The 49,506-nt window shown below is 69.7% G+C and carries 36 protein-coding genes and 1 pseudogene; 16 read left to right on the top strand and 21 right to left on the bottom strand.

Annotated elements, in window-relative coordinates:
• Positions 1-334: 334 nt before the first annotated feature.
• The 3 genes from FPZ41_RS14405 to FPZ41_RS14395 all read right to left on the bottom strand — a co-directional run bounded on the left by FPZ41_RS14405 (position 335) and on the right by FPZ41_RS14395 (position 4,350).
• On the bottom strand, positions 335-1,087 hold the full coding sequence (locus FPZ41_RS14405) for a GntR family transcriptional regulator (protein ID WP_322620221.1): 753 nt from the start codon (positions 1,085-1,087) through the stop codon (positions 335-337).
• Positions 1,088-1,234: 147 nt separating this feature from the next.
• Positions 1,235-2,536, bottom strand: coding sequence for a DUF4190 domain-containing protein (locus FPZ41_RS14400; protein ID WP_407698782.1), 1,302 nt, complete (start codon positions 2,534-2,536; stop codon positions 1,235-1,237).
• 245 nt (positions 2,537-2,781) lie between these two features.
• Positions 2,782-4,350, bottom strand: coding sequence for a S8 family peptidase (locus tag FPZ41_RS14395; RefSeq protein WP_152862634.1), 1,569 nt, complete (start codon positions 4,348-4,350; stop codon positions 2,782-2,784).
• 312 nt (positions 4,351-4,662) lie between these two features.
• Between FPZ41_RS14395 and FPZ41_RS14390 the strand changes: the two genes are divergently transcribed.
• A complete protein-coding gene (locus tag FPZ41_RS14390; protein WP_152862632.1) occupies positions 4,663-5,769 on the top strand; it encodes a threonine synthase in 1,107 nt (368 codons plus the stop codon).
• An 83-nt stretch (positions 5,770-5,852) separates the two neighbouring features.
• On the opposite strand, the gene FPZ41_RS14385 is transcribed toward FPZ41_RS14390, so the two are convergent.
• From FPZ41_RS14385 to ychF, 4 genes and pseudogenes are all read right to left on the bottom strand, one after another.
• Positions 5,853-6,683 carry an SDR family NAD(P)-dependent oxidoreductase gene (locus FPZ41_RS14385; RefSeq protein WP_152862630.1) on the bottom strand — a complete coding sequence of 277 codons (831 nt, stop codon included), beginning with the start codon at positions 6,681-6,683 and terminating at the stop codon, positions 5,853-5,855.
• Between the two features lie 1,077 nt (positions 6,684-7,760).
• Positions 7,761-9,332 (bottom strand): protein kinase domain-containing protein, encoded by a 1,572-nt coding sequence (locus FPZ41_RS14380; protein ID WP_152862629.1) that lies wholly within the window; start codon positions 9,330-9,332, stop codon positions 7,761-7,763.
• A 415-nt stretch (positions 9,333-9,747) separates the two neighbouring features.
• Positions 9,748-10,256 (bottom strand): annotated as a pseudogene (locus tag FPZ41_RS14375) (STM4015 family protein); the annotation flags it as partial.
• A gap of 149 nt (positions 10,257-10,405) precedes the next feature.
• Complete coding sequence (ychF, locus tag FPZ41_RS14370) at positions 10,406-11,494, bottom strand: redox-regulated ATPase YchF (RefSeq protein WP_322620220.1); 1,089 nt, start codon at positions 11,492-11,494, stop codon at positions 10,406-10,408.
• Positions 11,495-12,071: 577 nt separating this feature from the next.
• Between ychF and FPZ41_RS14365 the strand changes: the two genes are divergently transcribed.
• A complete protein-coding gene (locus FPZ41_RS14365; RefSeq protein WP_228022726.1) occupies positions 12,072-12,578 on the top strand; it encodes a DUF6542 domain-containing protein in 507 nt (168 codons plus the stop codon).
• A 129-nt stretch (positions 12,579-12,707) separates the two neighbouring features.
• Here the strand turns inward: FPZ41_RS14365 and ppgK are convergent, their stop codons facing one another.
• Both ppgK and FPZ41_RS14355 read right to left on the bottom strand, forming a co-directional pair.
• A complete protein-coding gene (gene ppgK / locus FPZ41_RS14360; protein ID WP_152862627.1) occupies positions 12,708-13,451 on the bottom strand; it encodes a polyphosphate--glucose phosphotransferase in 744 nt (247 codons plus the stop codon).
• Between the two features lie 90 nt (positions 13,452-13,541).
• Positions 13,542-14,558: a 4-hydroxy-3-methylbut-2-enyl diphosphate reductase gene (locus FPZ41_RS14355; RefSeq protein ID WP_152862624.1), complete on the bottom strand. Its 1,017-nt coding sequence runs from the start codon at positions 14,556-14,558 to the stop codon at positions 13,542-13,544.
• Between the two features lie 123 nt (positions 14,559-14,681).
• On the opposite strand from FPZ41_RS14355, the gene xseA reads away from it, so the two are divergent.
• The gene (xseA, locus tag FPZ41_RS14350) at positions 14,682-15,890 is read left to right on the top strand and encodes an exodeoxyribonuclease VII large subunit (RefSeq protein ID WP_152862622.1); all 1,209 of its coding nucleotides are present in this window, start codon (positions 14,682-14,684) and stop codon (positions 15,888-15,890) included.
• 10 nt (positions 15,891-15,900) lie between these two features.
• A complete protein-coding gene (locus tag FPZ41_RS14345) occupies positions 15,901-16,155 on the top strand; it encodes an exodeoxyribonuclease VII small subunit (protein WP_152862620.1) in 255 nt (84 codons plus the stop codon).
• Positions 16,156-16,422: 267 nt separating this feature from the next.
• Here the strand turns inward: FPZ41_RS14345 and FPZ41_RS14340 are convergent, their stop codons facing one another.
• Positions 16,423-16,938 (bottom strand): DUF4245 domain-containing protein, encoded by a 516-nt coding sequence (locus FPZ41_RS14340; protein ID WP_322620219.1) that lies wholly within the window; start codon positions 16,936-16,938, stop codon positions 16,423-16,425.
• Positions 16,939-17,063: 125 nt separating this feature from the next.
• Between FPZ41_RS14340 and glpX the strand changes: the two genes are divergently transcribed.
• Positions 17,064-18,098 carry a class II fructose-bisphosphatase gene (gene glpX / locus FPZ41_RS14335; RefSeq protein ID WP_152862618.1) on the top strand — a complete coding sequence of 345 codons (1,035 nt, stop codon included), beginning with the start codon at positions 17,064-17,066 and terminating at the stop codon, positions 18,096-18,098.
• 160 nt (positions 18,099-18,258) lie between these two features.
• Here the strand turns inward: glpX and FPZ41_RS14330 are convergent, their stop codons facing one another.
• Both FPZ41_RS14330 and FPZ41_RS14325 read right to left on the bottom strand, forming a co-directional pair.
• Positions 18,259-18,633, bottom strand: coding sequence for a WhiB family transcriptional regulator (locus FPZ41_RS14330; protein ID WP_131561659.1), 375 nt, complete (start codon positions 18,631-18,633; stop codon positions 18,259-18,261).
• Positions 18,634-18,797: 164 nt separating this feature from the next.
• Complete coding sequence (locus FPZ41_RS14325; RefSeq protein WP_322620218.1) at positions 18,798-19,502, bottom strand: DUF1707 SHOCT-like domain-containing protein; 705 nt, start codon at positions 19,500-19,502, stop codon at positions 18,798-18,800.
• Positions 19,503-19,706: 204 nt separating this feature from the next.
• On the opposite strand from FPZ41_RS14325, the gene FPZ41_RS14320 reads away from it, so the two are divergent.
• The 6 genes from FPZ41_RS14320 (at position 19,707) to FPZ41_RS14295 (ending at position 30,949) form a co-directional block, all read left to right on the top strand.
• The gene (locus tag FPZ41_RS14320) at positions 19,707-21,398 is read left to right on the top strand and encodes a fumarate hydratase (RefSeq protein WP_152862616.1); all 1,692 of its coding nucleotides are present in this window, start codon (positions 19,707-19,709) and stop codon (positions 21,396-21,398) included.
• Positions 21,399-21,874: 476 nt separating this feature from the next.
• Positions 21,875-22,291 (top strand): hypothetical protein, encoded by a 417-nt coding sequence (locus tag FPZ41_RS14315; RefSeq protein ID WP_152862614.1) that lies wholly within the window; start codon positions 21,875-21,877, stop codon positions 22,289-22,291.
• Positions 22,288-26,154: an nSTAND1 domain-containing NTPase gene (locus FPZ41_RS14310; protein WP_152862612.1), complete on the top strand. Its 3,867-nt coding sequence runs from the start codon at positions 22,288-22,290 to the stop codon at positions 26,152-26,154. The genes FPZ41_RS14315 and FPZ41_RS14310 overlap by 4 nt, the downstream gene beginning before the upstream one ends.
• 118 nt (positions 26,155-26,272) lie before the next feature.
• Positions 26,273-27,676, top strand: coding sequence for a class II fumarate hydratase (locus tag FPZ41_RS14305; RefSeq protein ID WP_152862644.1), 1,404 nt, complete (start codon positions 26,273-26,275; stop codon positions 27,674-27,676).
• A 72-nt stretch (positions 27,677-27,748) separates the two neighbouring features.
• The gene (gene fomD, locus FPZ41_RS14300) at positions 27,749-28,444 is read left to right on the top strand and encodes a cytidylyl-2-hydroxypropylphosphonate hydrolase (protein WP_152862610.1); all 696 of its coding nucleotides are present in this window, start codon (positions 27,749-27,751) and stop codon (positions 28,442-28,444) included.
• A gap of 357 nt (positions 28,445-28,801) precedes the next feature.
• Positions 28,802-30,949, top strand: coding sequence for an ATP-binding SpoIIE family protein phosphatase (locus tag FPZ41_RS14295; RefSeq protein WP_152862607.1), 2,148 nt, complete (start codon positions 28,802-28,804; stop codon positions 30,947-30,949).
• A 78-nt stretch (positions 30,950-31,027) separates the two neighbouring features.
• On the opposite strand, the gene FPZ41_RS14290 is transcribed toward FPZ41_RS14295, so the two are convergent.
• From FPZ41_RS14290 to FPZ41_RS14270, 5 genes are all read right to left on the bottom strand, one after another.
• Positions 31,028-31,795, bottom strand: a complete 768-nt coding sequence (locus FPZ41_RS14290; protein ID WP_152862605.1) for a twin-arginine translocation signal domain-containing protein — start codon at positions 31,793-31,795, stop codon at positions 31,028-31,030.
• Positions 31,792-32,280 carry a hypothetical protein gene (locus FPZ41_RS14285; protein WP_152862603.1) on the bottom strand — a complete coding sequence of 163 codons (489 nt, stop codon included), beginning with the start codon at positions 32,278-32,280 and terminating at the stop codon, positions 31,792-31,794. Before FPZ41_RS14285 ends, FPZ41_RS14290 begins: the two co-directional genes overlap by 4 nt.
• Positions 32,281-32,293: 13 nt before the next feature.
• Positions 32,294-34,531, bottom strand: coding sequence for a glycoside hydrolase domain-containing protein (locus FPZ41_RS14280; protein WP_322620216.1), 2,238 nt, complete (start codon positions 34,529-34,531; stop codon positions 32,294-32,296).
• A 142-nt stretch (positions 34,532-34,673) separates the two neighbouring features.
• Positions 34,674-35,078 (bottom strand): DUF2690 domain-containing protein, encoded by a 405-nt coding sequence (locus FPZ41_RS14275; protein ID WP_194236086.1) that lies wholly within the window; start codon positions 35,076-35,078, stop codon positions 34,674-34,676.
• 275 nt (positions 35,079-35,353) lie between these two features.
• Positions 35,354-37,708, bottom strand: coding sequence for a transglycosylase domain-containing protein (locus tag FPZ41_RS14270; RefSeq protein WP_152862599.1), 2,355 nt, complete (start codon positions 37,706-37,708; stop codon positions 35,354-35,356).
• A 323-nt stretch (positions 37,709-38,031) separates the two neighbouring features.
• On the opposite strand from FPZ41_RS14270, the gene FPZ41_RS14265 reads away from it, so the two are divergent.
• The 5 genes from FPZ41_RS14265 (at position 38,032) to FPZ41_RS14245 (ending at position 44,260) form a co-directional block, all read left to right on the top strand.
• The gene (locus FPZ41_RS14265; protein ID WP_131561683.1) at positions 38,032-38,556 is read left to right on the top strand and encodes a PadR family transcriptional regulator; all 525 of its coding nucleotides are present in this window, start codon (positions 38,032-38,034) and stop codon (positions 38,554-38,556) included.
• Complete coding sequence (locus FPZ41_RS14260; protein ID WP_152862597.1) at positions 38,553-39,239, top strand: ABC transporter ATP-binding protein; 687 nt, start codon at positions 38,553-38,555, stop codon at positions 39,237-39,239. Before FPZ41_RS14265 ends, FPZ41_RS14260 begins: the two co-directional genes overlap by 4 nt.
• Entirely contained in the window at positions 39,236-41,584 is a 2,349-nt protein-coding gene (locus FPZ41_RS14255) for an FtsX-like permease family protein (RefSeq protein WP_152862595.1), read from the top strand. The genes FPZ41_RS14260 and FPZ41_RS14255 overlap by 4 nt, the downstream gene beginning before the upstream one ends.
• Positions 41,585-41,880: 296 nt before the next feature.
• On the top strand, positions 41,881-43,659 hold the full coding sequence (locus FPZ41_RS14250; RefSeq protein ID WP_322620222.1) for a transposase: 1,779 nt from the start codon (positions 41,881-41,883) through the stop codon (positions 43,657-43,659).
• A gap of 67 nt (positions 43,660-43,726) precedes the next feature.
• A complete protein-coding gene (locus tag FPZ41_RS14245; RefSeq protein ID WP_152862593.1) occupies positions 43,727-44,260 on the top strand; it encodes an alkyl hydroperoxide reductase in 534 nt (177 codons plus the stop codon).
• A 72-nt stretch (positions 44,261-44,332) separates the two neighbouring features.
• Here FPZ41_RS14245 and FPZ41_RS14240 read toward each other — a convergent pair whose 3' ends face one another.
• From FPZ41_RS14240 to FPZ41_RS14225, 4 genes are all read right to left on the bottom strand, one after another.
• Positions 44,333-45,718 (bottom strand): AI-2E family transporter, encoded by a 1,386-nt coding sequence (locus tag FPZ41_RS14240; RefSeq protein WP_152862591.1) that lies wholly within the window; start codon positions 45,716-45,718, stop codon positions 44,333-44,335.
• 156 nt (positions 45,719-45,874) lie between these two features.
• The gene (locus FPZ41_RS14235) at positions 45,875-46,576 is read right to left on the bottom strand and encodes an aggregation-promoting factor C-terminal-like domain-containing protein (protein WP_456154441.1); all 702 of its coding nucleotides are present in this window, start codon (positions 46,574-46,576) and stop codon (positions 45,875-45,877) included.
• Positions 46,577-46,996: 420 nt separating this feature from the next.
• On the bottom strand, positions 46,997-48,322 hold the full coding sequence (locus FPZ41_RS14230; RefSeq protein ID WP_322620215.1) for a PhoH family protein: 1,326 nt from the start codon (positions 48,320-48,322) through the stop codon (positions 46,997-46,999).
• A gap of 327 nt (positions 48,323-48,649) precedes the next feature.
• Entirely contained in the window at positions 48,650-49,423 is a 774-nt protein-coding gene (locus FPZ41_RS14225) for an isoprenyl transferase (RefSeq protein WP_322620214.1), read from the bottom strand.
• Positions 49,424-49,506: the final 83 nt, after the last annotated feature.

Genomic DNA, 49,506 nt, shown 5'->3' with positions numbered 1-49,506 from the left:
GACAGGGAGTGTGCGGGCGGGCTGGAATGCGCGGTCGGGCTGGAATGCGCAGGGCGGGGCTGGGTTTTTGCCGGCCGGGGCCGGGGGTTTGCCAGCCAGGGCCGGGGGTTTGCCAGCCAGGGCCGGGATCTTCCGGCCGGGCGCTGGGGCCCTCCGGCTGGGGATTTCCAGCCGAAGCCAGGCACCCCCAGCCCGTCCGGCGTTTGAGGACGAGGCCGTTCAGGCCGACAAGCAGGGGTCTGGGGGCGGCAGCCCCCAGGGAAGGCACGGGAATGGGTAGGGGCGGCGGGGGCGAGGAGAACCCTGGTCCAGCCACCCGCCCCACCCCGTGCGCCTACTTCACCGGCAAGTGATAAGCCACCCGGTAGCGATCCGCCGGCACCACCACATCCGCCGTCTCCACCGGTCGCCCGGACGCGAAGTACGTGCGCTGGATGACGAGGACGACATGCCCGGGGACACCACCGAGGGCGAGGAGCTCCTCGGCGAGGCCGGGCCGCGCACCGACCTCCTCCGTGACGTTGTCGACGATCACATCAATGGCCGCCATGCGCTCGACGACGCCCATCCCGCCGAGCGGCCCTTCCTCGGGCAGCATCACGGGTGTACGACCGGTCACGGCGAGCGGCTCCCACGACGTGGAGAGCATCATCGGCTCCCCCGCGTCCCGGAACACGTACTTCGTGCACATCACACGGTCCCCGGGCTGAATGCACAGCCGCTCGGCCACCGCACCACTCGCCTCGACCTGCTCGCTCTTCGACTCCCACGTCCCGCGCGCGGCGGCGTCGGCCTGCTCCTGCCGGAAAGGCGTGGCCCCGCTGGAGGGCCGGAACCCGGAACGGGCGACCCGCCGGGGCACAGGCCTCTCCCGCACATACGTCCCCGACCCGGAGCGGCCCTCGACGAGCCCCTCGGCCATCAGCACCTTGCGGGCCTCCAGCGCCACCGTGTCCGAAACGCCGTACTCCTCGCGGATACGGGCCTGCGAGGGGAGCCGGGTGTGGGGCGGAAGCGAACCGTCGGCGATCTTCCTGCGGAGATCACCCGCGACGCGCAAGTACGCCGGCTGCTCACCGAAAGTCACTGGCCGCTCCCATCAGGTTGTACAGACAGCTACAGCCTGGCAACCCTGGGTTCAGCCATGCAAGCAAAGGCCTGAGAATCACTCGATGTGATGACAAGGGTCACTGGAGGGCTTTACGCAGGCACTTTCTCCCCACCACACCCGCCTTCACACCTCCTTGGCGTTGTCGCTCCCTCCGCCGCCGTCCCCGCCGCTCTCCTCACCGTACGAAGGCGGGGTCGCGGCCAGGCCCAGAGCCTTGCGGGCCGTGACCGCCGTGGCGCCGTCGACAAGTTCGTAGGCCTTGTCATAGTGCTCGTAGAACACGTCGGCGTCGGCGGCCCTCGCCGCCTTCTCCCACTCCTCACGCGCCCGCTCCAGGGCGTCCGCGTGGTCGGTCACCGGCCGCTCGATGTCGCCGGACCACCCGTAGTTGCGCAGTATCGTCGCCTGCTCGTCCAGCCCCTCGGCGACCCGGGTGGCCCACTCCTTGTGGCCCGGCAGATCGTCCTCGACGTACTCGGCGGCGGGCGCGGTATCGAGGGCGTCGGTGTACAGCACCTCGGCCAGGAGATAGGTGAGCTGGTCGCCCGTCAGCACCGAGTCGTCCTTGCGCAGCGACCCCGTCAGCCCCGTGTTCTCGTCCGTGCTCCCGAACATGCACGTCACCACGCGGTCGCCCGCACTCCAGCTCTCCCGGGTCGGGGTGAAGTAGTAGACATCGACGTACTCCGGGAGGGCCCAGGAGTCCATCGCGTACGCGTCGGCGAAGTCGTAGCACTTCTCGTCGGCGGTCTCGGTCAGCTCGTCGTCGCCGGGGTAATCGCCCCCCGGTATCTCGAAGTTGGCGAACACCTCCGCGTCGTGCTCACCGTCGCACGGCACCGTGTCGACGTCGTACGCGTAGCCCTCCAGTGAGCCGTTCGGCGCGTCGAAGCACTCGCCCTTCTCCACCGAGAAGGTGCTGCCGTTCTCGCGGGCCGCCTCCTCGAAGCCCTCCCAGAAGTCGCGCGCACCGCCCGTGGCGAGGGCGACGGTCATCAACAAGGCACCGATCGTCGAGAGGACGATCCCCGAGACGGCCATACCCTTGCCGCGCTCCCCCCTCTTGTTGATCTGCACGAGCCCGACGATCCCGAGCATCAGTCCGACGAGCGGCAGGAAACAGAGGAGGCCGAGCACTAGCGCGGCGATCGCGAAGCCGTTCACGGGCGCGGGGTGGTTGTACGGGGAGTACCCCTGTCCCCAGGGCTGGTAGGGGTGGCCGTACGGCTGCCCGGAACCGGCCGCGTACGGCTGTCCCGGATCCGCGTACGGCTGCCCCATGCCCGCATACGGCTGCCCCGGACCCGGCGGCGGTGGGTACTGCCCCGGAGACCCCTGAGGCGGCGGGGTCTGCCCCTGGGGCGGCGGGTACGGGCCCTGGGGCTCCTGGGGCTGCTGCGGCCCAGGGGGCGGGGGTATCGCCACGGCTACCGTGCCTCTCGTCCGGGATTCGGGGAACTGACGTACGACTTGGCGCATGGTAAGCGGCGGTGGACGTGGCACGGGAGCTGCCCACCCCCTGGGGCACGGCTCGTCCTCGCGGCGGGCCGGGGCACGACCCGGAGCCCATCCACGAGGACGAGGGTTACATCTGAGGGTTCACACCCGAGGCGGTTGCACCTGGGGTGGTTGCACCCGAGGCGGTTATAGCGGTTATACCTGAGCGGACGTCAGAACTGCAGCGCCCAGGAGTCGATCCGCCCGACATCCCGCGCCGCGTGGTCACTCACCCGGAGCTTCCACACGCCGTCGGCCGTCTCGGAAGAGGCGTCCACCGTGTAGGTGGTGTGGATGTTGCGCGCACTGCCGCCGGAGCCGTACCTCTTCAGGGTGTACGCCGTGCCGTCGGGGGCGACCAGTTGCACCCGAAGGTCGCCGACATACGTGTGAACAATGCTCACAGGCACACGTAGCGACGACGGTGCCTTCCCGGATACACCGCTCACAGTGATCGGCGACTCGACCGACGCGTTGTCGGAGATCGCGAAGTCCACGGTGCTCTCGAAGCGCCGGGCGGACGGCGCTGTCGTCCCGCCCCGGCCCACGTTGAGGAGGCGGTTGGGCGAACCTGTGCCGGGGCTGGTGACGACGCCGGTGGTCGCGGAGTTGACGAGGGCCGTCTGGACGGCGGCGGGCGTGGCGGAGCGGTGGTCCGCCAGATAGAGCGCGGCGGCTCCGGCGACGTGCGGGGTCGCCATCGACGTGCCCGAGAGGGTGTTCGTCGCCGTGTCGCTCGTGCGCCAGAGCGAGGTGATGAGGGAGCCCGGGGCGAACAGGTCAAGCACCGTACCGTAGTTGGAGTAACCGGCCCGGGCGTCGGAGCTGGTGGTGGCGCCGACGGTGATGGCCTCGGTGACTCGGGCGGGCGAAGTGGTGGACGCGTTGGTCGCGGCGTTGCCGGCGGCGACCGCGTAGGTGACGCCGGAGGCGATGGAGTTGCGGACGGCCGCGTCGATCGCGGTGTCCGCGGGGCCGCCGAGGCTCATATTGGCGACGGCCGGCTTGACGGCGTTGCCGGTCACCCAGTCGATGCCCGCGACGACCTGCGCGGTCGTCCCCTCACCGGAGTTGTTCAGGACCCGGACACCGACGATCTTCGCCTTCTTGGCCACGCCGTAGGCCGTGCCGGCGACGGTTCCCGCGACGTGTGTGCCGTGACCGTGGCCGTCCTGGGCCGTGTTGTCGTTGTCTACGGCGTCGTAGCCGTTGAAGGCGCGGCCACCGAAGTCGCGGTGCGTGATGCGGACACCGGTGTCGATGACGTAGGCGGTGACGCCCTCTCCGGCGGTGTCGTCGTAGGTGTAGCTCCGGTCGAGCGGGAGCGCCGCCTGGTCGATGCGGTCCAGGCCCCAGGAAGGCGGGTTGGACTGGGTCGTGTCGATCGAGAACGTGCGGTTCTGGACGACGGAGTTGACGGCCGGGTCGGCGGCGAACCGCTTCGCTTTGGCCTCCGTGGCCTTGATCGCGTAGCCGTTGAGGGCCCGCGTGAAGGTGCGCTCGATGGTCGCGCCGTACGTCTTGGCGAGAGCCTTGCCCTGATCGGAACCGGCCTTCGCGAGGTCCTCCTTCAGGATCACGATGTAGCTGTCCTTGATGGCGCCCGACGCGCCCGCGTACTGGATCCGGCCTTCTGGTTCGGGGTCGGCGGCGCTCGCGGCAAGGGCCGGGAGGAGAGCGAGAACGAGTGCCGCCGTGGTCGCACCGGCCAGTCTTCGCCGGGTCTGACGCATCACTGCCATCTGAGGGACCTTCCTCAATCGGTGGTGCGGAACGGCCCGTGCACGCCTGACGCCCGCGCGCCGGAGAGCCAGGAGGGCATGGGCATGCCGATGCAGGATTCGCACGGGCCACTGTTGCATAAATATGGTCATACTTTGCGTATCCGGCGCCTCCCCTGTGAGCCAGGAGAAGGATTGACGGAACCTCAGGAACAGCTCCGGATCAGCTCGGCAATCGCTCGGAAACCGCTCGGGCCTGCGCGCGAACCCGACGCCCCTGCCCTGCCTCAGTCATGACTCTCCGTCACCGACCGGCACAACTACGCTGCGGTCATGACACCTCTGCCGGACTGTTACTGCCCTTCCGACGGCACGCGCGTCCCCACGGGCTCGCTCGCCTGGTGCTGCCCGGCCTGCCGCGGCCCGCTGGACCTGGACTTCGCTCCCACGCCCGTCCCGCTCAAGTCGCTGACCGGACGGGTGAACTCGCTCTGGCGGTACGCGGAGTGCCTGCCCCTGTCGGCCCCCTCGGTGTCCCTGGGCGAGGGCCGCACCCCGCTCGTGGAACTGGGGGACGGCGTCTCGGCCAAGCTGGACTTCCTGATGCCGACGCTGTCGTTCAAGGACCGGGGCGCGGTGCTGCTGGCCGAGCTGGCGCTGCGACTGCGGCCCCGCCAGGTGCTCGCCGACAGCAGCGGCAACGCGGGCACGGCGATCGCGGCGTACTGCGCACGGGCCGCGCTCCCCTGCACGGTGTACGTCCCCGCCGGTACGTCGGCCAAGAAGCTGGAGCAGATCCGGGCGCACGGCGCGCGACTGCACGTGGTGGACGGGGACCGCGAGGCGACCGCGCGGGCGGCCCGGGAGGCTGCGGACGAGGAGGGCGTCTTCTACGCGTCGCACGTCTTCAACCCGTACTTCCTGCACGGCACGAAGACGTACGTCCACGAACTGTGGGAGGACCTCGGCGGCCGCCTCCCCGACGTGATCGTGGTCCCCGTCGGCAACGGCACGCTGCTGCTCGGCGCCTCCCTCACGGTGACCGAGTTGCACACCGCGGGGCTGATCGACCGACGGCCCGCCCTGTACGCCGTCCAGTCGGCGGCGGTCGCCCCGCTGGCCCACGCCTGGACCGAGGGCGCCGACGACCTGGTCGGCCGCACCCCGATGACCCCCACCCTCGCCGAGGGCATCGCCATCCCGCACCCGCCGCGGGCCCGGCAGATCCTGCGGGCGGTCAAGGAGTCGGGGGGCGGATTCCTGACGGTGACGGAGGACCAGATCCGGCACGCACAACGGGACCTGGCGTCGCGGGGACTCTACGTCGAGTCCACGGGCGTGGCCTGCTGGGCTGCCGTACGGGAGGGCGCACTCGGGGACCGTACGGCCGTGGTGCCGTTGTGCGGGGCGGGGGTGAAATCGGGGTTGGCGGACGGCTGACCTCCCGCGCCCCGCTTCCCGCTTCCCGCTCCCGCTCCCGCTCCCGGCAGCCTTCAGGCCTCGGGCCTCGGCGGCCTCGGGCCTCAGTCGTCGAAGGCCGTCGCCCTGGTGCGCTGCTCCCAGGGGGCGATGTCGTCGCGCACCTGGCCGAGGTGGCCGAGGACCGCGCTCACGCCGTCGTCCCCGAGAGGCAGCCGGAGCGGAGTCCGCTCGTCCTCCAGCGCGGCCAGGATGAGGGCCGCCGCCTTCGCCGGGTCCCCCGGCTGGGTGCCGTCCCCTCCGGCGACGAACCCCCGCGTCTCCCCGACCTTGGCGTACACACCGCTGTCCGCGCTCACCCCGGCCCGAGCGGTGTCGAACAGGGCGGTGCGGAAGGCGCCCGGCTCGACGATCAGCACCTTGATACCGAAGTCGCGCACCTCGTCCGCCAGCGCCTCGGACATGCCCTCCAGGGCGAACTTCGTCCCGCTGTACGCGGAGAAGCCCGCGAAGGACATCTGCCCGCCCACGCTGCTCATCTGCACGATCGCGCCCGAGCGTCGTTGCCGCATGTACGGCAGCACGGCCCGCACCAGGGCGGCGGGCCCGAGAACGTGCAGGTCGAAGAGCGCGCGGAGCTCGGCGTCGGTGGTCTCCTCGAAGGCACCCACGTGCGTGCGTCCCGCGTTGTTGACCAGGACGTCGATCCGCCCGTGCCGGGCCACGACGTCCCGCACGGCCGCCTCGGCCGCCGCCGTGTCGGTGACGTCCAGGGACAGCGCCTCCACCCGGTCCGGGTGGGCGGCCACCAGGCCGGACAGTGCGTGGGTGCGCCGCGCCGCACCCACGACCACGTCACCGGCGGCGAGCGCCGCCTCGGTGATCGCCCGCCCGAACCCACTGCTCGCGCCCGTCACCAGCCACACCCTGTTCATGACCCCTCCTCGTTCATGACCGCTCCCTCGTCCGTCGGCTCTGGTCGGTGTCGAAAAAATTTACCTAAAACCTATTGACTCGGGACATCTGCCGTGGAGAGTGGTTACTAGGCCACAACACCGAAAGAGTCACAAAGTCGGCAAGGACGTCTAGTCGGCGGAGCGACTCGGACAGGATGTGGTTTAGGCCCCCGGCAAGCCGGCGCGATACCGAGGCGACAGTGACGACTGAAGCTTCAGGACACGTGCAGCACTACCGGGGACTGTTTTTTGCCCTCGGAGCCAATCAGGAACGGGGTCCGACCTCAAGGGGTCCGACCCTGTTCGTCGTGCGCCCGGCTTGGTCGCCTGCCCGGCCAGTGATCACGTGCCGGACCAGTGACGCGGCTACCGGGGGCCGCCGCCGAAACCACCCAGGCCAAGAACAACCGGTTCGCCGACCACCACTTACGCCTCCTGCTACCTGGCGTCGGGCGCTTCCCTCCCCGAGAGGCTTCCCAAGCCACCGCTGAGCGATTCTGCGCGTAACCCCGCGTGACCGGATTCCGCCGAGGTGCCGTCCCAGCCGGCATCCGGGCTGTCGCCGACGGCGTCGCCGTGATCGCGCCTGCGGCCGCCGGCCGCCTCCTGCACGAGTTCGCCCACCCCGCGCCGCCCCGCGCCGACGACCCCGCCGAGAGCCCCGCGATTCGGCGTCCTCACCTACCGCGAACGCGATATCCCGGGTCGCCATCGGCAAGGGCGCGCACAGGCGGAATTCACGCGATGCGCTGGACTTCGAACTGCCCGCCAGAGGGCACCCGTCGCTTTTCGCTCAACTGACGTACCCGCCGGGGCTTGCTCCCGGAATCTGATCGTGGGTACCCGCGAGGATATCGATGTCCGACGCTTCGAAAACCTTCAACGCGAGCAAACAGTACTGAGATCTCACCGTTCAGTACTCCAGTGGGCGTTCTGTCGTTGCCGGCTGCGCCGGGGTTCCACAGCACCTGGTGGTCGTGGGGGCCCGAACGGTTTCGCCGGCCGGCCACTGTGCTGGACGGCAGCACTCAGCCTGGTTCCGCTGAATGCCCGGGGTCAGTTCTCCGTTCCCGCGGCCCAGAGCACGGTGTCGCCGGACTTGATCAGAACGTTTCCGTCGGCCTGGAACACGAGGACCGCTCCTGGGTGACCATTGGTCCGCGAGGCCCACAGGGGCTGCCCGTCCCTGTTGTAGACGACCAGATTGCCGTCCGGCTGGAAGCGGGCCGAGTTGCCCTCGCCCTTGGTCATCGCAGCCCAGCGCGGCTTGCGATCCTGGTCGTAGATCACCAGGTTGCCGTCCTCCTGCATGACCAGAGTCCTGGCCCCGGCCTCCACGGACTCTCCTGTGGCCAGCTCGAACGTGGCCTGTATGACCTTGAGTGCCGCACCCGGCTCCTGCGGCTCCTGGGCCGGGGCAGACGGCGTCCCGCTCTCGGTCGCCGAGGGAGACGGCTTCCCGTTCGCGGTCGCCGAGGCGGCCGAGTCCGACGGCCGTCCCTGCGCGGACGGGGAGGACTCGGCCGAGGAACGCTGCGTACCGAAGTGGACGGCGGCCGCCACGGCCACCACGACCGCAACCGCGGCGATGGCCGTGGTCAACAGCCAGGCGGGCCGACGGCGTCGGCCGGGCTCAGCCGGGGCGGCGGGTACAGGGTCGGGACTCAACACCGTTGGTGACAATTCCCGACCGGCGGGGGCCGTGACGGCGTGGTGTTCGAGGTCGACCACGGTGCGCGCCGCATGCTCGGCCTCGGTCAGTCTGCCGGTGAGAGCCGCGGGGCATTCCTCGGGCCAGCGCCCGGTCCGGCCGCCGATCTCCGCCAGCCATCCGCTCAGCTGGGCCGCGGTCGGGCGCTCGGCGGGGTCCTTGGCCAGACACTCGGTGAGCAGTGGCACCAGCGACGGGGCGACGCCTGCGAGGTCGGGTTCCTCATGGACCACTCGGTACAGCAGCGTGGCCGCGGGGACCTCTTCCCCCGCGCGCGAGAAGGGGCCGCGCCCGGTTGCGGCGTAGACCAGCAGGGCGGCCAGCGAGAAGACGTCCGCGGGCGCCGCGGCGACACCGCCGACGGCCTGGTCCGGTGCGAGAAATCCGGGGGAGCCCACGGAGACACCGATGTGGGTGTGCCGGCTGTCGTCGGCGGCCCGTGCGACACCGAAGTCGATCAGCCGTGGACGGTCGCGTGCCAGCAGGACGTTCCCGGGCTTGAGGTCCCGGTGTGCGAGGCCGGCCTCGTGCACGGCCTGCATCGCGCCACACAGTTCGGCGGCGAGTGAGAGCACCGCGGTGTGCGGCAGCGGACCATGGGCCGTGACCCATTCGCCGAGCGACGGCGCGGGCACATACTCGGTGGCCAGCCACTGCGGGCGCTGGCCCGGGGCACTGTAGTCCACGACGGTCACGGTCCACGGCGAACGGACGCGGTCACTGTTGCGTATCTCGCGGGCGAACCGCTCCTCGAACCCCGGCTCGGAGGTGAGATCGTCGCGGATCGTCTTCAGCGCGAGCAGCCGACCCGAACCCGTACGGGACAAGAACACCTGCCCCATGCCGCCCGCACCGAGCCGGCCGAGCAACGGATAGCCGCCTATGGACGTCGGGTCCGAAGGCTGAAGGTTATTCATGACGACTGTTCCCCGGAAGTGTGCAGGAGCGCTCGAATTACGCGCTGGGCCTTTATTTGATACTGGCGAGCAGGATGGTCCGCGCCCGCAAGTATGCCGGACGCGTTCGCCCTTCGCTTTTCGTTCCGACTGATTGACACCGACAAGTTGCCGCGCCTGGCCGGGAATTCACGGAGAGCTTTCCTGTTGCTGCCACCAGAGCGAGCCCGATCGATGGGCAGCAGTGTGCCGTCGAGGATGACGAACGCCTAGTGAGCTGCTGCGCGCACAGCGGTGGCGAGGTCGGCGGCCGTATCGAAAGCGCCTCCACGGCCTCTGATACGTATCGACAGGTTGATCCCCCGTTCAGCCTGAGCCCCGGCAGGCGGCGGGAGTCCTCGACCTCCTCGGTCCACACCATGGCGGTCACGGGGCCTCAGTAGCTGAGTGGTCCCACGGAAATGTGGCGCAGGACGGTGCCGTCGTCTTTTTCGTACCACTCTGCGTCGGCCGGGTCGAGGTCCACCTCGACACCCTCGGGCCGAGGAGGGCGGCGGCGCCGTCGTCACCCCGGGTGCCCATGGACAGGTCGAGCACCTTCAGCCGGGCGACCACTGGGGCGGTCGCCACCGCAACGGCTACCTCGTCCTGAATCTCGCTGTTGCGCAGGGCCAGGTGCCGCAGCCGAGGCAACCGGGCACCGGACAGAATCGGCTCAAGGTCGGCCGCCGCACAGTCCGCACCGTCGTCCGAGCCTCCCAGCCACAGTTCAAGGTGCTCCAGCGCGGGCAGTTCGCTCGCCCCCGCACCGCGTACGACGTCAACCGGCAGACCACTGCTTTCCACGACCAGCCTGCGCAGCGCGTCGTGGCGCAGGGCGGGGAACCTCAGTTTCAAGGTCTCCCCCATGCTGATGTCCTCTCCTGCGCGCACGCGGAATTCCTCACGCTCGACGCGGAACACCAACGGCAACGTCAGTAACGACGATGTTAGTAACATGCAGCACTGCACAGGAAAGGGCAGGGACCCGACCGGGACGTGTCGGGCCCCTCCTGACCTGAGCATTCGCCAAAGGCGACGTGATGGAACTGCGCCTAGACGTTGAAGCGGAACTCGACCACGTCCCCGTCCTGCATGACGTAGTCCTTGCCCTCCATGCGGGCCCTGCCCTTGGCGCGGGCCTCGGCGACCGAGCCCGTTTCCACGAGGTCCTCGAAGGAGATGACCTCGGCCTTGATGAAGCCCTTCTGGAAGTCGGTGTGGATGACACCGGCGGCCTCGGGGGCGGTGGCGCCCTTCTTGATGGTCCAGGCGCGGGACTCCTTGGGGCCGGCCGTCAGGTAGGTCTGCAGGCCGAGGGTCCTGAAACCGACGTGGGCGAGGGTGGCGAGACCCGGTTCCTCGGCGCCGACCGACTGGAGCAGCTCCAGCGCGTCCTCCTCGTCGAGCTCGGCGAGGTCCGCCTCCAGCTTGGCATTGAGGAAGATCGCCTCGGCGGGGGCGACCAGGGTGCGCTGCTCGTTCTTGAAGTCCTCGTCGACCAGTTCGTCCTCGTCGACGTTGAAGACGTACAGGAACGGCTTGGTGGTCAGCAGGTGCAGGTCGTGGAGGAGCTCCGCGCGCTCGCTGCCCTGGACGATGCCATGGGCGAACAGCGTGTCGCCGCTGTCCAGGATCTCCTTGGCCTCCTCGACGGCCTTCACCTTCGGGGCGATGTCCTTCTTGATCCGCGACTCCTTCGTCAGGCGCGGAAGGACCTTCTCGATGGTCTGGAGGTCGGCGAGGATCAGCTCGGTGTTGATCGTCTCGATGTCGTCCTTGGGCGAGACCTTGCCGTCGACGTGCACGACGTTCTCGTCCTTGAAGGCACGGATGACCTGGCAGATCGCGTCCGACTCACGGATGTTCGCCAGGAACTTGTTGCCGAGGCCCTCGCCCTCGCTGGCGCCGCGCACGATGCCCGCGATGTCGACGAAGTCGACGGTCGCCGGGAGGACCCGCTGGGAGCCGAAGATCTCGGCCAGCTTGGTCAGACGGGGGTCGGGAACGCCCACGACGCCGACGTTCGGCTCGATCGTGGCGAACGGGTAGTTGGCCGCCAGCACGTCGTTCTTGGTCAGGGCGTTGAACAGGGTCGACTTGCCGACATTGGGCAGACCGACGATTCCGATCGTGAGCGACACGTTGCGACTTCCCGTACGTGAGGACTGAGCAGCTGACTTGTCGGGCCCGGGTCCTTCTGCGTTCGCGTGGTGCGTTCCTGGGTGCGCGGGCCGATCCACCAGTCTACGGCGTAGCCGCACCCGTCCCGGCGGCCGTATCGAACGCTTGGCCAAGCTCTACGCAACCGCGTGTCAGAGCGGCCGTTCAGCACATAAACCGACCTAAGTTGGTCCGGTGGAGCAACACAGGACGCGTCCCCCTCGGCCCCGACCGCGCCGTGACACGCCCCTTCCGCCCCAGACGGGCAGAGCGGGGGCCGCTCCGGGACGGTCGGGCAGTCCGGGCAGGCCGACGGGACCGGCGGGCGCCCGGTGGCCAGGAGCGGACGCCGCCCGGTGGCCTGGGTGGCCAGCGGCCGACGCCCGGGGTCCGGGCGCAGGCGCGGGCGCGGGCGGACGGGAACCCGGCGCGCACGGGCGCGGGCATGCGGAGGCCGCGCAGATGCCTGGCGCCGGTGTGCCGGGGCGCGCTCCGGGCGTGCGTAGGCCGAGGCCGGTGGGCGGACTCGTGGCCCCTGCGGTCCGAGCCGTACGGCGCATGCCGAACCCCCGACTCACCAGGCTCGGGGGCGGACTGTTCTGTGGCGCGGCGATGGTCACCCTGGGCTGCCTCGACCGGCTGCTGCTCGGGGCCTCGATGACCGTGTACGGCGTGGTGTTTCTGCTGGTCAGTGCGTTGACCGCGGTGTGGGTGGGGCAGGGTGACCTGGTCACCCCGCCCGTCGTCGTGCCGATCGCCTTCGCCGTCGGGCTGCCTCCCGTCATCGAGAGCGACGGCGGCCTCGCCGGGCACCTGGTGGGCCTGGGCACCGCTCTCGCCACACAGGCGGGCTGGCTCTACGGCGGCACGCTCGTCGCCGGTGTCATCGCGACGCAACGCAAGATCCGCCTGATGAACCGCCGCGGATCCCTCCGTGAATCTCTCCGCGGATCCCTCGGCGGATCCCTCGGCAGCGGCCCGGGACACCCCGGCCTCCAGCCGGATACGGGACCGGAAGGTCCGACCTCCGAACCGCAACGCCGTCTGGCCCGGGACGCCGTCTGACAGGCATGCCGTCCAGCAGGGACGCCGCCCGACAGGGGCGCCCGCCCGACAGGGGCGCCGCCCGACAGGGGCGCCCGCCGTACACACGGTCGCGCCGAGCACAGCACTCCGGCCTTCGGCCAGTGGAACCTACGTCCTCGCCGCCCGCATCGCCGCTCCCACGATCCCCGCGTTGTTCTGCAGCTGGGCCGGAACGATCTCCGCCCTTATGCCCTCGATCAGCGGCAGGAACTTCTGGGCCTTGCGGCTCACTCCGCCGCCGATGATGAAGAGCTCGGGCGAGAAGAGCATCTCGACGTGGGCGAGGTACCCCGTGACGCGCCGGGCCCAGTGCTCCCAGGTCAGCTCGTGGTCCTCCTTGGCCTTGGTGGACGCGCGCTTCTCCGCTTCGTGGCCGTTCAGCTCCAGGTGGCCCAGCTCCGTGTTCGGCACGAGGACGCCGTCCACGAACACGGCACTGCCGATGCCGGTGCCGAAGGTGAGCAGGATGACCGTGCCCCGGCGGTCCCGGCCCGCGCCGAACTCCACCTCGGCGACGCCCGCCGCGTCCGCGTCGTTGATCAGCGTCACCGGGCATCCGCCGAGGCGCTCGCCGAGCAGGGCACTGGCGTCGAGGTCTATCCAGGCCTTGTCGACGTTGGCCGCCGAACGGGTCGTGGTGCCGCCGGTGACCACTCCGGGGAACGTGATGCCGACCGGCCCCCTCCACTCGAAGTGGTCGACGACCTCCTTCACGCCGTCGGCCACCGCGTCGGGCGTCGCCGGGTGCGGGGTCAGCACCTTGAACCGCTCGTGCGCCAGGTCGCCCCGGTCCAGGTCCACGGGAGCACCCTTGATCCCGGATCCACCGATGTCCACGCCGAAGATCTGCATAGCCCTACGTTACGTCGTACGACGTAACGTGACGTACCGGTGCCGGGTTCACGGGCCGCAACCGCGCAGAACCCTCACTTCTACTACGTGCTACTGCCCGGTGGTGTCCCGGCCCGTGCGCTCCGCCACCAGGCTCGCCGCCTCCGCACGCAGGTCCTTGCGCAGTTCCTTCGGCAGGGAGAAGACGATCGACTCCTCGGCGGCCTTGACGAGCTCGACGTCCGCGAAGCCGCGCTGCGAGAGCCACTCCAGGACCTCCTCGACGAGGATCTCGGGCACCGATGCGCCCGAGGTGACACCGACCGTGGAGACGCCCTCGAGCCAGGCCTCGTCGATCTCGTCGGCGAAGTCCACGAGGTATGCCTCGCGCGAGCCCGCGAGCTTGGCGACCTCGACAAGCCGCTTGGAGTTGGACGAGTTGCGCGAGCCGACGACGATCACCAGCTCCGCCTGTGCGCCCATCTGCTTCACGGCGAGCTGACGGTTCTGCGTGGCGTAGCAGATGTCGTCGCTCGGCGGCGAGACGAGCAACGGGAACTTCTCCTTGAGCGCGCCGACCGTCTCCATGGTCTCGTCCACGGAGAGCGTGGTCTGGGAGAGCCACACGACCTTGGACGGGTCGCGGACCTCGACCTTGGCGACGTCCTCGGGGCCGTCGACGAGCGTGATGTGGTCCGGCGCCTCACCGGAGGTGCCGATGACCTCCTCGTGGCCCTCGTGCCCGATCAGGAGGATGTCGAAATCGTCGCCGGCGTACCGGATGGCTTCCTTGTGGACCTTGGTGACCAGGGGGCAGGTCGCGTCGATGGTGGCGAGGCGGCCGCGCTCGGCCTCCTCGTGGACGGTCGGCGCCACGCCGTGCGCGGAGAACATGACGATGTTGCCCGGGGGGACTTCCTCCGTCTGCTCGACGAAGATCGCGCCCTTCTTCTCCAGGGTCTGCACGACGTACTTGTTGTGGACGATCTCATGGCGGACGTAGATCGGGGCCCCGTACTGCTCCAGGGCCTTCTCGACGGCGATCACGGCGCGGTCGACTCCCGCGCAGTAGCCGCGGGGGGCGGCGAGGAGGACACGGCGGCCAGGCGAAGCAGTCATGCCCACCATCGTAAGGCCGCGCAGGGCGGGCCGAAGTTGGCGGGGCAGCGCGGGCGGGAGCCTTCGCCTGTGGCTACCGGTTCACGCCCGGGAGCAGCCGGAATGTCAGTCGCCCCCACTACTCTCGGGCGCATGGCACTGACTACGTCCGCGGACGCCCCGCTGCCCGTCGGCGAGGTGTCGCGGCTCATCGGAGGGTGGATCGACCGGCTCGGCGCGGTGTGGGTCGAGGGGCAGATCACCCAGTTGTCGCGGCGCCCGGGTGCGGGCGTCGTCTTCATGACGCTGCGCGACCCGTCGTACGACATCTCCGTGAGCGTCACCTGCTACCGGCAGGTGTTCGACGCGGTCGCCGACATCGTGAGCGAGGGCGCGCGCGTCGTGGTGCACGCGAAGCCCGAGTGGTACGCGCCGCGCGGGCAGCTGTCCCTGCGCGCCGCGGAGATACGACCGGTGGGTGTGGGTGAACTCCTCGCCCGGCTGGAGCAGTTGAAGAAGTCCCTCGCCGCGGAAGGGCTGTTCGCGCCCGAGCGCAAGAAGCCGCTGCCCTTCCTGCCGCAGCTCATCGGGCTCGTCTGCGGGCGGGCATCGGCGGCCGAGCGGGACGTCCTCGAGAACGCCCGGCACCGCTGGCCGGCCGTCCGCTTCGAGGTGCGCAACGTCGCGGTGCAGGGCGTGCACGCGGTGCCGCAGGTCGTCCAGGCCGTCAAGGAGCTGGACGCACTCGACGACGTGGACGTGATCATCGTGGCGCGGGGCGGCGGCAGTGTGGAGGACCTGCTGCCGTTCTCCGACGAACAGCTCATCAGGTCGGTGGCGTCCTGCCGTACGCCGGTCGTGTCGGCCATCGGGCACGAGCCGGACAACCCCCTGCTGGACCATGTGGCCGACCTGCGCGCGTCCACGCCGACCGACGCCGCCAAGAAGGTCGTACCGGACGTCGGCGAGGAGTACGAGCGGGTGCGCTGGCTGCGGGACCGCGGGCGACGCTGCGTCGAGGCGCTCATCGACCGTGAGGAGCGAGGGCTGGCGCATGCGCTGGCCCGCCCTTCGATGGAGGACCCGCACCGCATGGTCGACGAGCGCGCGGACCAGGTCGCCGCGCTCCTCGACCGGAGCCGCCGCTGCCTCGGCCACCACCTGGACCGCGCCGACTCGGAGCTGGCGCACACCCACGCGCGCGTGGTGGCCCTCTCCCCGGCCGCGACGCTGAAGCGTGGGTACGCGGTGCTGCAGAAGGCCGACGGCCATGTCGTACGCGCCCCGGAGGAGGTCACGGACGGCGAGCCGCTGCGGGCCCGGGTGGCCGAGGGCGAGTTCACGGTACGAGTCGACACATAGGGTGAGGGACATGACCAGCAGCAGCACGAGCGAGACCAGCGAGGCGCTCGGGTACGAGCAGGCGCGGGACGAGCTGATCGAGGTCGTCCGCCGCCTGGAGGCGGGCGGTACGTCCCTGGAGGAGTCCCTCGCCCTGTGGGAGCGCGGCGAGGAGCTGGCCAAGGTCTGCCGGCACTGGCTGGACGGGGCACGGCGACGGCTGGACGCGGCCTTGGCCGAGGAGGAAGGGCCGGAGGCGGGCTCGGAGGGCGCGGGCGCCAAGTGACCGGCGCGGTGCGTTTCCGTCCCCCGGGGGCCCTGCGCCGGCAGGATCTGCCGCTGCGGACGGCGCCGACCACATCTCCTGGCGGTATACCTGGGACGGCGGCCAGTGGGCCACCCGGTGTCTGCACTACCCGCCGGAGTCGAACAGCCACTTCCTGAGCGGCGCGGGCACCCTGACCTGCATGAGGTGGGGCGGCGAGTGCTGACCTGAACACCCTTGTCGGCCCCCGGTCACGATCGGGGGCCGACGCGTGCCCCCGCGCACGCCTCACTCCGTTTGCAGCGCCTCCGCCATCTCCGCCAGCTGGGCGAACGGTGCCGACCCCGTGACCACCGTCGTCACTCCCTGGCCCTCCAGGACGAGGGCGTCGTAGCGCTCGCCCTCGTAGCGCCGCCACACCTGGTCGCCGATCTTCTGGGTGGACGTCTCCTCGGCGCGCTGGGTGGCGTCCTCGATGAAGGTGGACGGTTTCTGAGCGGACTGCTCGACCGCCACGTACTGACCATCGGGGTCATGGAAACCGAGGTGCCAGGCATCGAAGTTGTCGCCCTGGAAGCGGACCGAGGTCGCCTTCCAGCTCTGGGGCAGGCCCTCGGGCGCGGCCACCGGATAGGACGCCGCACGGCGTGCCGTCAGGAGCTCGACGCGGTAGTCGACCCGCTTGAGCTCGGGAGGCGTTTCGTCGTGCGGAACGAAAAGATAGATGACGCCGGCCGCCAGCACACTGACCCCGAGGGAGAGGACCATGTTGCGGACCGTCTGCTTGCCATTCTTGCCTGCCACGCCCTCATCGTCGCAGGTGCACCGGTCTGCTCATCCGTGGGGTCCCCTGCTCGTTTTGTCGGTCTGGCGATAGAGTCGATCCGAACCCTCATACGGCCGTCGTCGTATCAGAAAGGTGCGCTCCGATGACCGAGAACCATCATCTGCCGTCCGAACTCGAGGTGCCGTCCGAGGCCCCCGACCGCAACCTCGCCCTGGAACTGGTACGCGTCACCGAGGCCGCCGCCATGGCCGCCGGCCGCTGGGTCGGGCGCGGAGACAAGAACGGCGCCGACGGTGCCGCCGTACGCGCCATGCGAAGCCTCGTCTCCACCGTGTCGATGAACGGTGTCGTCGTCATCGGCGAGGGCGAGAAGGACGAGGCCCCGATGCTCTTCAACGGGGAGCGTGTCGGAGACGGGACCGGCCCCGAGTGCGACATCGCCGTGGACCCGATCGACGGTACGACCCTGACGGCGAAGGGCATGACGAACGCCATCGCGGTGCTCGCGGCCGCCGACCGGGGCACCATGTTCGACCCGTCGGCCGTCTTCTACATGGACAAGCTGGTCACCGGGCCGGAGGCCGCCGACTTCGTCGACATCAACGCGCCCGTGTCCGTCAACATCCGGCGGGTCGCCAAGGCCAAGCGGTCCGCGCCCGAGGATGTCACGGTCGTGATCCTCGACCGGCCCCGCCACGAAGGGCTCATCAAGGAGGTCCGGGAGACCGGAGCGCGCATCAAGCTGATCTCCGACGGCGACGTCGCGGGCTCGATCCTGGCGCTGCGCGAGAACACCGGTATCGACCTGCTGCTCGGCATCGGCGGTACGCCCGAGGGCATCATCTCGGCCTGTGCGGTCAAGTGCCTCGGCGGCACCATCCAGGGCAAGCTGTGGCCGAAGGACGACGGAGAGCGGCAGCGCGCCATCGACGCGGGCCACGACCTCGACCGCGTGCTGACGACGGACGACCTGGTCTCCGGTGAGAACGTCTTCTTCGTGGCCACCGGCATCACCGACGGCGAGCTGCTGCGCGGTGTGCGCTACCGCGCGGAGACCGCGACGACCGACTCGATCGTCATGCGGTCGAAGTCCGGCACGGTCCGCCGCATCGACTCCGTGCACCGGCTGAGCAAGCTGCGCGCGTACAGCTCGATCGACTTCGAACGAGCCAAGTAGCTCCGCCCGTTTGGACGTTGGGAACTGCGGACCGTGGGTCACAGCGGCTAGTCCGTGGCTGGTCGCGCAGTTCCCCGCGCCCCTTACGGGGCGCCCCTGTGCGGAGGGGTGCCCCTTGTTCTGGAGGAGTCTGGAGGAATCCCGAGGAGTCCGGAGGAGTTCAGGACGCGGCGGCCACGCGGCTCGCCGAGGCCGCCTTCTTCAGCTCCAGCTCGCGGCGGCGGCGCCGGGCCAGGACCACACGGCGCTCGGCGGCGGTGAGGCCGCCCCAGACGCCGTACGGCTCGGGCTGCAGCAGCGCGTGCTCGCGGCACTCGACCATGACGGGACAGCGGGCACAGACCCGCTTCGCCGCCTCCTCGCGGGAGAGCCGGGCCGCGGTGGGCTCCTTCGACGGGGCGAAGAACAGTCCGGCCTCATCGCGTCGGCACACCGCCTCCGTGTGCCAGGGGACGTCCTGATCCCTGTCTCGCGCTGGCACCCGCTGGGACGGAACAGCAGCGACCTGCAGGGACGAATGGGACGGTTGCAGCACGGTCTACTCCTGACGACGGCTTCGCGAGCGAGAGACGATGCAGCAAGGCCTACCCGTTGTGCGCGGGCCTAAGCGTGGAGTTCCGAACCGCTGGGTTCCGAGGGCGACATGGAGCGAAAGACAGTGAGTACAGGGCCTTCCGAGGTGAAAGAGATTCGCAAACGTCAACGATCCAGGTGTTTGCGCAAACTGCTGTCGACCTTGCGCGTGACGTGGTCGAGCAGGTCGGCGATCACCTTGCCCCGCTTGGGCCTCGCCTCCACGCTGCCCAGTACGGCCAGCCCGTCCACATAGACCACGGGCGCGTCGGGCTCCCCCGAATCCAGCGTGTCCACCTCGAAGCTGCCGAGGACGCCGCCGCCGCTGCCCCGCAGCGAGACGTTCTCCGGGACGCGGACCTCCACGCTGCCGCATATCGAGATCGCCTTGATCATCACCTGGCGGTGCTCGAAGAGCGCCTCGCTGAGGTCGATCTCGACGCTGCCGAATATCGCGTACGCGTGGATGCGGCGGCCGGCCCGCCAGCGGCCCCTGCGCAGCGAGGAACTGAAGACCGCCACCAGATGCTCGTCCGGGTCTACCGGAATCGCGCCCGGCGAGGGCCGGCTGGGCGCCGCCGCGTACGCGGCGGCCCTGCCATTGCCATGGTGGGCGGCGGGCAGGTCCCGTATGAACACCTCCAGCTCGCCGACGGTCTTGGCGGCGAGCACGCCCTCGACCCGCTCGGCGTGCTCATCGGCGGTGAGGCGGCCCTCGGCGAGGGCGTCGCGCAGGATGTCGGCGATGCGGTCACGGTCGGCGTCCGAAGCGCGCAGTTCGGAAACGCGCGCTACGCCGACCTGCTGCTGGGCGCTCTTCTGAAGGTCCACGGCAGCAGCGTACCGAAACGCGATAGATCGCGACTACCCCTCGTCCGGGCCTGTGGAAAACCCGTCCTGTTTCCCAGCCTGTGGAAAACCCCGGTTCTCGCACTGAGCCTTACCTCACAGACTCCCTGTCGGCGACAGGTTCTACGCTGGTGAGGCCTGCCGGTGTCGGCGGGCGGCCGTCTGCCGAGTGAGGAATGGGCTGAGATGCCGCGTAGTTCCCCCCCGTCCAACCCTGAGTTCGCGTACACCGATCTGCTCCCCATGGGAGAGGACACCACCCCGTACCGGCTGGTGACGTCCGAGGGTGTCTCCACTTTCGAGGCCGACGGCCGGACGTTCCTCAAGGTGGAGCCGGAGGCGCTGCGCAAGCTCGCCGAGGCGGCCATCCACGACATCCAGCACTACCTGCGCCCGGCCCACCTCGCGCAGCTGCGCCGCATCATCGACGACCCCGAGGCGTCGGGCAACGACAAGTTCGTGGCGCTGGACCTGCTGAAGAACGCGAACATCGCGGCGGCCGGCGTCCTGCCGATGTGCCAGGACACGGGCACGGCGATCGTGATGGGCAAGCGCGGCCAGAACGTGCTGACCCAGGGCGCCGACGAGGAAGCGCTGAGCCGCGGCATCTTCGACGCGTACACCCAGCTCAACCTGCGCTACTCCCAGATGGCTCCCCTGACCATGTGGGACGAGAAGAACACCGGCTCCAACCTCCCGGCCCAGATCGAGCTGTACGCGACGGACGGCGGCGCCTACAAGTTCCTCTTCATGGCCAAGGGCGGCGGCTCCGCCAACAAGTCGTTCCTCTACCAGGAGACGAAGGCCGTCCTGAACGAGGCCTCCATGATGAAGTTCCTGGAGGAGAAGATCCGTTCACTGGGCACGGCCGCCTGCCCGCCGTACCACCTGGCGATCGTCGTCGGCGGCACGAGCGCGGAGTACGCGCTCAAGACCGCGAAGTACGCCTCCGCGCACTACCTGGACGAGATCCCGGCCGAGGGCTCGCCGCTCGGTCACGGCTTCCGGGACAAGGAGCTGGAGGAGAAGGTCTTCGAGCTCACGCAGAAGATCGGCATCGGCGCCCAGTTCGGCGGCAAGTACTTCTGCCACGACGTCCGGGTCGTCCGCCTCCCCCGGCACGGCGCCTCCTGCCCCGTCGCCATCGCCGTGTCCTGCTCCGCCGACCGCCAGGCCGTCGCGAAGATCACCGCCGAGGGCGTCTTCCTGGAGCAGCTGGAGACGGACCCGGCGCGGTTCCTGCCGGAGACGACGGACGAGCACCTCGACGAGTCCTCCGACGTAGTGAGGATCGACCTCAACCAGCCGATGGACGCGATCCTCGCCGAGCTGACCAAGTACCCGGTGAAGACGCGGCTCTCGCTCACCGGCCCGCTGGTCGTGGCCCGTGACATCGCGCACGCCAAGATCAAGGAGCGGCTGGACGCGGGCGAGGAGATGCCGCAGTACCTGAAGGACCACCCCGTGTACTACGCGGGCCCGGCCAAGACCCCCGAGGGCTACGCCTCCGGCTCCTTCGGCCCGACGACCGCCGGCCGTATGGACTCCTACGTCGAGCAGTTCCAGGCCGCGGGCGGCTCCAAGGTGATGCTGGCCAAGGGCAACCGCAGCAAGCAGGTCACGGACGCGTGCGGCACGCACGGCGGCTTCTACCTCGGCTCCATCGGCGGCCCGGCCGCCCGTCTCGCCCAGGACTGCATCAAGAAGGTCGAGGTCGTCGAGTACGAGGAGCTCGGCATGGAGGCCGTCTGGAAGATCGAGGTCGAGGACTTCCCGGCGTTCATCGTCGTCGACGACAAGGGCAACGACTTCTTCCAGGACCCGGCGCCGCAGCCGACGTTCACCAGCATCCCGGTGCGGGGTCCTGGCCTGGCCTGACGCAGCCCCAGCGCCCGTAGAAAGCCCCTGGCCGTCAGTCGGGGGCTTTCGCCGTATCCGCCCGTTCCCCTAGGAGTTGTCGTCACCTTTCACGCTCGTAGCAGCAGGGACGACAGGATGACGGCGGTCTGGTGTGAGTCGGCGGTCGCGTCGTGATTGATCACGCAGGCATCGTGCGGAGGTTCACGCGAGCCGAACAAGTCAAACCCTTCTTCCAGGACCTGCCTCCACAGCCGACGTTCACGACGGTTCCCGTGCGGGCCCTGGCCGGCGCGACGCCCCAACTCCCCGGCCGGACCCATCGCGAGGCGCCGCGCACCGGTCAGGCGCCGAGGCCGCATTCACTGTTCCCCCACAGCCATGCCCTCGCACAGCCGGCCTTGTTTTCCCCACACTGGGCACAGAGCAACTGGCAGACTACGCACCGCAGTCGACTGAGCAGTGCACACCAACCACGCACGGAACGGGGGACACTCATGGAGGACCAGTTGGCCGTGTTGGCGGCGACGGCCGCCAACACGGTGGTGAGTTCACTCTCCACAGACGCCTGGGAACGGGTGCGAGAGCTGGTCGTAGGCGTGTGGCGGCGGCACCGCCCCGACGAGGAGGCCACCGCCGTGTCCGCGACGGATGCCGCCCTCGACGTACTGCGCGACTCTCCCGGCGAAGCGGAGGAGTCCCGGCTCGTCGCGGCCTGGGAGGAGCGTTTCCGCGCCCTGCTCGCCGCCGAACCAGCGGCACGCCAGGCACTCACCGTCCTGGTCGATGAACTCGCAGGCGAGCAAGCCGAACAGGACGACACCCCGGCGCAGCGCATCGAGATGCGAGCCGAGGCGAAGGACAGCGGAATCGTCTATCAGGCCGGGCACGACATCCACGTCAACCGGCCATGACCTCCCCGGGCCACGCCGGCGAGCGGCCGGCGCCGGTCGTGCTGCGCGCCGAGGCGACCGAGCACGGCATCGTCTACCAGTCCGCGCAGAGCATGATCGTCGTACAGGGCGATGTGAACAGTCACCGGCACGAGCACTACCACCACGCCGGTGAGGAATACGACCGGACGACCAGCCCGGCGACGGTCCATGTGTGCCCGTATCCCGGCATGCGCGCATTCCGGCTGGACGAGGCGGAGTGGTTCTTCGGGCGGGAGGACGTGGTCAGCCAGTTACTGACCCGGCTCCGAGGATGCCTGACCGAGCACAAGCCGCTGGCCGTCGTCGCGCCGTCCGGTGCGGGCAAGTCCTCGGTGCTGCGGGCCGGGCTGCTGTGGGAGCTGGCCAAGGGTCAGGTGGAGGGCTCGTCCCAGTGGCGGCAGTTGCTGTTCACTCCGACGACCGACCCGCTCGGGGCACTGTCGACCGGGCTCGCGCAGGTCGCCGGGGTCGAGGAGGCGGTGGTCAGGGAAGCCATGGGGAATGAGCCGCACGCGCTCCCCCAGCTGGTGCGAGCGCGGCTCCGCCTGGCCCCTGGTGAACGGCTGGTGCTCGTCGTCGACCAGTTCGAGGAGCTGTTCACGGCCTGCGAGGACGAGCCCGCGCGGCACCGGTTCGTGGCGGCGCTCGCGGCACTGACCGAAGGCACCGAAGCCGCGGAACCCGTCGCCCTCGCCGTCTACGGCCTGCGCGCGGACCACTACGGCTCCTGCCTCGCTTTCCCGTATCTTCGCGACGTCCTGGACACCCATCAGGTCATCGTCGGCCCGATGGACGAGCGGGAAGTACGCAAGGCCGTGACCCTCCCGGCCGCCCGGTGCGGCCTCAAGCTCGAACAGGTGCTGGTGGACCTGATCCTGAGCGACCTGCGCGGCACGGCCTGGCGGGACGAGAACACCGCTTACGGCGCCGGTCAACTGCCTTTGCTGGCCCACGCGTTGGAGCGCACATGGCTGGGGCGCAGGGGCGACACCCTGACCGTGGGCAGTTACCGCGACACCGGAGGCATCCACGGCGCGATCGAGACCACCGCGCAGAACGTGTTCCGGCAGCTGACCCCGGCCGCCGGGTCGGCCGCGCGGCCGTTCTTCCTCGGCCTGGTCAGGATCGACGAGAACGGTGAGGTGTCCCGTCGCCGCCGCACCCTCCGCGACCTGCGCCGTACGGCCACCGACCCGATGGCGGTCGATGAACTGGCCGGCCGATTCACCGATGCGCGGCTCCTCACCCAGGGCGTCGCGCACGGGGAGGCCACCGTGGAGGTCACCCATGAAGCGCTGCTGTGGGCCTGGACGGAACTGCGCGACTGGATCAAGGCGGCCGGTCAGCACGACGTGGTCCGCCAGGAAGTGGAAGACTCCGCCTCCGTCTGGGACACAGCCGGGCGTGGCGACTCCACGCTCCTGTACCGGGGCACCCGGCTGGAACGGGCCCGAACCTGGGCCGCGGACCACCAGCACGACGTTCAGCCCCTGGCAGCCGCGTTCCTCACCGCCTCGCAGCGGCAGCACCGGCGCGCCCGGCTGATCCGGCGCGGCGCGATCGCGACGATCGTCGTCCTGGCGCTGCTCGCCTCGGGACTGGCGGCCTTCGCCTTCGACAGCAGGAGCGACGCGCTCGCGCAGCGCGACGCCGCGATCTTCAACCGGGTGACCGCCGAGGCAGACCGCCAGCGCGAGACCAACAGCGCCCTCGCCGCGCAACTCGACCTCATCGCGTACCGAATGCGGCCGACGGCCGGGCTGAGCACGCGGCTGATGCAGGGGGCGGGTGCGGTTCATGCCACGCCGCTGCCGCAGCGGTTCGACACCGTGTACTCGGTCACGTTCGGTCCGAAGGGCCGGCTGGCCACGGGCACGGGCACGCTGCGGATCTGGGATGTCTCGGATCCCGGCCGCCCGGCCCCGCTGTCCGGCGCGATCAAGCCCGGGAGCGGGCCGACGGCACCGACCGCGTACAACAAGCGGGGCGATCTGCTGGCGGTCGGCGACGCCGGAAACCTGCAGATGTACGACGTCTCCGATGCCCGGCGCCCGGTGGCTCTCTCGACCCTGGTGCCGGTGTCCAAAGGGCCGGTGTGGAGTCTGAGGTTCAGTCCTGACGGGCGGACGCTGGCCGTGTCGACGTACTACCTGAGCGGTGCAGTGGCGACCGGCACCGTCGAGTTGTGGGACGTGGCCGAGCCGAGGCGGCCGCGGCGGCTGAGCACCGTCCACTCCGTCGAGGGGCAGGTCATCGTGTCCACCGCCTTCAGCCCGGACGGTGACACGCTGGCCGTCAGCGGCGGCACCGCGCCGGGCACCACCCGGTCAAGGCTGCTCCGGCTGTGGGACGTCTCGGACCCGGCCCGCCCGAGGGCACTCGGCGGTGAGTTCGGCGGTCACACCAACATCGTCAACCGGGTGGCGTTCAGCCCCGACGGGCGGACGCTGGCCAGCGCCGGAAGTGACAACCGGGCCATCGTCTGGGACGTGTCCGACCCGCGCCGCCCGAAAGTGGTGAACACGCTGTTCCTCAACAGCCCGGTCATGTCGGTCGCCTTCAGCCCGGACGGGCGGATCCTGGCCACCGGGGAGAACTCCGGATCCGTCCACCTGTGGAACGCGGGTGCGCCCGGCAGCACCAGAGTGCTCGGCCCCCCTCTGCGCGGACACACCACCACGGTCACCGCACTCGCCTTCGACGCCACCGGGCGCACCCTCGCCAGCGGCGCGATCGACGGGAGGGTGCTGCTGTGGCGGCTGCCCGAGACGCTGCGCGTCATGAGCGCGGGCCAGGGCGTCGAGTCGATGGCGGTGACCACCGACGGACGGCTGCTCGCGGCGGCGTCCGGCAACCGGGTCACGCTCTGGGACGTCTCCGATCCCACCCGCCTGACCCCACTGGGCACGCTCCCGCCGTTGCGTGCGACCGCCAACGCCGTCGCCTTCCGGCCCGGTCCGTCCCGAAGTCCCCTGCTGGCCACGGGGGACGTCAGCGGCGACGTACGGTTGTGGGACGTGTCGGCTCCGGCTCGGCCGCTGCCGGTCGGACCGGCGCTGCCCGGCCAGACGAAACCGGTCGGGGCACTGGCCTTCGACACGGGAGGGCGTTCACTGGTCGCGAGCTCCCTGGTCGTCGGAGGCGACGTCGTGGGCGGGTTGCGCGTCTGGGACGTCTCCGACCCCGGCCGTCCCGACCCTCTCGGCGACGGCGAGGTGCGGGGACAGCGGATGCCGCTCAAGGGCCTGGCCGCCGCGCCCCAAGGGGGCTATTTCTACACTGCCGACACGACCGGCTACCTGCGGGTCTGGCACACGGCCGACGGCGGAGAGGCACCCTCCCTGACCGGTGAGGTGCTCAGCCCTCAGATCGCCTTCTCCCTCGCGGCCAGCCCCCGAGCGCGGCTGGTGGCGACCGGCGGCGGTGACAGCAAGGTCAGGCTGTGGGACGTCTCCCGGCCCCGCTCACCGACCGCCGTCGGGGAGCCCGTGCTCACCGGAGGCATCACGAACAGCGTCGGCTTCTCCCTCGACGGCACCCTGCTCGCCAGCGGGAACGCCATCGGCCAGGTCCGGCTGTGGGACGTCTCCGATCCGGCCCGCATCAGCGCGTACGGCTATCCGGTCACCGGCCACGGCGGGGCCGCGATGGCGCTGGTCTACGCCCCGCGAGGCGGCCACCTCATCACTGGCGGCGCGGATGGCACCGTACGTCTCTGGCAGACCGACACCGCCCGTGCGCGGTCGATGCTGTGCGCCTCGACCCGACACGCCATGACCGCTGCTCGCTGGAAGGAGTACGTGTCGCCGGACCTGCCGTACGAACCACCCTGCGGGGACTGACGGTCCGCGCGATCCTGAGAATACGAACCACCCTGCGGGGGCTGACGGTCCGCGCGATCCTGAGAACGGGAATAGGCCCCACTGACGACGCGCTCTCGTCTGCGGAGGTACGACAATGATGACGCCGACTGCCGACGACCAGGGCTACCGCATCGAGCACGACTCGATGGGTGAGGTGCGGGTTCCCGCGGACGCCAAGTGGCGGGCGCAGACCCAGCGCGCGGTGGAGAACTTTCCCATCTCCGGCCAGCACATCGAACGCTCCCACATCGAGGCACTCGCCCGGATCAAGGGAGCCGCGGCGAAGGTCAACGCCGGGCTGGGGGTGCTCGACAAGGACGTCGCCGGGGCGATCCAGCAGGCGGCCCAGGAGGTGGCCGAGGGGAAGTGGGACGAGCACTTCCCCGTGGACGTGTTCCAGACGGGGTCCGGCACCTCGTCCAACATGAACACCAACGAGGTCGTCGCCACGCTGGCGAGCGAGCGGCTCGGCAGGGACGTGCATCCGAACGACCACGTCAACGCCTCCCAGTCGTCCAACGACGTCTTCCCCTCCTCCGTGCACATCGCCGCCACCGCCGCCGTCACCCGGGACCTGATCCCGGCCCTGGAGCACCTCGCCGGGTCCCTGGAGCGCAAGGCCGAGGAGTTCGCGGACGTCGTGAAGTCCGGGCGGACCCACCTCATGGACGCCACACCCGTGACGCTCGGCCAGGAGTTCGGGGGGTACGCCGCGCAGGTGCGGTACGGCGTCGAGCGGCTGCGGGCCTCGCTGCCGCGGCTGGCCGAGCTGCCGCTGGGCGGGACCGCCGTGGGGACCGGCATCAACACCCCGCCCGGGTTCTCCGCCGCCGTCATCGAGGAGGTGGCCCGGGCCACGGGGCTGCCGCTGACCGAGGCGCGCAACCACTTCGAGGCGCAGGGGGCCCGGGACGGGATCGTCGAGACCAGCGGGCAACTGCGGACCATCGCCGTCGGGTTGACGAAGATCTCCAATGACCTGCGGTGGATGGCGTCGGGCCCGCGGACCGGGCTCGCCGAGATCCGGCTCCCCGACCTCCAGCCCGGGTCCTCGATCATGCCCGGCAAGGTCAACCCGGTGATCCCGGAGGCCGTCCTCATGGTCTGCGCCCAGGTCATCGGTAACGACGTGACCATCACCACCGCGGGTGCCTCCGGGAACTTCGAGCTCAACGTGATGCTCCCCGTGATCGCCAAGAACATGCTGGAGTCCGTCCGCCTGCTCACGAGCGCCTCGCGGCTGCTCGCCGACCGCACCGTCGACGGGATCACCGCCGACCGCGAACGGGCCCGCGAGTACGCCGAGTCGTCGCCGTCCGTCGTCACCCCGCTGAACAGGTACATCGGGTACGAGGAGGCCGCGAAGGTGGCCAAGAGGTCGCTGGCCGAGCGGAAGACGATCCGGGAGGTCGTGCTGGAGAGCGGGTACGTGGAGCGCGGCGACCTCACCGTCGAGCAGTTGGACGAGGCACTGGATGTCCTGCGGATGACGCGGCCGTAACCGATTCCCGCCATGGCGTGAACCTTGACGCCCACAGCAGCGTCGTATGCCAGGGGCACCTAATATCTCTGCATGGCGGATGACGGAGCGGTGAGACGAGTGGACAAGCGCGAGTCTGCGCCGGGGCACTGGGCGCCAGGGAGTCAGATCCTGTGGCGGTACCGGGAGAACGCCGGCGAGCACTTCCACATCGTGCGCCCCGTCACCGTCGTACGGAATGACGCCGAGTTGCTCGCCGTGTGGCTGGCGCCGGGCACCGAGTGCGTCCGTCCCGTGCTCGCCGACGGCACCCCCGTGCACGTCGAGCCGCTTCAGACCCGCTACACCAAGCCGCGGACCGTACAGCGGGACCGCTGGTTCGGTACGGGTGTGCTGAAGCTGGCCCGGCCCGGCGAGCCGTGGTCGGTGTGGCTGTTCTGGGAGCCGGGCTGGCAGTTCAAGAACTGGTACGTGAACCTGGAGGAGCCGGGGACGCGTTGGGACGGCGGTGTGGACTCCCGGGACCACTTCCTCGACATCTCGGTACGTCCGGACCGCAGTTGGCTCTGGCACGACGAGGACGAGTTCGCGCAGGCCCAGCGGGACGGGCTGATGGACGCTCAACTGGCCGAGCGGGTACGCGAGGCGGGACGTGCGGCCGTGAAGGTGATCCAGGACTGGGGACCCCCCTTCTCGGAAGGGTGGCAGCACTGGCGCCCGAATCACGAATGGGGCGTACCCTCCCTTCCGGACGACTGGGACCGCACTCCGGCGCACGCGTCGCCATGAGACCCTTGAAACGCCCCCGGTCCACAACCGTAGGATCGTCCTCCGCAAAGGATTTCATGGGGGCAACTCCCGCAGGACACACAGTGCTTGACCGAACGTCACCGAGGGGCGGCAGGACGTGACCAAGGGGTACGAGGGCTACACCGGTACGGGCCGGAGACGGCCGGTCGGGCCGTCCGCGCGGCCAGTGCTGTGGTCGACCGGGTCGGCCGATACCGCCTGTGGCACAGGAACTGCCTCTGGCCACGCGGGAATTCCGTTCCCGGGACACCTATTCCGGGTATCGGGCTTCCTGCGGGAGGAAACAACGGGTTTGCTGTGTGCCGGACCCCACGCACGGCGCACAGCCCCGCACGGATGGATTCGACACGCGTGACGGAGCACCCCACCTCCCACGAGCGCCCCCAGTCGGGCGCGAGCCCCGCGGATCCCCGCGGGGCGCTCCTGCGTACCCCGGAGGCGCTGCCGATGCCGGCCACCGAACCGCTCCAGATGCCGCCCTCCGCCGCTTTACCCGCTCAGGCGCGCACGGGCGACGCACCCTCCGAACCGGGTACACCCTGCGCGAAGAACTCCCAGGGCGCCTCCTCCGGCCAGGGCGCCCCCGCGACCGGCGACACCTCCGCGACCAGCGGTCCGGAGCACTCGCAGCCCGCGGCCAGCGAGCCCGACCCGCACCGCCCGCGTCCCGTTCCGGAGGGCATCCCGGCCCAGCCGGGCGCCGAGCAGCTCTCGGGCTCGGTGGACGGCCAGGAGCGGCGCCGGGGCCAGGGGCTGCCGCCGGGCAGTCCCATGCCGATGCGCCGGGACGGGGACCGGCTGCGGTTCGTGGGCGCGGCGACGCGGCGGATCGCCCGGGGCATCGACCTGGACGAGATCGTGATGGGTCTGTGCCGGGCCACCGTGCCGACGTTCTCGGACGCGATCCTGGTCTACCTGCGCGAGCCGCTGCCCGTCGGCGACGAGCGGCCGGTGGGCCCGCTGGTGCTGCGGCTGCGCCGTACCGACCGGATCCCGGCGGAGCGCGACACCGAGAACGGCTTCATGCCCGCGGTCCAGCCGGAGCCCGCCGACCTGTCGGCGGTCACGGCGGAGCTGTGCGAGGTACGGCCCGGTGGCGCGCTCGCCGAGGTGCTCCGCGGGGTACGGCCGGTGTTCGCGGACGCGCCCGCGGCCCGGGACGCCCTTCCCGAACTCATCGGTGAGGACAGCCCGTTCGCGGTGCCCACGGGCCAGCGCGCCATCCTGGCGCCGCTGCGCGGCCGCCGCCGGGTGATCGGCGCGGCCCTGTTCCTGCGCCGCCCGGAGCGCATGGCGTTCGAGCAGGACGACCTGCTGGTCGCCGCCCAGCTCGCCACGCACAGCGCGCTCGGCATCGACAAGGCGGTGCTGTACGGCCGCGAGGCGTACATCGCGGACGAGTTGCAGCGCACGATGCTGCCCGAGACGCTGCCGCGCCCCACCGGCGTACGGCTGGCGCACCGCTATCTGCCGGCCGCCGAGACCGCACGCGTCGGCGGCGACTGGTACGACGCGATCCCGCTGCCCGGCAGCCGGGTCGCCCTGGTCGTGGGCGACGTCATGGGGCACTCCATGACCTCGGCCGCGATCATGGGCCAGCTGCGGACCACGGCGCAGACCCTGGCCGGGCTCGACCTGCCGCCGCAGGAGGTGCTGCACCACCTCGACGAGCAGGCCCAGCGGCTGGGCACCGACCGGATGGCGACCTGCCTGTACGCGGTGTACGACCCGGTCTCGCACCGGATCACCATCGCCAACGCCGGGCATCCGCCGCCGGTCCTGCTGCATCTGGGCGGCCGCGCCGAGGTGCTGCGGGTGCCGCCGGGCGCGCCGATCGGTGTGGGCGGTGTGGACTTCGAGGCGGTCGAGCTGGACGCGCCCGCCGGGGCCACGCTGCTCCTCTACACCGACGGTCTGGTCGAGTCGCGGCTGCGGGACGTGTGGACCGGGATAGAACAGCTGCGCGAGAAGCTCGCCGCCACCGCGCAGCTCACCGGCCCGGACCATCCGCCGCCGCTGGAGGCGCTGTGCGACGAGGTGCTCGACATGCTCGGCCCGGGCGACCGGGACGACGACATCGCGCTGCTCGCCGCCCGCTTCGACGGCATCGCGCCCAGTGACGTCGCGTACTGGTTCCTGGAACCGGAGGAGATGGCTCCGGGCCGGGCCCGGCGGCTGGCCCGGCACGCGCTGTCCCGCTGGGGTCTGGAGGAGTTGACCGATTCGGTGGAGCTGCTGATCAGCGAGGTGGTGACCAACGCGGTGCGGTACGCCTCCCGCCCGGTCACCCTCCGCCTGCTGCGCACCGATGTGCTCCGCTGCGAGGTCACCGACGACGTGCCCCAGCTGCCGCGGCTGCGGCAGGCTCGGGCCACGGACGAAGGGGGCCGCGGGCTCTACCTGGTCAACAAGATGGCCCGACGCTGGGGCGCGACCCGCCTGAGCACGGGCAAGGTGGTCTGGTTCGAGCTGAACCGGGCGTGAAGCGCACATGAGACGAGGGGTGGCCCCCTGGGGGCCACCCCTCGTCTCCGTTCGCGGACCGGGTCTTCGCTCCTCCTGCTACGCCGCCGCGCGCTGACGGTCCGCGAGTGTCCGGGCCGCCTTACGGCGCTTGGTGGACGTCACGTCCACGGGCGCACCGGCCCCGGCTCCGGGAGCCTGGCTCCACCTGTGGAGCTTGGCCGCGACCTGCGCGAGGCGCTCGTCGCCGGGCCCCACGTCGATGGAGAACAGCGACTCGTCCGGCTTGCGGTCGTCCCCGCCCCAGCGGACGACCCCGTCGAGTTCGGCGAGAATGTCCCGGATCACCAGCAGTTGCTGGGGGTAGAAGCCGCCGCGGGCACCGCTCGGGTAGTGCCCCGGCCGGATCTGCACGGCCGTGCCGGACGCCTGGTTGGACTCGGCCAGGCCCTTGCGGACCGTGCCCGGGGAGCGCCAGCCGACGACGTCGCCCTTGCGGAGTTCGTCGACCTCGTAGTGGAAACGGCGGACGACGTGTACGAGGACGGTCTCCACGTCTCCCAGGCGTACGGCGATGCCTTCGAGCGGGGTACCGGGGACGGGACGGGTGTGGATGGCACCGTCCTCGTCGGCCACCCGCTCCATCTCCCAGCCGTTGTGGGACGTCTTGCCCGTCAGCACTCGTCTGTTGCGTGCCTGAGCCCGTCGCACGGCCTCCCGCACCCGGGCGGGAGTCGGGTCCTTGTCGGCCGCGTACGCCGGGGAGGCGAGGAACTGGGAGGCGGGAAGGGAGGCCGCGATCGCGACACCGGTGATCGCTGCGGTACGGCCGAGGAACGTACGGCGTGTGGTGTGGTGAGCGTTCAACTGGAGGTCTCTTTTCTGAGGTCGTGTCTGGCCCGGAGCTCCGATACGAATCCCCCGGAGATCAGGAGCACGACGCCGGTCAGGGCCAGTCCCACCGCGGCGGGGTTGACATAACCAGGGACGGCGGCGGCGTACGTACCGACGCCTTCGACGTGGCAGCCGAGGCGCAACGGGACATAGGAGACGTCGTAGCGGTCGATGCCGGCCGCGTGCTGCTCGCCCACCGCCTCTCTGCACGCGTCGGTCGTCATGGTCTCGTCCAGCAGGAGGTGGACAGCCCCCCAGACGTACATGGCGAGGGCGGCGGCGCCGGCGAGGGCGGCGAGAGAGGGCAGGACGACCTCTGGACCCGACCCTCGCACGCCGTGCCGGCCGAGCCTGCCGAAGCCGTAGCCCGCGAGGCCGAACGCGGTGATGCCCCCCACCACGATGATCAGGAGCACAATGAGGGGGCTGGGCCCCGCGAAAGGATCGGATGCCGTCATCTCGCCGCCTTGCTCACGGGTTTCTAAGGATGCTGTTGTACTTCTCGAAGATCTGGTAGATGGCCATGCGCTTGCCCGCATGCTCCTCCGCCTCGGTTCCCCACCCCTGATAACGGCGCAGAACCTCGAAAATCTCCGACTCGGTGTAGTCGAGGCGCATGGAGCGCATGACGCTCTCGCCGCCCGGAGGGTTTATACCGCCCGGCTTGCCTCCCGCGTCCCACAGGTGGATCAGCGACACGGTCCGCACGCTGTAGGCGTTGTCCTGGTTGACCCTCTGCCACATCGTCCAGATGTCGGCGTCCTTGGTGGGTTCGAGCTTCGTGCCGGTCGCGTGGCCGTTGTCGATGCAGTAGTTCCAGGCGCGGATGCCGACGTTGCCGCTGATCTGGGCGATGCCGGTGGAGGAGTCCTTGACCGCGCCGACGCCGTTGAGGTGGTACGAGGCGACCTGGTGGTCCACAGCCTGGTCGATCAGGTCGTAGTGGCGCATCTCCCAGTAGGCGGAGGTCTGGATCAGCGCCTTGCGCATGTTGTACGTGTTCGACAGCTGGGTGATCAGCGCGTCGTGCGACATGATCGTCTCGAAGCACTGGGTGTGGGTGAAGAGCCTTGCGTCAGCGCCGGTGCCGCCGTCGTCCGCGTAGCCGATCGACCGCATGTACTTGCTCAGGTCGATACCCAGGGCGTTCAGATAGCTGCTGCCGAAGCCGACGTCCGGCACCTGTGTGCGCGGTTTGTTGAAGGAGTTCTGTCCGATGTCGCGGCCGGAGGCGATGTTGTTGTCGATCTCGATCGCCCCGTCGCCGGAGCCGACCCACTTGGTGACGATCTGGTCGTAGGCCCAGTCCGCCGGCAGCGGATATCCGAAGTTCCCGGAGAAGCCGGAGGACATGTCGGAGACGAACGAGGCTCCGGAGTGGCCGGCCTCACCGACCCGGGTGCACACGTTGCGCGGCCCGTACACGCCGATCGCGAACCGGATTCCGTCGTCCTCGACGGCGTCCTGGATGCCCTTGAAGTGGGGCAGGACGCTGTTGGTGACGTCCGAGTCCAGGGCGTCGAAGTCGACGGCGAAGAAGATGCGGGTGCCCGGCTTGAAGCCGTGGTCCAGGGCCGCGTTGATCGCGGCCTGCCCGGCCGCACGCCCCTGGGGGTAGCTGAAGTCGCCGGCGTCCCGGCCGAAGGTCTGGTAGATCGGGAAGCAGCGCAGTCCGGAGTCGGCGATGGTCTGCAGCTCACCGGGCTGGATCGCCTTGTGCTTCAGGTCGTCGCTCGGCGTCGGGTCCGGGTTGGTGAGGTAGCGTCCGACGTATTTGATGCCCTCCGCCTTCAGCGCCGCCGCACGCGCCGGGGTGATCAGGGTTACGCCGTCACATGCCTCGCCCTTGCGGGACTGGTCGCCGTAGGAGACGAGCAGAGAGGCCCAGGTCGAGAAGTCCCCCACGCCGGTCACGGGGAGAGCCACGAAGTTCTGGAAGTCCCGCACCGCGGACTGCGTGGCGGTGGTGAAGCCGCCGAACGACACCGGGCGTTTGTTGAGGATCATGCCGGCGGAGAACAGCAGGGCCCAGGTGCCGGCGTCCCCGACCGTCACGGTGTGGCTCTTCAGCCCGCTCTGGGTCCCCGGGCCGAACACGCCGTTCGCGGTGCCGTCGGCCATGCCGAGTTCGTACTGGATGGCGTAGAGCATGGACTTGGAGACGTCGCGGGAGTTGTGGCCGTCGCACGGGATGATGAAGAAGTCCTGGCGGTTCACGTAGCGGCCGTTCAGCCACCGCTGCACGCTGCGGATCGCGTCGGATCCCGAGTTGACGGTGATGTAGGCGTCCATGTTGAGCAGGCCCTTGAACACCTTCGGCGTCAGGTCGCTGCCCGGGAACGCGATGTCGACGCCCATGTCGGTCTTCAGCTTGGACATCCCGGCCTGGACGCGGGAGTTGTACGTCCCGTCGATGTCGCCGCCGTCGTAGCCCTTGCAGTACATGGCCGACTGGATGATGCGGCAGAAGTCCGCGGAGGGCACCGTCGACGCGTTCAGCTTGGGGTACTTCGACGTCAGCGTGGAGAGCGTGGTGGGCCCGAAGCTGTTGGAGAGTGAGGTGATGCCCAGCTCCCACTGGAGGGCGCGGGTCAGGGCGTACATGGTGTTCCAGCCGGTCTGACCGTTCTCCGTCACGGTCATGCCGATGCGGCTGCCGTAGACCTGGTTCACGAACTGCTGGGCCCGTCTGACCATTTCATCGGCCACGATGGTGTTCCCCCTTTTTTTGCCCCTTTTTGGGCAGACAGAATTCACCCACCGGCGCCTGCGTGGAATTACCCACTACAGGCACCGGTGGGCCAGGAATCGTGTTACGCGGTGATGGGAACTGCTGCCGGAATACCGGCGACTACCACTTCGTGCTGCACTTCAGCGGGTAGAGATCCGCGTCGAACCGGACACAGATGCGGTAGTAGTACTGCGAGCCGCCGAGCATGTTCGACCAGTCGGACTGGCCATAGGGGGGCGTGTCGACCCGGAGGGACTTCAGGAGGTTCCCGCTGGCGTCGTACTTCTCGATCGTCGCGTAGGAGGCGTACTGGGACGGGTTCGCGTTGTTGGTGACGCGCACCCAGCCCGCGGTGCAGTCTGCCGACCAGCGCAATTCGGCGACACGGCTGTTGTTGTTGACGGACCGCATCGTGGTGACGTCGCCGTCGCAGCCGTAGGTCACCGGGCCCTTGTTGTCGCAGCCCGAACCGGAACAGCCGGCGGCGTACGAGGTGCCGCTCAGAGGAATCATCGTGAGAGCCACCGCAGCAGCGGAAACCAGCGCAGCCTTGACTGCGTTTTTGCGGACCATGCCGCTCCCCCTTATTAAGGATTCAGACCACCGATCGCGGTGGATCGTGGCTGAGATTAACCTGCCGAGGGACGACCGTCCAGCACTTTTATAGGAGAAGCAAAAACACCACAAAGGGCATTTCGCCCCGCGATACCCGGAATTCGGGATTCCCCATGGGAGAGGGCTCCGAGACCAAGGGCGCGAAAAGGGCGCCCGGCGTGATTCCGGGCGCCCTTTTCTTTCTCTCACTGACTGTTTCGCGGATTGTCCGGATTCCCTGGCAACGAGATCTCGGGTGACGAGGTGGTGTCGTCCGGCGTCGGGCTCGTCGGTCCTCCCGTCGGTGTCCCCTCGGGAGTCGTCTCCGGAGTGCTCGGCGGAGCAGTCGTCGTCGGCTCCTCCGTGGTCGGCTCGTCCGACGGAGGCGTCGACGGTGTGTTGCTGGGCGTCGGCGGCTGGCTGGGCTCGACCGCCGCCCCCTGGTTGGTCTCCAGGTCGAACTTGGTGACCTCGCCCATCGCGCCGAAGGTGTACGCGGCCCAGATCTGCGCCGGGTAGCCACCGCCGTTGACTCGCCCCTTGCCCGGGAGGAGGCCCGTGGCGCCCTGCAGGCTGACCTGGGCGCTGTTCTTGGAGCTCTCACCGAACAGGCCGACCGAGGTGACCAGGTTCGGGGTGTAGCCGGTGAACCAGGCGGACCTGTTGAAGTCCGAGGTACCGGTCTTGCCGGCGACCTGCTGGCCGTCGCGGTCCGGGTTGTCCCGCACCGACGTACGGGCCGTACCGTCGTCGACCACGCCGGTGAGCACCGAGGTGACGGTGTCGGCGGCCTCGCGGCTGATGACCTGGTCGCCGATCGGGTCCGGGAACTCGACCGTGCGGTCCTTGTGTTTGGCCGAGGCGACGAGGGCGGGGGTGACCTTCTTGCCGTGGTTGTCGAGGGTGGCGTAGACGCCGGCCATCTGCAGCGGGCTCGCGCCCATGGTGCCGAGGGTCTGGGCGGGCACCGCCTGCTCTTTCTCGACGTCCATGCCGAGATCGCCCGCGACCTTCATGACCTCGTCCATACCGACGTCGACGCCCATCTGCGCGAAGACGGAGTTGATGGACTTGTTCATGGCGGTCTGGACGGTGACGTCGCCGTAGTCGACGTCGTCCTCGTTCGGCGGGGCGAACCCGACCTTGTTGCCGTTGCCGTCCACGACCGGCCGCTTGCTGGTGCCGTCGTAGATCGTCCTCGCGGTGATCGGGTCGCCGTTCTCGTTCTCGGCGCCCTCCGCGACGGCGGCGGCGAGGATCAGCGGCTTGAAGGTGGAGGCGGGCTGGTAGTCGGCGCGCGTGGCGTTGTTCGTGAAGTGCTTGGTGTAGTCCACGCCGCCGTACATCGCGAGGACCTTGCCCGTCTTCGGGTCGACGGACGCGGCACCGGCCTGGACGTCGCCGTCGACGGCCCGCTTCTTCGGGTCCAGCTTGCTGGTGAGGGTGTCCTTGACGGACTTCTCCAGCTGGTCCTGCTTCTTCTTGTCGATGTTCAGCGTGATGGTCCAGCCGCCCGCGTCGACCAGCGCCCTGGCGTCGTCCATGTCACTGGCCGAGCCGTCGTCGACGAGCTGCTTCGCCAGCGCGGTGTTGGCCGCCTGGACCAGGTACCCGGTCTGGCCGCTCAGCCCGGGCGCGCCCTGGGGCTTCTTCGGCACGGGGAACTTCATGGCGTCGCGCTCGGCGGCACTCAGCCAGCCTTCCCCGACCATGTTGTTGAGGACGTAGTCCCAGCGCTGCTTGACCAGCTTCTTGCTGGTGTCGCTGGCCACCGCCCAGTCGTACTGGCTGGGAGCCTGGAGCAGTGCGGCGAGGTAGGCGCCCTCGGCGACGCTGAGCTCGCCGGCGTCCTTTTGGTAGTACGCCTGGGCGGCGGCCTGGATGCCGTAGGCGCCGCGACCGTAGTAGCTGGTGTTGATGTAGCCCGCGAGGATGTAGTCCTTGGACTCCGTACGGTCCACCTTGAGCGAGATCACGAGCTCTTTGAGCTTGCGGGTGATCGTCTGGTCCTGGCTGAGGTAGTAGTTCTTGACGTACTGCTGGGTGATCGTCGAACCACCCTGCTTGCCCCTGCCGGACAGCGTGTTGATCAGACCGCGGGCCGTGCCCTTGAGGTCGACGCCGGCGTCCTTGTAGAAGGACTTGTTCTCGGCGGCGACGAACGTGTACTGGACGCCCTTGGGGACCTGGTCGAGGTCGACGATCTCGCGGTTGACGTCACCGGCGCGGGCGAGGGGCTTGCCGTCGGAGTACTTGTAGACGTTGCTCTGCTCCTGCGCGAGGGCGTTGCCCTTCGGGACGTCGATGAGCAGGTAGAGCACGATGAAGGCGCCCATGCCGAGCAGGCAGAGGCCGAAGAAGGCGCCGAGGATCTTCTTCCAGGTGAAGAAGCGGCGAATGCCGCCGTTTCCGGAGGCCCTGGAGGCGGCCGCCCTCCTGGCCGCTCTCGGCCCCGCGGTGGCGGTACCGACAGGGCCGGAGCCGATCACTCCGGACGAGGGCCTGGGCGCCGCGCGGTGGCCGCCGCGCTGTCGCGCTCGTCTCTCTTCCGCTCGTCCCATGGGCCGATCCGCTCCGCTTCCGTCTCGTGTTCCTTCTCGCACGCCACACGCGTGTGTGCCGCCGGTCGGCCTAGCAAGCTAACACCGCGCCCTATGACAAAGGACCGCCGATCCCGGCTTTTCGGGACGTGACAATCAGCACGCACCCCTGGAATCGACGCGTCAGCAGGCCGGAAGGTTGCCCCAGCAGGCCCGCGGGCACCGACAGGCGCGGTAGCAGAACCGTGACAATCGCCCGTGACCTGCGGCACTGACGCCCCTGATCGTCGGCTATACACACTGGGTATACGTCGTGTGTATACGCCGCATGTACAGTGCTCCGCATGTCCATCGGTCACACACTCCTGGGACTCCTGGAGTCCGGGCCCCGACACGGTTACGACCTGAAGCGGGCCTTCGACGAGAAGTTCGGTCACGACCGGCCGCTGCACTACGGCCAGGTCTACTCGACGATGTCCCGGCTGCTGAAGAACGGTCTCGTCGAGGTCGAGGGCGTCGAACCGGGCGACGGCCCCGAGCGGAAGCGGTACGCGATCACCGAGGCCGGCATCACCGATGTCCGGCGGTGGCTCGCGACGCCCGAGAAGCCCGAGCCGTACCTCCAGTCGGTCCTCTACACCAAGGTCGTCCTGGCCCTGCTCACCCACCGGAACGCGGCCGAGATCCTCGACACGCAGCGCTCCGAGCACCTGCGCATGATGCGCATCCTCACCGACCGCAAACGCAAGGGCGACCTGGCGGACCAGTTGATCTGTGACCACGCCCTGTTCCACCTGGAGGCCGACTTGCGCTGGCTCGAACTCACCGCCGCCCGTCTCGACAAGCTCGCCCAGGCGGTGACCCGATGACGCCCACCGGCTCCCTGCTCGTCGCGACCGACCTGCGCAAGGCCTACGGTCCGACCACGGCCCTCGACGGCGCCGGGTTCTCCATCCACCCCGGTGAGGTCGTCGCTGTGATGGGCCCCTCCGGCTCCGGCAAGTCGACGCTGCTGCACTGCCTCGCCGGGATCGTGACGCCCGACTCCGGGTCGATCACGTACAACGGCCGCGAGATGGCCACCATGAACGACACCGAGCGCAGCGCGCTGCGGCGCAGCGAGTTCGGGTTCGTCTTCCAGTTCGGCCAGCTGGTGCCCGAGCTGACCTGCGTCGAGAACGTCGCCCTGCCGCTGCGGCTGAACGGGACCTCCCGCAAGGAGGCCGAGCGCACCGCTCTGTCCTGGATGGAGCGCCTGGAGGTCGACGACCTCAAGGGCAAGCGGCCCGGTGAGGTCTCCGGCGGTCAGGGGCAGCGGGTCGCCGTGGCCCGCGCGCTGGTGACGAGCCCGCGTGTCCTGTTCGCCGACGAGCCGACCGGCGCCCTCGACTCGCTCAACGGCGAGCGCGTCATGGAACTGCTCACGGACGCCGCCCGGTCCACCAACGCGGCCGTCGTCCTGGTCACGCACGAGGCGCGGGTCGCCGCCTACTCGGACCGGGAGATCGTCGTACGGGACGGGAAGTCGCGGGACATGGAGCGGGCCGTATGAGTGCAGGTCAGTGGCCCCGCGACCTGGCGATGGGTGTCAGGTTCGCCTTCACCGGGGGCCGCGAGGGGTGGGTGCGCGCCGCGCTCACCGCGGTCGGGGTCGGTCTGGGCGTGGCGCTGCTGCTGCTCACCTCGGCGATACCGAACGCCCTGGCCGCGCGGGACGACCGGGACGACGCCCGGGACGACATCGGCCTCGTCCTCCACGAGGAGACCGTCACCGCCAAGCCGTCGGACAAGAGCCTCGTCGTCGCCAACGTCGACACCGACTACCGCAACCAGGGCGTCCGCGGGCGGCTGCTGGAGCCCGAGGGGCAGCGGGCGCCGCTGCCACCGGGGGTGGACGAGTTCCCCGCGCCGGGCGAGATGGTCGTCTCCCCCGCGCTCGCCGAGCTGCTGAAGTCGGACGACGGGAAGCTGCTGAAGGACCGGCTGCCGTACCGCGTCGTCGGCACCATCGGTGAGCCCGGGCTGATCGGCTCGCGTGAACTCGCCTACTTCGCGGGCGCCGACGGGCTCGCGGAACGGATCGACGGCACGTCCGCGGGCCGCATCGAGCGCTTCGGAGCGGTGACGGACCAGTCCGGCGGGGAGGAGATGGACCCCGTCCTGGTGCTGCTCACCCTGGTCGTCCTCGTGGTGCTGCTGATGCCGGTCGCCGTCTTCATCGCCACGGCCGTACGGTTCGGCGGCGAGCGACGTGACCGCAGGCTCGCGGCGCTCCGGCTGGTCGGAGCCGACGGCGGGATGACGCGCCGGGTCGCGGCGGGCGAGGCGCTCGCGGGGGCCGTCCTGGGGCTTGCGTTCGGCTTTGTGTTCTTCCTGATCGGCCGCGAGATCGCCGGTTCGGTCGAGGTGTTCCGGTTCAGTGTGTTCCCGAGCTATCTGAATCCCTCCCCCGTGCTCGCCGCACTGGTCGCCGTCGCGGTCCCGGCGTCCGCCGTGCTCGTCACCCTGTTCGCGCTGCGCGGCGTCGTCATCGAACCGCTCGGCGTGGTCCGCACGGCCAAGCCGCCCCGGCGCAGGCTCTGGTGGCGGCTGCTGCTGCCGCTCGCCGGACTCGCGCTGCTCTACCCGATGATGGGCAAGGGCGCGGACAACGGGAACTTCAACGAGTACATGGTCACCGGCGGGGTCGTCCTCCTGCTCGTCGGTGTCACCGCCCTGCTGCCGTGGGCCGTCGAGGCGTTCGTCGCGCGCATGGGCTCCGGCTCGCTGTCCTGGCAACTGGCCGTCCGCAGGCTCCAGCTGAGCAGTGGCACGGCGGCCCGCATGGTCAACGGCATCGCGGTGGCGGTGGCCGGTGCGATCGCCCTGCAGATGCTGTTCGCCGGCGTCGAGGGCGCGTACACGAGGCCGACGGGCAAGGACACCGGCCGCGCCAATCTGGAGGTCGAGGTGGCGCACGGCGTCCCGGTGGCCGCCATCGGGGAGAAGCTCGACCGGACCGAGGGCGTACGCGACGTCGTGGCGGTCTCCAGGGGCTGGGTCGGCGAGAAGCGCTACGCCCCCGAGATGACGGCGGACGTCACCATCGGCGACTGCGCGGCCCTGCGGGAGATGGCGAAGCTCCCCTCCTGCCGTGACGGCGACGTCTTCGTGCTGGCGACCCCGGACGACACGGATTCGGCGAAGCTCGCCGAGCCCGGCCGCACGCTGTACTTCGACCCGTCCTACGACACCAGCCCGGGCAAGGAGATCGCCTGGACGGTACGGGGCGAGGTGAAGAAGGCCCAGACGCGCGAGGATTCACTCCGTGGGGACACGATGTGGGGCCTGCTGATCACGCCGTCCGCCCTGTCCGGCGAGGTCGCCCCCGCGCTCACGAGCTCCGCCTACGTGCGCCTCGACCCGTCGGTGCCGGACGCGACCGAACGGGTATGGAACACGGCGGCCGCCCTCGATCCGCTGGCGGACGTCTGGACCTGGACGGCGACCGAGCAGTCCGGCGAGTTCACCTCCATCCGCACGGGCCTGTTCATCGGTGCGACCTGTGTGCTCTTCCTCATCGGCGCGAGCCTGCTGGTCGCGCAGCTGGAGCAGCTGCGCGAGCGCAAGAAGCTGCTGTCGGCCCTGGTCGCCTTCGGCACCCGGCGCCGCACGCTGAGCCTGTCGGTGCTGTGGCAGACCGCGATCCCCATCGCGCTGGGCCTCACCCTCTCGGGCGCGCTGGGCCTGCTCCTGGGTGCGGTGCTGCTGAAGATGTCGGGCGCCCCTGTGACCGTGGCCTGGACGAGCGTGCTGTCGATGGCCGGCGTCGGCGCGGGTGTCGTGCTTGCGGTCACGCTGCTCAGCCTGCCGCCGCTGCTGCGGCTGATGCGGCCGGACGGGCTGCGCACGGAGTAGCCGTACACGGCTCCAGCCGTACGACGACGGGCCCCTTCCGTTTCGGAGGGGGCCCGTCGTGCGTGCTCACAGACTGTGGCTCTGCACCACCCGCCGTGCCTGGGCGAAGAGCATGCCCACGTTCACCGACTTACGGCAGACGACCACGGCCACGACGTCCTGCTGCTCGTTCAAGTGTCCGGGCTGCAGTCGGTGCGTAGGGAACGAAAGTTCTCTTGTCGAATGGGTGACCTTTGCGGGTGGTGGTCGTTGAGTGCGGTGACGGGTTCGGCGGGCCTGGAGGGGGGGTGACGGCGGTGGGCGGGCTGCGGGAGATTGCAGCGCCGTTCGTGGTGCCCGGTCCGTGCGGAGTCGCGATCCGTGACCGGCTCAAGCAGCTGACCGTAGACGACGAGAAGGTGCTGCGCCTGGTCGGTGACCATCTCGGCTCGTCGGCCTCCCGCGATCTGAAGGCCCGGTGCGCGGCCGGGCCGGACCACGACGGCGAGCGGTGGGCGGATCGCAAGCGGGTCCTGACCGGGCAATCGTCGTCCCGGTGGGCCGGGTCGATCACGAAGGCCAGTCACGACCAGTGGGGACTGGCCCGGCGTGCCCAGCTCGCTCACATCCAGGGCCTGGAAGCGGGGGTACGCACGGTCGCGCACCGGCTGTCCCTTCCTGTGGGAGAGAAGGGCAGCAAGCATGCCCCGGGCGGTTACCGCTCGCGGCGAGAGTGGCATGCCAAGTCCCGACGGTTACACGTCCTGGAAGACCGGCTGCAGGCGGCGCGGGCCGACTGGCAGGCCAGCACCGTGCACGTGGTACGCGGCGGCAAGCACCTGCTGACCACCCGCCACCACCTTGATACGGCCGGGCTCACCGAACAACAGTGGCGCGCCCGCTGGCAGGCCGGGCGTAGGTTCCTGCAGGCCGACGGGGAGTCCGGCAAGCGGTACGGCAACGAGACCATCCGCGTCACCCCCGACGGCGAGGTGAGCATCAAGCTCCCCGCGCCGCTGGCGTATCTGGCGCATGCCCCGCACGGCCGGTATGTCCTCACCGCCCGGGTGGCCTTCGCGCACCGGGGCGAGCAGTGGCGCGACCGCGTGGCCGCCAACCGGGCCGTCGCCTACCGCGTCCACGAAGACACCGTGCGCGGACGCTGGTACCTCACCGCTTCCTGGACCATCCCCCCGTCCTCCGCCGTGCCGCTTCAGGCCGCCCGCGTGAACGGGATGGTCGGCGTCGACACCAACGCCGACCACCTGGCCGCCTGGCGCCTCGACGAACACGGCAACCCGGTCGGCGAACCGCTGCGTTTTCGCTACGACCTTTCCGGCAGCGCCGACCACCGTGACGCCCAGGTCCGGCACGCGTTGATCCGGCCGCTGCACTGGGCCAAACGTCACCGTCTCGCGATCGCGGTGGAAGACCTCGACTTCACCACCGAGAAAACGCGGGAGAAGCACGGGCGACGGAAGAAGTTCCGCAGGCTGATCTCCGGCATGCCCACCTCCAAACTGCGCTCCCGGCTGGTCAGTATGGCGGCCGAACTCGGCGTCCCCCTCGTCGCCGTCGACCCCGCCTACACCTCCCGATGGGGTGCCCAGCACGGGAAGAACCCCCTCACCAGTACCAACAGGAAACCCACCCGTCACGATGCGGCGAGCATCGCGATCGGCAGGCGCGCCCTCGGGTACCCGATCCGGCTGGGGGCACCTCCCAGGCCCTTAAGGCACTGGGGGAGGACGGCACCGCCCCACGACGACCGGAGTGATCGGCGTGGGCATCGGACCGTCCAGGCCAGAACGGGCAGCCAAGGGCGTGAGGAAACCCGCCCCCGTATCCCCGGACCACGGACACGATCCGTGTCACCGGACACGGAGCGAAAGCGGGCGACCAGGACATCCAAAACCGTTCGGGATGTCCGCAGTGACCAGGCACGAGTCCAAGACTCACTCCTGCTCACTGATGAGGAACGGTGTAGATCTAGCAGCCGGGGAGCACGGCACGGCGGCACTCTCGCTACCTGCCGTTACCTGACGGAAGATGAAGCGTACGGCGCCCAATGGGTCTTTGTTCGGGTGCTCATTTGACCGAATGCGGGACCGTTTCGTACGCCGGTCCCGCACGCACGTACTGCTGACCGGATGGTGCCCCGACATGTCCCTCGACTCCCTCAAGTCCTCGCTACCGGACTACGCCAGGGACCTGCGCCTGAACCTGGGGTCGGTGATCGACGGCTCCGGCCTCACCCCGCAGCAGCTTTGGGGCACGGTGCTGGTGACGGCGATCGCGTCGCGCTCGCCGATCGTCCTGCGTGAGCTGGCGTTGGAAGCCCAGGCGCACTTGTCGCCGGAGGCGTACACGGCGGCCAAGTCCACCGCCGCGACGATGACGATGAACAACGTCTTCCACCGCACGCGTCATCTGCTGTCGGACCCCGAGTACGGCACGTTGCGGGCGGGGCTCCGCTCGAACGTCCTCGGCGACCCCGGTGTCGGCAAGGTCGACGTCGAGCTGTGGTCCTTGGCCGTGTCCGCCATCAACGGCTGCGGTGCGTGCCTCGACTCCCACGAGCGGGTACTCCGCAAGGCCGGTGTCGACCGCGAGAGCATCCAGGAGACCTTCAGGATCGCGTCGGTCGTCCAGGCGATCGGGGTGACCCTGGAGGCCGAGGCGGTCCTGGGCGAGTAGCGCACGGCCCACGCGTCGGGCACGCGCCGGGGCCGCTGACGAGCCGGTCCCTCAGCGGCCTTCGCTTCAACGTCACTTCTGTCCGCCGGCCGTACCGTCCGGTGGCGCCGACTCCCGTGCCGGGCCCGGGCCCACCACCGTGGCTCCCCGCGGCTGCGGCGCGTACCGGAGGGACGTCTCGCGGGAGTGGGCCCGCAGATAGCCCACGACCGTGTTGGTCACCGCCGCCAGTGGAACCGCGACCACCGCACCGCCGATGCCCGCGACCATGCCGCCGGCCGCGACGGACAGGACGACCGCCAGCGGGTGGACGCGGACCGCCCGGCCGAGGATGAACGGCTGGAGGATGTGGCCCTCGATCTGCTGGACGGCCAGCACGACCACCAGCGTCATGACGGCGGTGAAGACACCCTGCGTCACCAGCGCCACGACCACCGCCAGCGCGCCGGAGACCACGGCACCCACCAGCGGGATGAAGGCGAAGAGGAAGATGAAGACGGCCAGCGGGACCGCCATCGGGACGTCGAGGAAGTAGATGCCGAGGCCGATGAAGATCGCGTCGATCAGGGCCACTATCACCGTGCCGCGCACGTAGGCCGTCAGCGTCCGCCAGGCACGCGGGCCCGCTCCGGCCACCCCTGGACGCGCAGCCTCCGGCACCAGTTTCAGGGACCACTGCCAGATCCGCTCACCGTCGTAGAGCAGGAAGAGCGTGGAGAACATAGCCAGGAGGATGCCGGTCAGGGCCTCCACGATGACCGTCACGCCTTCCAGGCCCGCCGACGTGATCTCGTCCGTGTTGGAGCTGACCGCCTCGCGCAGGTTCCTGGCGATGTCGTTGATCTGGTCTTCGGTGACGTGGAAGGGGCTGTTGAGCAGCCAGCGGCGCAACTCGTCGATGCCGTCCTGGATCTGGTCGGAGAGGTTGTCGATGTTCTCCATGACCTGCCAGGTCACGAACCATCCGATCAGGCCCATGATGACGAACCCGAGGATCGCGGTGAGCGCCGTGGCCAGGCCGCGCGGCACACCGAGGCGGCACAGCCGGGAGACCGTCGGCTGCAGCAGGGCCGTGATGAGGAGTGCCGCGACGAACGCCAGCACCACCAGTTGGACGGCGCTGATGACCCGCATGAGGACCCAGAGGGTGCCCGCGAGGACGAGCAGCCGCCACCCGGCCTCGGCCGCGACCCGCATCCCCCAGGGAACGGCCTCGGCGGGATGGGTGCGGGCGGTGACGGCGGGTGCGTAGGAGGGCGGCGCCGGGACGTACCCGGCCGGCTGGGCCTCCGCCGCAGTGGGGTTCCCGGGGGACTCGCCGTTCGTGAAGTCCCTTGTGTCCAGCGGGTCGTCGGCGGCGTCCCGGGCCTCGGCCTCCGCGCGCCGGCGCTCCAGTTCCTGTCCCCAGCCGGTCAGTCCGGCGCCGAGCCGGTCGAACCACTCTGGCACTCGCGACATGATCCGCCCTCTTCCCCCGCTCCTCTTCCGCACCACCGCTCCCCCCGGCGTGGTCGACCTCGACCGTACATGGCCAAAGCCCCTCACCAAAGGACGGTGAGGGGCTCGTGGAGGTTGAGCGGCCGACGGGTTGTACCCCGAGGGCTTAAGCGCGGCTCAGTACCAGTTGTTGGCCTGCCAGAACGACCACGCCTCGCAGGGGCTGCCGTAGCGGGAGTCCATGTAGTTGAGGCCCCACTTGATCTGGGTGGCCGGGTTGGTCTGCCAGTCGGAACCGACGGACGACATCTTGGAGCCGGGCAGCGCCTGGAAGAGACCGTAGGCCCCCGAGGAGGGGTTGACGGCCTTGTAGTTCCAGGTGGACTCGTGGGTCACGATGTTGCTGAAGCAGGTCCACTGGTCGGCGGCCACCACCTGCTTGGCCATCGCCTGGACCTCGGCGACGGAGTAGCTCTTGCTCGCGCTGGCCGTAAGGGAGGAGACATCACGGGCCGCGGAACGGCTGGCGGCCTCCTTGGCCTTGCGCTCGGCCTCCGCCTTCGCGGCGGCCTCCTCCGCGGCCTTCTGCTTGGCGACCGCGTCCGCGGCAGCCTTCTTACGGGCCGTCTCCTCGGCGTCCTTCTTGGCGCTGGCGTCCGCGGCGATGGCCTGTGCGTCGGCCTGCTGCGCCAGGGACGCGGTCTGCACCTGGGCCTGCTGGCCCATCGGAATGTCCGAGAGGAGAGTCGCGTCGCTTGCTGTCGCCTCGGCGTCGTTGGTCTGAGCGACGCTGCCCGAGGCAACGCCGACGACACTTCCGACAGCGGTGACCGCGGTGGCCGAGGCCACTGCGAATCCCCGGACCGAAATCCGGCTCACACGGTTTCCTTCCAGCATCGCCCGCTTCGGTGACCCTGGCGGACGCAATCGTGCCCCTGGCACTGGCCTCCCCACTGCACGGTCACGGGAGGCACGGGCCCGGTGGGCAACTCCCTTGCGGGGAGCGCCGCGTGGTGAACTCGGGCGGCATACGACGACGCTATGGAATTAACCGTGGTGCTCTTGTTGTGCCGTACCGCTGGGGGTACCGGTGTGTCGTATGCGGGGCCTGACAGGAGTGAGACTCTGCCGCAACCCGGCACCGCAAGGCAATTCCGCCGTACGTGTGAAAGCTCACACCACCGTTTGCCCCAGGTGAATCCAGGAAAGCCGCACATGCCGAGCGCCGCCCAGCTAGGCTCATGGCCTTTGCTGGACGGCGCCAACCAATGAGTAACTACCTCAAGTTGAGCACTCCGGTCAGATCTGCCCGTCCTCCAGCATTTCGGTCACAAGGGCCGCGATCTGGGACCGCTCGGACCGGGTCAGCGTGACATGGGCGAAGAGCGGATGCCCCTTCAGCTTCTCGACGACGGCGACCACTCCGTCGTACCGGCCGACCCTCAGATTGTCCCGCTGGGCCACGTCATGAGTGAGAACCACGCGCGAATTCGCTCCAATCCGGGACAGAACGGTCAGCAGGACGTTCCGCTCCAGGGACTGGGCCTCGTCCACGATCACGAACGCGTCATGGAGGGAGCGGCCGCGAATGTGCGTGAGCGGCAGCACCTCCAGCATCCCGCGGGCGGTGACCTCCTCGATGACCTCGCGGGACGTGACCGCCGAGAGCGTGTCGAAGACCGCCTGCGCCCAGGGGCTCATCTTCTCGGCCTCGGTGCCCGGCAGATAGCCCAGCTCCTGCCCGCCCACCGCGTACAGCGGCCGGAAGACCATCACCTTCTGGTGCTGACGGCGCTCCAGCACGGCCTCCAGGCCCGCGCACAGCGCCAGCGCCGATTTGCCGGTGCCGGCCCTGCCGCCCATCGACACGATGCCCACGTCCGGGTCGAGCAGCAGGTCGAGCGCGATCCGCTGTTCGGCGCTGCGGCCCTTGATACCGAAGGCCTCCCGATCGCCGCGCACGAGGCGGATGTTGCCCTCGGGGGTCACCCGGCCGAGCGCCTTGCCGCGCTCGGACTGGATCGTCAGGCCCGTGTGCACGGGGAGTTCGGCGACCTCGGGGACGAATGCGTGCCCCTCCTCGAAGAGGATGTCCACCTGCTCGCCGGGCAGGGTCAGTTCGGACATTCCGGTCCAGCCGGAGGAGTCCGTGATGGCCAGTTCCGCGCGGTACTCCTCGGCGAGGAGGCCGACGGAGGACGCCTTGATTCTGAGCGGGAGGTCCTTCGACACGACGGTGACGTCGTACCCCTCGGCCTGCAGATTGCGGGCGACCGCGAGGATGCGGGAGTCATTGTCCCCCAGGCGGTAGCCGGTCGGCAGGACGCTGGGGTCCGAATGGTTGAGCTCGACACGGATCGTTCCGCCGAGGTCCCCGATCGGGATGGGGGCATCGAGACGGCCGTGCCTCACCCGGAAATCGTCCAGCAGACGGAGGGCCTGCCGGGCGAAGTAGCCGAGCTCGGGATGGTGCCGCTTGGCCTCCAGCTCTGTGACCACGACGATGGGGAGCACGACCTCGTGCTCGTCGAAGCGGTTCAGGGCGTTCGGGTCGGCCAGGAGGACGCTGGTGTCGAGAACGTAGGTGCGCCGGTCTGGCTTATGGCGCTTTGTGCTGGTCACCACGGAAGGACGTACCCCCTCGGATGAGGTCGGGGAGCGACGGAGAGGAACTGGACCGGTCGACGGCCGCGATGCACAGGCCGGTGACCGGCCCTCAAGCCTCTTCGTCCGTGCGGTGACCACACGGTCGGGCTGGTGCAAAGGGCCTCCCGGGCGGACGGCCCCGTGCCGCCCGCTGAGATCCGACACCCGTGGTTCGGGTGTCGACCTGACTGGCTTATGCCCTCGAACACGCGCCGCCATGCCATATGGCACGACGGCGCCCCGGTGAACTCCTCGTTACTTCCGCCCCGCTGGCGGCGTTGTGCACCTCACCCCGGAAGCGGAGGGTCAGCCTCCGTAACGCCGGTGTCGCGCGGCGTAGTCACGCACGGCACGCAGGAAGTCGACCTTGCGGAAGGCCGGCCAGAAGACGTCGCAGAAGTAGTACTCCGAATGGGCGGTCTGCCACAGCATGAATCCCGACAGGCGCTGCTCGCCGCTGGTGCGGATCACGAGGTCCGGGTCGGGCTGGTCGCCGGTGTAGAGGTGCCGGCCGATCATGTCGATGTCGACGGACTCGGCGAGTTCGTCCATCGAGGTGCCCTTGTCCTGGGCGTCGAGGAGCATCGAGCGCACGGCGTCGGCGATCTCCTGACGTCCGCCGTATCCGATGGCGCAGTTGACCGTTATCCCGTCGACGTGCGCGGTGGCCTCCTCGGCCTCCTTCAGGGTGGTCTGCATCGGCCCGGGCAGCAGGTCCGGGGTGCCCACGTGGTGCACACGCCAGCGGCCGTCGGCGGCGAGGGAGCGTACGACGTCCTCGATGATCCCGAGAAGCGGGCCGAGTTCTTCCTGCGGGCGGTCGAAGTTGTCCGTGGAAAGCAGCCAGAGGGTGACGACCTTGACGTCGGTCTCGGTGCACCAGCCGAGGAACTCACCGATCTTGTCCGCCCCGGCCCGGTGCCCCTGCGCCGCGGTGGAACCGGCCGCCTTCGCCCAGCGCCGGTTGCCGTCCATGATCACGCCGATGTGTTTGGGCACCTGGTCGTGGTCGAGGTGGCCTTCAACCCTGCGTGCGTAGACCCTGACCAGCAGGCCACGCAGTTTGTCGCGCAGGTACACGTGTACAGCCCCTCCGTAGCGGATCCGGTCCCCCTCGGCGAAGCCTACCGCCGCCGCGAGGGGCGGGGCCTAGGGGTGTCTGG

Origin of the sequence: Streptomyces acidicola (assembly GCF_009377235.1) — a bacterium.
GTDB lineage: Bacteria > Actinomycetota > Actinomycetes > Streptomycetales > Streptomycetaceae > Streptomyces > Streptomyces acidicola.
The sequence above is the reverse complement of the archived record's forward strand: the minus strand, read 5'-3'. Positions and strand labels throughout refer to the sequence as shown.

Coding starts and splice junctions, on each gene's coding strand:
- FPZ41_RS14345 (WP_152862620.1), top strand. CDS start 15,901: ATGACCAGCAGCAGCACGAGCGAGACCAGCGAGGCGCTCGGGTACGAG.
- FPZ41_RS14285 (WP_152862603.1), bottom strand. CDS start 32,280: ATGACGGCATCCGATCCTTTCGCGGGGCCCAGCCCCCTCATTGTGCTC.
- FPZ41_RS14315 (WP_152862614.1), top strand. CDS start 21,875: ATGGAGGACCAGTTGGCCGTGTTGGCGGCGACGGCCGCCAACACGGTG.
- FPZ41_RS14240 (WP_152862591.1), bottom strand. CDS start 45,718: ATGTCGCGAGTGCCAGAGTGGTTCGACCGGCTCGGCGCCGGACTGACC.
- FPZ41_RS14380 (WP_152862629.1), bottom strand. CDS start 9,332: ATGAATAACCTTCAGCCTTCGGACCCGACGTCCATAGGCGGCTATCCG.
- FPZ41_RS14355 (WP_152862624.1), bottom strand. CDS start 14,558: ATGGTGGGCATGACTGCTTCGCCTGGCCGCCGTGTCCTCCTCGCCGCC.
- xseA (WP_152862622.1), top strand. CDS start 14,682: ATGGCACTGACTACGTCCGCGGACGCCCCGCTGCCCGTCGGCGAGGTG.
- fomD (WP_152862610.1), top strand. CDS start 27,749: ATGGCGGATGACGGAGCGGTGAGACGAGTGGACAAGCGCGAGTCTGCG.
- glpX (WP_152862618.1), top strand. CDS start 17,064: ATGACCGAGAACCATCATCTGCCGTCCGAACTCGAGGTGCCGTCCGAG.
- FPZ41_RS14245 (WP_152862593.1), top strand. CDS start 43,727: ATGTCCCTCGACTCCCTCAAGTCCTCGCTACCGGACTACGCCAGGGAC.
- FPZ41_RS14255 (WP_152862595.1), top strand. CDS start 39,236: ATGAGTGCAGGTCAGTGGCCCCGCGACCTGGCGATGGGTGTCAGGTTC.
- FPZ41_RS14385 (WP_152862630.1), bottom strand. CDS start 6,683: ATGAACAGGGTGTGGCTGGTGACGGGCGCGAGCAGTGGGTTCGGGCGG.
- ppgK (WP_152862627.1), bottom strand. CDS start 13,451: ATGCAGATCTTCGGCGTGGACATCGGTGGATCCGGGATCAAGGGTGCT.
- FPZ41_RS14395 (WP_152862634.1), bottom strand. CDS start 4,350: ATGGCAGTGATGCGTCAGACCCGGCGAAGACTGGCCGGTGCGACCACG.
- FPZ41_RS14310 (WP_152862612.1), top strand. CDS start 22,288: ATGACCTCCCCGGGCCACGCCGGCGAGCGGCCGGCGCCGGTCGTGCTG.
- FPZ41_RS14305 (WP_152862644.1), top strand. CDS start 26,273: ATGACGCCGACTGCCGACGACCAGGGCTACCGCATCGAGCACGACTCG.
- FPZ41_RS14295 (WP_152862607.1), top strand. CDS start 28,802: ATGGATTCGACACGCGTGACGGAGCACCCCACCTCCCACGAGCGCCCC.
- FPZ41_RS14260 (WP_152862597.1), top strand. CDS start 38,553: ATGACGCCCACCGGCTCCCTGCTCGTCGCGACCGACCTGCGCAAGGCC.
- FPZ41_RS14265 (WP_131561683.1), top strand. CDS start 38,032: ATGTCCATCGGTCACACACTCCTGGGACTCCTGGAGTCCGGGCCCCGA.
- FPZ41_RS14320 (WP_152862616.1), top strand. CDS start 19,707: ATGCCGCGTAGTTCCCCCCCGTCCAACCCTGAGTTCGCGTACACCGAT.
- FPZ41_RS14270 (WP_152862599.1), bottom strand. CDS start 37,708: ATGGGACGAGCGGAAGAGAGACGAGCGCGACAGCGCGGCGGCCACCGC.
- FPZ41_RS14390 (WP_152862632.1), top strand. CDS start 4,663: ATGACACCTCTGCCGGACTGTTACTGCCCTTCCGACGGCACGCGCGTC.
- FPZ41_RS14365 (WP_228022726.1), top strand. CDS start 12,072: ATGCCGAACCCCCGACTCACCAGGCTCGGGGGCGGACTGTTCTGTGGC.